We start from the raw sequence: 57,671 nt of genomic DNA on the forward strand, positions 1-57,671 counted from the left end.
GTTAATTATTAAATGGGGTCGAAAAATCAAAAACAAGGGGAATGGGTGTATCACAGTTTAAATGTGCAACAGCTTATCATGTGATTGAAAATCTGAATAAGGTTGGCGGTTCACAACGAAGAATCAATGAAGCTCAAGCTTATTTATGGATGGGACAGGTAGAAAAAGCGAAACAGCTTTTTGCAAATCTGACAAAAAAAGCCACACAGAATTTCTGCGTATATCTCAACAAACACGCCTGCACGCATCGTTAATTACCACTATTATCAGTCCAATAAGATTTGTTCGATTGGCTCGGGTGCTGTGGAATCAGCAATCAAACAAATTGGTCGTCGTATCAAAATTTCTGGCGCACAATGGAATAAGCAAAATGTCCCGCAAGTCTTGGCTCATCGAGTAGCTTACTTAAATGGAATGATTGGTGTCAATCTCAAAGCAGCAGCTTAAATTATCATCAGTATTTATACTGAGCGCATAACTGTTATGCTCCCTTTTTACCCAACGGTTGAGGGCTGACAATTTACATCCGTTGGTTAGTTCAAAGTCTAAGGATTGGAGGGGAGCAATCTCAGCTTTTTTGTACAGGATCGCAGGTGGCTATGCACGGGTTTTGACCTATTTTACCTGTTTATCACGGCGACTTTGCTCTCGCTCGCGCGAGCGAAACCTTTCGCGACGCAATATGCGATCGATTATTCAGCAAGCCCTATTTAGACTCTAAATTTGCCACGGATGTAGAGTCTAAGATAGGAGATTGTCCGCGCGACATTAACCGATTATCACTATTAGCTACCACTGACAAAGACCTAACTTTTTGTGAGAAACTTAATTTTACAATTAAAAAAAAAACAGTTAAAACAACGAGGCAAAAAAGATCCTCCGATGCTTGCTGGTTGGATTTATTATCTGGTTTTAAAATTGTTAAACTCTATTCTCGATCATCCTAAGATTTAATTGCTCACAGTAAATCCGGCTTAGAATAGTATTATTGGTTTGGTTAAATACCTTAAAGTGTAGGGCTTGGCCAGTGATGAAGCAGCGGGTTTGGTGATTGCTCGTCGAGGTATGAGATTGTCTGGAAAAATATCAGGTTCCAAACGTGCTGTGTTGAGTTCACCTCAACACAGCACGTTTGGAACCTGTGGAATCAAGTGAATAATAAAATCAAGCATTCCGCTATGGTGGTAACAAATACACATACTTACTATTCACTCTCTAACTGGGATTTCCTCGCAAACCCCGAGCGCAGTCGAAGGGAAGCGCAAGCATTAGCGAAGAATGCTTAAGAAACTTAGACAGCCTAGTTTTTCCTGGTTTGTCTGGATCTTTTGAAGCTGAGGCACTGCAAACCAAAATTTTTTATACAGGAATAAAAAAAATGAGCGTCAATCGATCGGAGGAAATTCCTCAAGAGCTTTTTGCGGGTGGTGGCGAGATGGGGGCGCTGATCCGATCGCACGATTGGTCGCTTTCCCCTCTGGGCGCTGTCGAGAAATGGTCGCAAAGCTTAAAAACCGCAATGGGGATTGTCTTGGGTTCCCGCTACCCCATGTTCATCTGGTGGGGACACCAAATGATTAACCTCTACAACGACGCTTACATCCCTATCCTGGGTAAGCGTCATCCTGCGGCATTGGGTGAATCTGCGTTTAATCTCTGGGCAGACGTTTGGGAGGTCGTTGGAGCTCAAGCTGAAGCCGTCTTAAATGAAGGCAAATCGTCATGGAATAAAGAAGCTTTGCTGATTGTGGAGCGAAACGGGTATCCAGAGGAGACCTACTTCACCTTCTCCTACAGTCCTGTTCCCGGCGATGATGGCAGACCGGGCGGTGTGTTTGGCGCTGTCAGCGAAGAAACTGAGCGGGTGTTGAACGATCGCCGCTTGAGGACGCTGCGTGAATTAGGCGCAGAAACAATCACCGCCAAGACGGTAGAAGCCGCCTGCCTTGTTTCCGCCACCGCATTGACCTCTAACGCCTGTGACATCCCGTTTGCGCTGCTGTATCTCCTCGATGCCGATCGCACTCAAGCACGACTTGCAGGCACAACAAGGTTAGCCGCCGGAACCACCGCCAGCCCAGAAGCGATCGTTCTGACATCCCCTGAAACGTCCCAAGGGTGGCAACTGAGGCAAGTCGTGGAGATCGGTGAAAGCAAGATTGTTGAGGATTTAGAAGCGCGATTTGGACTTTTACCGGGCGGCGCATGGCCCCAATCTCCCCATCAAGCGGTCATTCTACCACTGGCTCGATCGGGAGAAACCTTCGGGTTCTTGATTGCCGGAGTGAGTCCAGTCAGAGTGTTTGATGATGATTACAAAGGCTTTTTTGACTCGATCGCAGGGCAGGTGACAACAGCCATCTCCAATGCCCGCACTTATGAACAAGAGCGGAAACGACTTGAAGCACTGGCAGAGATCGATCGCGCCAAAACGGTTTTCTTCAGTAACGTCAGCGATGAATTTCGGACTCCCCTCACCCTGATATTGGGTTCAACTGAGGAGGCTCTCACCGATCGAAACGTGCCGCTACCGGCTGCGCATCGAGAACGGATGGAGGTAATGCAGCGCAACGGGCAACGGTTGCTGAAGCTGGTGAACGCGCTACTCGATTTCAGGGGCATTGAAGCTGGAGCCGACGACTACTTGACTAAGCCGTTTTCTGATCGTGAATTGTTAGCACGAGTGGAAACAAATGTCGAGCTGGCGCAACTGCGACGGGAAGCAATCCAGCAGGAACACGTGCTGCGACGACAACCAGAAACAGCTCACCAGCAGGTTGAAAGCATTCTCTCTAGCATCAGTGATGGTTTCTTTGCTCTCGATCGCAACTGGCACTACACCTACGTCAACGATCGCTTGTGCGAAATTGTTTTTAAGCAGCGAGAAGAACTGCTCGGTTATAACCATTGGGACTTGTTTCCCAATACCGTTGACACCGATGTTTACCTTCAGTTCCATCGGGCCATGAGCGAACAAACGCCCATCCAGTTTGAGTATTTTTATCTGCCCTGGAATCGCTGGTTTGAGTACCGGGTTTACCCCTCGGCCGATGGGCTGACCATTTTTGCAACTGACATTACCGATCGCAAGCAGGCGGAACTCGTGCTAGTCGAGCAGAAGAGACTGCTGGAGTTGACCGCCTCAGGACGCCCGCTGGACGAATGTCTTTCATCCCTGTGTGCCTCCGTGTCCAAGCTAAATCCGCGCACGCGAGCCTGCATCCTGGTAGCCGATGCCGAGCGAATGACGTTTCCCTACTCCATCACCCCGGGTTTTGAGCCGTCATTCGCTCAAGGACTCAAGGATGCCCCGATTAATGAGCTTGCCATCGGTACGTGCGGCGAGGCAGTGTATTCCGGCACACCTGTCACCTGTGCGGACATCGCCAGCGACGATCGCTGGTCGCAAGGATGGCGAGACTTATGCGTGGCTCACGGCGTGCTGGCGTGTCATTCCGCCCCCATACAGGGCACAGACAACGTGCCCCTTGGTTCTCTGATGCTGTGCTTCGACGAGGCGCGGATGCCGACTGATTTGGAGTATCGACTGTCCGACTTCGCCACCCAAGTCGGCACTATCGTATTCGATCGCGATCGATCGAGCCTTGCCTTGCGCGAATCCGAAGAGCGTCTGCGTCGGGCGATCGCGATCGAAACGGTCGGGGTCATTTTCTTCAAAACCGACGGTACTATCACCGAAACCAACGATGCTTTCCTCCGCATGAGCGGCTACAGCCGTGAGGATACTGAGCAAGGATTGGTGCGCTGGGACACAATGACACCGCCGGAGTGGATGCCCCATTCCCTGATAGCAGTCGAGGAGTTTGAAGCAACCGGGCGCACGACTCCTTATGAAAAGGAATACATCCGCAAAGACGGCTCGCGCTGGTGGGCATTGTTCGCTGCGAGGCAGTTCAATGAAGCAGAGGGCGTGGAATTTATCATTGACATTACCGATCGCAAACAAGCAGAAGTTGAACTGCGCGATAGTGAAGTTCGCTTTCGGCAAATGGCAGATACCGCTCCTGTTCTGATCTGGATGTCTGGAACTGATAAACTCTGTAATTACTTTAATCAGCCGTGGCTAGACTTTACTGGACGGACGGTGGAGCAAGAAATGGGTAATGGTTGGTTAGAAGGAGTCCATCCCGATGATTGCCAACATTGCTTAGATACTTATGTCACTGCCTTTGATGCTCGGCAACAGTTTCAGATGGAATATCGCCTCAGGCGCTTTGATGGAGTCCACCGTTGGTTTCTAGACACAGGAGTCCCCCGGTTTACATTAGAAGGCGATTTCCTGGGCTACATCGGTTCCTGTATTGACATCACCGATCGCTTCCAAGCAGAAGTCGCATTGCGCCACAGTGAATCCCGCCTCCGTCTGATGATTGAGAGTGCAAAAGATTACGCCATATTCACTCTCGATCTCAATGGCACGATTGCTACTTGGAATTCTGGCGCCCAAAGGGTTTTGGGCTACACAGACGCAGAGGCGATCGGCTGCCACGGTAGCATCATGTTCACGCCCGAAGACAAGGAACAGGGACGAGCAGAGAAGGAGAGGCAAATTGCTCTGACCCAGGGACAAGTAGAGAACGAACGCTGGCATTTGCGGAAAGACGGCAGCCGCTTTTGGGCGAGCGGTTTAATGATGCCGTTACAGGATGAAACGGGCAACACGCAAGGATTTGTTAATATCTTGCAGGACAAGACCGCGCAGCGACAGGCAAACCAACGGCTACACCTGCTGTATGAAATGACCAGTGATTTGCTTGCCACCGAACAACCCCTAGCGCTGATGAACACCTTGTTTAGCAAGCTCTCAGCCCAGCTAGACCTGCATTGTTACTACAACTTCTTAGTTGAGGAGAAAGACAATCGGCAAAAGCTGCATCTGAGCAACTTTAGTGGGATTTCTGAGGAAGTGGCAGCAATGATGGAATGGATCGACTTCGGTCAACACATCTGTGGACTGGTTGCCCGCGATAGGCGGCAAATTGTTGTCGATCGAGAGCAACTTGCCACTAATCCTCATGCTCAAATTATCCGCTCAATGGGTATTACCGCTTATGCCGCTCAACCGCTGATTGCTCGGGGACGGTTATTGGGCACGCTCTCGTTCGGCAGTCTGACCCGGACTTGCTTTACTTCAGAAGAAATTGACCTGTTGCAAGTAACCTGCGATCAGGTAGCGATCGCTCTGGAACGGGTCAACCTGACAACTTCATTACAGCAGCAAGCAGAGCAGTTGCTCCAAGCCAACCGTATCAAAGACGAGTTTCTGGCTGTATTGTCCCACGAGCTGCGATCGCCCCTCAATCCCATTTTGGGGTGGTCAAAGCTCCTACAAGTTCGCAAGTTCGACGAAGCGAAGACGGCACAAGCCCTCGCCACGATTGAACGGAACGCCAAGTTGCAATCGGAATTGATTGAAGACTTGCTCGATGTCTCCCGGATTTTGCAAGGGAAGCTCAGCCTGAATCCCACTTCGATCAATTTGGCATCGACTATAACAACGGCGCTCGAAACAGTGCGGCTGGCGGCCGGGGCCAAATCTATTGCGGTAGAGGTCAGCCTGGATTCCAACGTGGGTGCTGTGTCAGGCGATCCAACCCGCTTGCAGCAAGTGGTGTGGAATCTGCTTTCCAATGCTGTTAAATTTACCCCCGCAGGCGGTCGGGTTGAGGTGCGATTAGAGCAAGTGGGTAATCAAGCTCAAATCACCATCAGCGACAACGGCAAGGGCATTCCTCAAGAGTTTCTGCCACACGTCTTTGACTACTTCCGCCAAGCCGATAGTGCCACGACGCGGAAGTTTGGGGGATTGGGATTAGGATTGGCGATCGTTCGTTACCTAGTTGAGCTACATGGCGGAACGGTTCAGGCAGACAGCCCTGGTGAAGAGTTAGGAGCCACATTTACCGTCAGACTGCCCCTGATGCCAATTGAGCCAGGCGTCAACGATCGGGAGCAATGTTCTGAGGCATCCCTGACTTTGGAAGGCGTTCAAGTTTTAGTGGTCGATGATGATACCGATACAAGGGAGTTTCTGGTTTTTCTGTTGCAGCAGGCTCAGGCAAGCGTCATCTGGGCCAACTCAGCAGGCGAAGCTTTGGCGGCGTTAATGGAATTTAAGCCAGACGTGCTGCTGAGCGATATTGGGATGCCAGATACGGATGGCTATATGCTGCTGCGCCAAGTGAGAGCTTTACCACCAGAGCAAGGTGGGCAAATTCCCGCGATCGCCTTAACTGCCTATGCGGGGGATGTTAATCAGCAGCAAGCGCTTGCTGCTGGGTTCCAAAGGCATATTGCCAAGCCCGTTGAACCGGATGAACTGATTGGGGCGATCGTTAATCTGATTAGACGGACTGAATAGGACTGAAACGCCAGTCAGCCGACCTTCTCTGCTATGGGTTACGTCCTTCTAGGGAAAGTGTTTACTGCGCTCACACTCAATAGGAGGAGTTTTCTACCGATAACGCCTAACTCCTCCTAGCAGTAAAAAACCTACATCTGTCAGGGGAGACGGGAGAGGAGGCCACCGATTAGCTATTACCGATTAACAATTACCGCTTTGAGTCGATTAATATCAACTTTAGTTATTAACTAATTGTGACAGTATGAGCGAACAAGCTAGCGAGCTAATCAAGCAAGGGATTTCGCAATATCAGGCACGCCAATTTGAGGCGGCGCTGGATTCTTGGCAGGAAGCGCTGGGGCTGTATCGCTCAATGGACGATAAGCGGCGATCGGGTGCGGCGCTGGGAAATATGGGCGTAGCTTACGAAGCGCTGGGAAATTATGCTCAGGCGATCGACTGCTACCAGCAGCATTTGGTGTTAGCGCGGGAAATTGGCGATCGCCGGGGTGAGGCGAATGCTTTGGGAAATCTGGGCAATGCTTGCTGTGCTCTGGAGGATTTTTCTAGTGCTATTGATTACCAGCAACAGCGTTTGGCTATCGCGCGGGAAACTGGCGACGGGCGCTCTGAGCTGGAAACTTTGGGCAATTTGGCGCTAGCTTGCGATGCTAATGGAGATTTGCCTGGTGCGATCGAATGTTATCACCAGCAGTTGTCAATCGCGCGCGCCAGCAAGGACGATCGCAGTGAGCGCAATGCTCTCAAGAATTTGAAGCTCGGTTACAAGTATTTAGCAGATTACGAGAAGGCTAACCAGTACCGGCAGCAGCAATTGGCGATCGTCCGGGAACTGTTTTTTACTGATAAAAATAAGAATTTTGTACACCTTGCAGAAACAGTTGGTTTGAATCTGGTTGAGGATTTTGCCGGGGCTAATTTAAGCGGTTTTGACTTGCACTACGCTGATTTTAACGGTGCGGATTTGCGCGAAACAAATTTCCAGGGCGCAGATTTGACCTTGGCGGATCTCAGCGGTGCTTTGCTGAGCGCTGCTATTTTAATTGATGCTAATTTGTGCAATGCTAATTTGCGGGATGCTGAACTCAGCAGCGCTAATTTAAGCGGTGCTGATTTGCGAACCAAGCTGCCCCGGGCTAATTTGAGCCGTGCTAATTTAACAGGCGCAAATTTGAGCAGTGGTTATTTACCGAATGCTATTTTGGTAGATGCAAATTTGACTGAAGCTAATTTAAAAAATGCTGATTTGAGCGGTGTAGATTTGAGCGGGGCGATTTTAAAGGGGGCTGATTTGAGCCGCGCTGATTTAAAAAATGTGGTGGTTAAAAATGCGAACTTTTCTGGTTGTCTGGGAATTTCGGAAGCGGTGAAGGTTGAATTGACCGCACGGGGTGGGATTTTTGAGTAGCATTGGAAATGTTGGTAATTGTAGAGGGTAACAAAAGCTATGACTGCCGTAACTGCAAAACGATTTTCGATCGCCGAATATCACCGTTTGGGAGAACTGGGATTTTTCGCCCCCGATGAGCGAGTTGAATTGATTCGCGGAGAAATTATCATTATGGCTGCGAAAGGTAGGCTGCACTCTTTTTGTAACAGTCTTTTAGTTGAGGAGTTAATCATTTTACTGGCAAGACGCTCTCGCGTGCGCGCACAAGAGCCAATTATTTTGTCTGAGGATAGCGAACCAGAGCCTGATGTTGTTATTGCCCGCAATCGAGCCGATCGTTATTTATCTTCTCACCCGCAGCCTGCTGATATTTTGTTGGTAATTGAGGTTTCGGATTCTACGTTGAAGTACGATCGCGCAACCAAGTTATCTCTCTATGCTGAGACTGGGATTTCTAATTATTGGATATTGAATTTGGTTGATAATCAACTGGAAATGTACAGCGAACCTTATCAGAAACAAAACGGGAGTTATAGTTATCAATTGCAACGAGTTGTGTTGCCAAATCAGACGGTAGTAATTCCTGGTTTTCCCGAGTTGTCTCTAGATTTGTCTTCGGTATTTCCGGCGCAGATTGGTGAGTAAAAAATCGGACTCGACCGCACATATTTTTATTCAGTAATTAAAGAGCGATCGAGCTTTTTTCGATGATATAATGTAAAAATGCGATGGCTACGCCCCGGCTTGCGCCTACGCACGAAGCATAAAACTAGCACTATCATCCAAAAGAATTTGGTTTGTGGCCCCGGATTTATTCGGGGGAGAAATCTAAAATCTAAAATCTAAAATCTAAAATCTAAAATCAGATGATCGCTCAAACTCTCGCCCCGCCGGAACAAATCGTCCACCTATCGGGTATCAGTTGGCAAACCTACGAAACTTTGCTTGCCGAAATCGGCGATAGGCAAATTCGACTGACATATAATCGCGGCAATCTTGAAATTATGGTACCCTCCCCAGAACACGAACTTTACAAAAAAGTAATGGGTCGATTTGTTGAAACCCTAGCAGAAGAATTGGAACTCAACATTGCACCCCGTGGTTCTACCACATTCAAGCGTCCTGAACTTAGCGGTGTAGAACCGGATGAATGTTTTTACATCCAGAATCTTAGTGCAATTAAAGGCAAAAAAAGAATCGACATGAATCAAGATCCACCGCCGGATTTAGTGGTGGAAATTGATATTACCAGCCGTTCGGAAAATAGCTTGCAGGTTTATGCGGATCTGGGAGTGCCGGAAGTTTGGATTTATAATGGATCGCGACTTAGAATCAACAGATTAGAAAATGGAGAATACGTTGAGTGCGATCGTAGCTTAGCATTTCCCAGCTTACCGATATTAGAGATTGTCAGATTTTTGGAACAAGCAGAAACAATGGACTATTTGGAATTAGTGAAAGCATTTCGGAATTGGGTAAAAAGCCAAATTCAGCAAAACCCATGAAGGGCGGATAAACAAAATTTCCAGTTTCAATGGATAAAAAAATGCTGTAGTGTGATAGATTAAAAATTAGGCACTCCTCAAAATCTCCATCACAGTCTGGCAAAGCCAGCACATCTACCGATATGCGATCGCTAGAGTCTCACAACAAATACCCAGATTGCTTGTGGATGCAATTAGAAGCAATTCCAGTTCCATCGGTTGCAGCCCAAACCCAGCAGTTCGACATTCACTTGAGCCTGAATTTTAACGAGCATTGGGAACCCCTGCTAGGTGGTCGCGTCAAATTTGGTCTGCAAGGCGGGACGCTCAATCTTTATCTAGAAAATTGCGAAATTCCCGTAGCATCGCGTCAGTTAGTCGGTTCTTTCAAGCTTTTGCCAATAGAAGAAACCCTGCCGATAAAAAATAGTGCAGAAGTTTTAGTGAGCGAAAATCAGCGGGGACTTCAGGGCGGCGAGAATCCGCAAAAAAGCAAGGAAACAGAGATTATATTTTGTCAAGTTTCCACAATAAGCAATGATACAACGCCAGCTTGGATTTTTGCAGTAGAACAGGGCAAATCAGTATTAAAAGGTTTGCTAAAAAGTGCTAAGCTAGGAGAAGTAGCTGCCAAAGAATTTCGGATGGCAGCGGCTTTTGAAGTGGCTAAAGAAGATATTTATCTCACAGATGCGGAGGGTTTATGGCCGCACGATATCACGCCAAATCAACATTCTGTTTTAGAAAGAATCCTGACTGTATATTTGCAAGCAAATAAACTCCAGCCAGCTATCAGTTGGGCGCTATTTTCCTACAATTTGCCTCCGGTTGAACCGCGCGAAGTGGAAATTGTCCCGGAAGCTGAATCGGAATTGCAGGAAATGGTCGATCGCGTTATCTCCGCTGAAACAGACAACTTTGTGGAGTTGGCAATTTTTGCCAATCTCAATCCAGCACTGGATTTCGCGGGTAGCAGCTTGCGCGGAACGACTTTAAGTGGAGTGGATTTTAGCAGCGCAAATCTCGATCGGGCAAATTTCCGGGGTGCAAACTTAAGCGATGCCGATTTCAGCGACGCCAACCTGCAAAATGCCAAATTCGGCGGTGCAGATTTGAGCGGCGCTTTCTTAGGAAATGCTGATTTAAGCGGCGCAGATTTGCACAAAGCAAGTCTGGCTTTAGCTAACCTCAGCGGTGCCAATTTGAGCGGCGCAAATCTGCTGGAAGTGAACTTAACAAATACTAATTTCAGCGGTGCGAATGTCGAGGCAGCCAGATTCGGGAACAATTCAGGAATCGATGAGGAGATGCAGGTGAATCTACAGCAGCGAGGCGCAATTTTTGAAGAGGTTTAGCCCGTAAGTGCGACATCCCTTTCATCCATCTTTCCACAAAAAGGGCGATGGGGATGTAAATAGTAAAATTTACTCTAGTTTACTGCTTGTGATATAATTGAGTAAAAATCTTTGTAATTACCAATTGCTAAGATAATGCAAGCTGAAAAAATATCAATTTCCTTATCACAATCGCTACTACAGTTTATTGAAACTTACAAAATTGCTAAAGGATGCAAATCGCCCTCCCAAGTAATTGAAGTAGCTTTGGAATTGCTGCGAAATCAAGAATTAGAATCTGCTTACCGACAAGCATCTAGTGAAGTAGACTCCGCTTGGGATGTAACAGTTGCCGATGGATTGACAGATGAAACGTGGTGAAATTTACTACGCTAATCTCAGTCCTACGGTTGGTTCTGAGATAGATAAACGCCGTCCCGTATTGGTGGTGAGCAATGACGCTAATAACCGTGCTGCCAATACAGTTACAATTCTACCAATTACCTCTAATATAACCCGTGTCTACCCTTTCGAGGTGTTGCTAAATCCAGAGGATAGCGGTTTGCCCAAACCTTCTAAAGTGCAAGCACAGCAAGTACGGACAATTTCTAAACAGCGAATCAGCAGCGATGCAGTAGGAAGTTTGAGTGAGGGAATCATGCAGTTGGTAAATGCTGCTCTCAAACTGCATTTAGAGGTTGATTAAGTGTCATATATCCGCAACAGAACTTTTTCGGCGTTGCTGATCCGAAGTATGAAAACACAAACCAGATCCCCGACTTCTTTCTTGCCACTCGGATTTTCACTGACTGAATTTGATTCAGAAGTCGGGGATCTGCCGGAAATCCTACCGTTATTCAGCAACGCCGTCTACAGCGCGATCGCCCTTTTATCCATATCCGTCGATCGTGGCACGGGCCTCTCGCCTGTGCTTCTGAATCGGGTCAAAAAGAGCGATCGAACTTCCAAACAAATTATCCTTCATCCTCCGACTTTACAGGAGCACGCCCAGAAATCACAATAAATCCCACAGACTCAAGAGTCATGTGCGGGTGGCGAATTCCAGCTAAAACCGCTTGACTCAACAAACTTTCCGTACTGATTTCATCAGCCAAAACCGATGCTAAAGCTTGTTCGGATTTAGAAAGTCGATTCAAGCGCAATTGCAATTGATTTACCCGGTTTTCGAGTTGGATTGCAGCACTGACAGCAGATCGATCGCACATTTCCACAAAAGCCGATCGCCCGCGCAGCAATTCCTCCGATACCAACCGTCCCTTTTGACAAAAATCATCCCATTCTAGCGGATCGACAAAACTGTCAATCAGCGACGTGCGATTTTTCGACAAATTGTAATCCCGATTCGGCCCGCCTTTCCCCTTATAAGCCCGCTGCAAAATCGCCAGAAGTTCCGCATCCTCCACCAGAGACATCGGCTCGCTGCGAGCATCTACAAACACAGTTTCAAAAGTTTGCAGAAACAGAGCATCAGCGCGGCGCTGCAAAGCTTTCAAGTTGTAATTTTCGATGTTTTGTGCTTGCAACACTTGCTCGGCCGGCTGCACGTCAGTCTGGATTGAATAATTAAACTGGAAGCCGAACCACTCCTTCCCAGGCGCAGCATCCCAACTTTCATCATGCCGCCACATAGCAAAAGCTTGACCCCGATCGTCCCAGCGAATATAAGAGCCAAGTGCATCGATCAATCCCTCACCAATTCGGTAAAGAGCGACATCCGCATTCTGATAAGCAATACGGCGATTGTAACTGCCATATTGCTGGCAATAAGGAATCAATCTGGTTCTCAAATCGTTCGAGGGAATCAACGTTTTTTGAGTAGGTTGATAGCGCAGCAGCCCCGATATACTCGGATGTTCGATTTGTTTGAAGTGAAGAGCTTGACACAACCAACCTTCAGTCGCCCGCTGCATTTCTTTATGCTTAGCATCGCAGTTGTCGAGAGATTCAAAATACTGAGATGCACTGTCATCAAGAGTATCAATTTCATCGAGAACGTACTGTTCGTCAATCTTGATTTTCTCTTGTTCGATTTCAGTTTTAATCGCTTCAATTTCGCTGGATAAGCCCTTGCCTCCCTCAGCAAACAACTTTTCTTCCAGTTTGAGAATTTTTTCCTCAGCATAAAACTGAAGGCTGGCAATAGATTTGTTGAAGATATCAAACCCATCTTTTAAAACTTGAAACCAAGCTTCGTGGGGACTCTCTGGCAAATCCGGGCCTGCAAACACACAAAATTGCACTCCCATTTTGCTGCCAATGCGATCGACTCTGCCGAGTCTTTGTTCTAACTGGTTGGGAAACCACGGCAAATCGAAGTGAATTAACCAATCTGTCAATTGCAGGTTTACCCCTACTTCCGCCGATCGATCGCACACTAAGATAAAACAATGCGGCTCAGTCTTAAACCGCTTGAGACTAGCCTCAACATCATCAGCCGATTTGCTCGTGTCATGGCTGGCGATCGCATTTTTACCAAAGATTTTAGCTAAATTTTCTGCAATCTCTTTGCAAGTTGCCGTAAAACTGGTAAAAATCACAATTTTCGGGAAACGCTCGCCCGGAATCGGTCGTTTAATTTGCTGTTGAATTCTCGACAGCAAATCGCGAGGATTGCTGTGATACTCGCGCGGAACCTTCAAAGCAACTGCCAAAAATCGGAGAATGGCGATTCGTAACAAACTCAGTCGATCGAGCCCTTCCTGGGGCTTTTCCAGGGTGTTGAGCAAGGTTTCCAGCATTTCCCTTTCTTCGGGAAACAGCGCAGTTTTGGTCAAAATCGCCGTGTCGTTTTGTCCAAATTCGCGATCGAGTTCTGGAGTCGATTTTTTCTGCAAGCGAGCTTTGACAACCCGTTCTAAAACACTCAGCCAAGTACCAGAAGCGCGGAAAAACAGCAGAAAAATTCTCTGATATTCGCTCGACTTGGGAGCGAGTGTGCGCCATTTATCGAGTACAGTTTGAATTTCCGACCACTGTTCATCATTCAGATCGTACTCGGTTTTGGGGACAGCATCTCGGTCGAAAATCACATCCTCAACCGCATCGCGGCGGTTGCGAAGGATGCGGCGATGCAGGCGGTAGGTATCGCTAACGTGAGTGCGAATAGTTCGGACAAGGCGAGCCTGTTCTGCGGTTTCTTTAGTTTTCAAACAACTTTCTAACTCTGTTGCTAATCCGATTAAATAATCATCTTTTGCAAAAAGAGTGCGGAGTTGAGTGAGTTTTGTTTGCACAACAGCAGGCTTGGCATTTTCTCGGAAATCCAGCAAAGCGCGGCCGATTTCTTGACGGTTTTGCACCTGTTCTTTGAAGCTTTCCAGATCGTCTTGACGGTAAGTTGTGGGATCGAGCAAGTGCAGCATCGTTAGAAAATCTTGCTCGCTGCCGAGAACTGGCGTTGCAGATAATAACAATAAATTTTTGCTTTTGTGAGCGAGTTTCTGACAAAGTTCAAAGGACTGCTGCTGAGCGCGATCGCTCGAATTTGCCATTGCCGCCACATCATGCGCTTCATCAACAATCAGAAAATCCAGGTTAGCGTTGCGGCTAATTTGATTGATTTCGCTAACAGCAACAAGCTGCACTCGGTCAGCAAAATGAGACAAATAGAATTTATTTTCCAACTCCTGCCGCCACTGTTCGAGCAAATATTTCGGAACCAGTACCACAGCGCGTCCGTTGGGTTCATCTAGCAGAAATTGGCGGAGAATTGTGCCGGCTTCTACTGTTTTTCCCAGTCCTGGTTCGTCGGCCAATAAATAGCGCACGATTGGGTCTTCTAGGACGCGCCGGACGACTTCAACTTGGTGCGGGTAGAGGTCTATGTTAGCAGAAATTAAACCAGTCATGCCGCGGCTGACGGCCCGCTGTTCGATCGCAGATTGAACGAATGCCAATCGGCGATCGTGAAAATACGGCGTTTCTTGGCCTTTGACTGCTAAAATGTCGATCGGATCGGCGATCGGGATATTGCAGCGAACGTAAAGTTCGGTTTCGACAGCTTGCAAACTTTGGCTGTCGGGCAGGTCAATTTCGTACTCTAATTTATCTTCATCCCAGTCATAAACTCGCCCAATTATCCATCTTTCCTGAGTTGTACTCCAGAGGTAGCAGCGGGTTTGGCGCTGAAGTCTAGCTTCTTGCAGTAGACTTAAGAGCACAGTTTTGCGGATGCGGTTTTTAACTGAGCAAAAATATTCAACTACGGCATCAGTACGCGATACCTCGACAACTTTTCCGACTCCCAAATCGTTTCTGGGCGATCGAACTAACGAACCAACATCAATCATAGTTTTAGCCTGATAACATTTACTAGAATACAGCAAATCCTTTCACGTTAAAAAAATTAGCAAAAGGCGATTTTTGCCTGCGTCACTTTTCTAGTCAAATGACAGTAAATCTAGTATTCTCAAAACAATAAGTTTAGCATGGTAAATAACATTTTGGGAAGTTAATAAATATGCTGGCAGCGAATAAGAATAAGTAATTACGAGGAAGGAAAAATAACGCCTGCATTACCGGATTCCCATTTCGGATATTTCTGCATAACACTGCTATAAATTTCCGACTCTGTAAACCCTGCTAACCAAGCTTGTAGCTGCGGCCAAGGCTGTTCGTTGAACCAAGCTCGATCGGTATGAGCGAATTGACGAACAAAAGGTGCGATCGCCATATCAGCTAATGCTACATTGTTACCAAACAAATATTTAGTGACGCTTAACTTTGCATTTAGTTTGTCCAGGAATAAAGAACCTTCATAGCGATGTACTTGAGCATCAACATCTGCATAACGATCGGGGTACTTATAACGGTCAAGATGATATTTAAACCTATCATCAAATAGAGCGATTAGTTCCAGCATTTCTGTAACAGAACCTTGCTGTGGCATCAACCATTTTTCAGGATCGTGTTGTCTCAATGCCCACAACATGATATCGATACTTTGATCGAGTACGCGCCCGTCAACATCAATCAATATTGGTACCGTACCTTTTGCCGATACCTCCAACATCTCTTGTGGTTTGTCTCGCAAAACAACTTCCCGCAACTCACACACCCGATTGCTAACCATCAAGGCCAATCGCACGCGCATAGCATAGGGACAGCGGCGAAAGGAATACAAAATCGGATATGTTGCTGACATATAATTAGTCGATCGCACGATCGGGTTTTTCGGGTCCCAAACCCGGTTTCTTGGTATATTTCTCGTCGCCAAACAAGATTTTTCGTCGAAACGGGGTTTCTTTTAGCTTAGTGCCAATACTATACGAGTCAGAAACCCGATTTCTTTCTATATTTCTCGTCGCCAAACAAGATTTTTCGTCAAAACGGGGTTTCTTTGAGCTTAGTTTTAATACTATTAGTCGCAGGCCTCATCTACTTTTTCCTTCGCATCGTAGCGCGCGCCTATATGTACTTGGTTGCGACGCTTAGCAAGCTCAATCTGACGTTGACGTTCAGATAAGGCTTGTTTTTTGGTTTCAGTTTTTGAGTCATGACAATGAGGACAACTCACACCAAGTACAAATAATTCAGAAGACTTATCTTCCTGACTAATCGGGTGACGACAACCGCGACAAAGTTCATAGTTACCCGACTTTAACCCCTGACCAACAGAAACCCGTTCATCAAAGACAAAACATTCACCTTCCCAACGACTTTCTGCTTCCGGCACCGTTTCCAAATATTTTAAAATTCCGCCTTCGAGATGATAGACTTCATCAAAACCTTGACTGCGCAAAAAAGCAGTAGATTTCTCGCAGCGAATACCACCCGTGCAAAACATTGCCACCTTGGGTTTATTGCGTAAAGCAGTTTCCCGCAGCACCCATTCAGGTAACTCAGAAAAGCTTTTTGTTTTGGGATTAAGAGCGCCTTCAAAAGTACCCATAGATACCTCGAAGTCGTTACGCACATCAACCACGACAACATCGGGATCGTCAAGCAGCTTATTCCACTCATCAGGCTTAACATATTTGCCAGCCATGAGGCGGGGATTAATGTCCGGTACTCCCATCGTGACGATTTCGCGCTTCAATCGTATTTTCAGGCGGTAAAAAGGTGCTTTTTCCGAGAAAGATTCCTTGTGCACCAGATCCGCAAAACGCGGGTCACTGCGCAAGAATGCCAGCACTGCGTGTACGCCCTCGGACGAACCGGCAATCGTGCCATTGATGCCTTCTTCTGCCAGCAAGATAGTGCCTTTGACGTTGTTGTTGTTGCAACAATCGAGTAGCGGTGCTTTCAGCTCAGCAAAATCAGGTAGTTCAAGGAACTTATATAAAGCAGCGGTTAAGAAATAAGCCATAGATTGAATTGATAGCACTAATTAATTTTCATACTTCTATGAAAATTCATTCAAAGCGGACGGTGGGACTCGAACCCACGACGTTCAGCATGGGAAGCTGACATTCTACCACTGAATTACGCCCGCGCTTAGTGTTTTTTACCTGTTTTGACTTTCTTTTGCCTTGGAGGCGTCGCGGTAAAAAACGACTAGAAAAACATTGTACAACTATTTTCTGATTTTGAGTATAACATTTTGACTGTCAATATTGGGCGGCAGCCGATCGCTATTTTCCAATTTTGACTCTACCATTTTGGCTTTCTATGTTGCCTTCGATCGCCCTTGCCCCCTTTTCTTCCCCCGCATCAGATTAAAAATCCAGATTTGCAAACCGTCCATGTAAGTAAAAACCACCGGAATCACCACCAGAGTCAGCAGCGTAGAAGTCATCAAACCGCCAATTACCGCCATCGCCATCGGGCTGCGAGTTTGCGAACCAGCGCCAATTCCCAGAGCAATTGGCACCATCCCAGCGATCATCGCGATCGTGGTCATCAAAATCGGCCGCAACCGCGCCACCCCCGAATCCAGCGTCGCCTCGTACATCGGCTTGCCTTCCTGCTGATTCATAATCGCGTAATCCACCAGCAAAATCGAATTTTTCGTCACAATTCCCATCAGCAAAACCACGCCAATCAAAGCGTACAGCCCGAGAGACTTTTGTCCCACCAGCAGTCCCAGCAGCGCGCCACCCAGAGACAAAGGCAAGGCGGCCATAATTGTCACCGGATGCAGGAAATTGGCAAACAGCAGCACCAACACAGCATAAATAAACAGTACCGCCGTTCCCAGAGCCCCCGCAAAACCGCTGAACACATCCTGCATCACCTTCGCATCACCCGAAGATTCCTGTTCCACGCCCGGGGGCAAAGGGTTCATTGCAGGCAGTTTCTTCACCGCCACCGAAGCTTCTCCCAAAGTCGTACCCTGCAACAAATTCCCCTCTACAGATACTTGACGGGCTCTGTCGTAGCGATCGATCTGAGAAGGCCCGCTGCCCAAAGCAATATCCGCCACGGCCCTCAACGGCACCAAAGTATTATTTTTCGCCGGTACTTGCAGATTCTTAATCGTTTCGATATCGCTGCGAAACTGCGGCGCCAACATTACATGAATCGGAATTTGTCTGTCAGGCAAATCAAATTTAGCAAGATTCGAGTCAATATCTCCAATCGTTGCCAGAGATGCAGTTCGAGCAATTTGCTGCACCGATACACCCTGATCCGCCGCCCGATTCGGGTCAGGTTTAACCAAAATTTCTGGCTTCACCAAACTCGCGCTAGACTGTACCTCAATCAGTCCCGGAACTTGCCTCATTTGTTGCGTGAGGGCTTCAGCAGTGTTAGTTAAAGCTTCGGCATTTTCGCTTTTTAGGACGATCGACATTTGCTTCCTACCGCCGACACGCCCTTGAGCAAAACTCAGCCGCACTCCGGGAACATCGCGAAGTTTCGGTCGCATTTCCTCTTCAAATCGCTGTTGTCCGATCCGCTTGTCGGCGGGTTTCAATTTCACGTAAAGACTGGCTGTATTCACCCCGCTAGCGCCCCCGCCGCCGCCTCCCGCACCCCCGGAAACTGTCGGAGCGCCTTCAGTCTCCAAAACGCTATCTACGGCTGGATGAGCGAGCAATAATTGAGTTGCTTGCTGCACTGCTGAATCTGTCTGCTGTAAAGTCGAGCCCGGAGGCAATTCAATAGAGACAGTCGAAAGTCCGGTATCATCGCGATCGATAAACCCAGTCGGAATGTAAGGTATTAATTGAACGCTGCCGAAAAACAAAGCTACACCTAAAATTAAGACGATCGCCCGATGCTTCAGCGCCCAAGTCAAAAGCCTGCGGTACTGATAAGAAAGTTGGTCTTTTTTGAGTTCCTGATGGTGTCCTTTATCCTTAAACAAATAAGCCGCCATCATCGGAGTAACGGTTCGGGCTACTAACAGCGAAAATAACACCGACGCCGAAACCGTCACCCCAAAAGGCCGAAAAAACTGACCGGGAATTCCCGGCATAAAAGCCACCGGCGCAAATACCGCAACAATCGTCATCGTAGTAGCAACAACAGCCAAACCAATTTCAGCCGAAGCATCCAAAGAAGCTTGATAGGGAGTTTTCCCCATGCCGACGTGCCGTTCAATATTCTCAATTTCGACGATCGCATCATCTACTAATATTCCCACCACCAGCGACAGCGCCAACAAAGTCATACTGTTGAGGGTGTAGCCCAACAGCCGGAGCACAGCAAAAGTAGGAATTGCCGACAGCGGTAAGGCAACAGAAGCAATTAAAGTTGCGCGCCAATCGCGCAAAAAGATTAAAATAGTTATTACCGCTAAAGCCGCTCCCAAAATTAAAGCATCTACAGAAGCTTCATAAGAATCTCGAATGTGGTCGGCTAAAGTATAAATAAGTTCCAGCTTGACATCAGGCGGCAAAGTTTTTTCCAGTTTTTTAACAGTTTCCCGCACCGCTTCTTCTACTGTTACCAGAGTGCTGCCGGTACTGCGGAGGATGGAAAAAGCCACTACAGGTTTGTTATTGAGCCGTGCCGCCTGACGCGCTTCTGCATAGCCTTCCCCAACTTCTCCCAAAGTGGAAAGCGGCACAAAACCGCCTTTAGGCAAGGTAATTTGATAAGTTTTCAACTGTTCGATTGTTTTGGCACTGCCGAGGGTGCGGACTGTTTGCTCGGAATTGCCAATTTCTGTTCTGCCGCCCGGTAAATTGATGTTAAAATTGCGAATTTGGTCGTTAACTTGAGTAGCTGTAATGCCGAGACTTTGCAGTTGTTCGGGGTTTAAATCGACTCGAATATCCCTGTCTCTGCCTCCGATTCGCTGCACTTGAGCGACACCTTTGACGGAGAGGAGGACGCGGCTGATGTTTTGGTCGATTAATTCGCTTAACTGTTCTACGGTTTGGCGATCGGAAACAACCGCGTAAGACATAATTGAACTGCCGGCAAATTCGACTCGCTTGACAACGGGGTCATTAATGTCTTGGGGCAAGCTTTGGCGGATTTGGGCGATCGCGTTGCGGACATCGTTGGTAGCGCGATCGCTATTTGTTCCCAATAAAAAGTTAACTGTTGTATTAGAAGAACCATCATTAACTGTAGAGATAATGTGGTCTATATTGCCCAAACCAGCAACAGCATCTTCTACTTTTTTCGTGACTTGAGATTCAAGTTCTGCTGGATCTGCCCCCGGTTGGCTGACGGATATCGAAACTGAAGGCACATCAATATTCGGTGAATCATCAATGCCTAAAAGCGGAAATGATAGTAAACCCCCGATTGTCAGAACTAAGAATAAAACAATCGTGGGTACTGGCTGTTTGATCGACCAAGCCGAAATGTTGAAAGACATAATTTAGAATTGGGAACTCGTACTGAGCTTAGTCGAAGTATTAGGGATTGGTTATCTGCGTTCGTCGGCGTTTATCTGCTTTCATCTGCGGTAAAAAAAACAAAAAAATCTAACAATAACCCATAACCAATAACTATTTAACAACCTTAACCCGATCGCCATCCTTCAGATAACCAGCCCCAGCAATAACCACCCGATCGCCCGCCTTCAAACCCTTTTTAACCTCCACCTTAGCAGCAGTCAAATCGCCTACAGCACCCCCGGAAATTTCCCCAACTTCCACTGGTTGAGCCTGTACCTTGTCCTCGCCGACAAGTTTGTAAACAATAGAACTGCCGTCAGATTGCGGCAAAATAGCTTTAGCGGGGACTTTCAAACCTTGAGCCGTTGCCGTCGAAAGGGATGCGCGCAAAAACATTCCCGATCGCAAAAACGCGCTTGCCGGCAAATCAATCTTCACCGTAGCTTGCCGATTTTGCGGGTCAACTAGCGGCGAAATATCTCGCACAGTTCCTGACAACTTAATCCGCTTGTCAGAGTCAGAAGTAATCTGCACCGCTGTTCCCGGTCGCACTTGCGCAACCTGAGTTTCCGGCACTTTCAATTGTAGTTCCAGCTTGTTTCCCCGAATAATTGAAAAGAGTTTTTGACTCCCCGAAGAAACATCCCCAACTCGACCAATTCTTTCAGCCACAGTGCCGCTATCAGGTGCTCGCACTATAGTTTGTTCTAGTTGAGTTTGTAACTGTTGGACTCGCGCATCATTGCTGCGGACAGTTGCTGCGTTATTTCCGACATTTGCTCTGGCACTGCTGACACTCGCTCCGGCCGTATTCACTTTAGCGCGAGCGCTGCTGAGGGCCGCTCTAGCCGTACTGATATTAGCTTCAGCAGTAGCTACTTTAGCAATAGCCGATCGCACTTCTTCCGCTGCTTTATTCTGTTCTTCCAAAGCTGTATTCAAGTCAGCTTTAGTTTTGTTCAAGTCTTGAACGGCCGTGTCTCGCTCCGTCTTGCGCTGTTCTAAATCTTGCTGGCTAATTACTCCCTGAGTCGCCAAATTTTGGCTGCGATTTACTTCTCTTTGAGCTTGAGCTAATTTAGCCTGGGCGGAAGCAATTCCCGCTCTAGCTTGAGTGACACCGGCTTTAGCTTGCTCCACACCGGCCCTGGCCTGGCCGACGCCTGTTTGGGCTTGCGCTGCGTCAGCGATGGCTTTTTCAACGCCAGCTTGAGCTTGAGCGACGCCGGCTTGGGCTTCTTGTTGGGCTGACTGAGCTTGCTGCACCTGAGCTTCGGCTTGTTCTACCGTAGAATTAGCCGATTGTACTCCAGCAAGCGCTTCGGCAATTTGCGATCGCAGCACCGAATCGTCCAAAACCGCCATCGTCTGACCTTTTTCTACCGCATCTCCCTCGGCCACCAACACCTGCTTGATTTGCAAACCGTTAGCCTGCGGCAGCACCGGCAGCAAGTCGTAGGCCACCACGGTGCCCGTCGCTTCCAGAGTTTCACCCACCTCGGCAGATTCCACAGGCGCCACTGTCACAGTCTGAGCCGTAGCCTGCTGATTTGCCGGTGGAATTGGAGCTGCGGGACGCGCGCTCTGCTTGCCCCCACCAGTCAACTGTACTGCTAGCAGCGTTGCAGCCACGCCAATGCCTGCGCCCGCCAACATGGTAGGCCACCTGAGTTCTTTGCGGGGCGAAGCTTCTGGCTCTTCTGGTTCCAAAACTTCAGATTCTTCCCCCTCCATTTCTGGAGGTTCTAGGGCAACTTCTCGTTCATCTTCCTCAGGAGAAAATTGCCAGCGAGAGCGGTCTGAGATTCCACTTTCAGGTATGTCCACTGCTTCGTTGTTGTCGCGTCCGCTCTGCACGGGGGGAATGGGTTTCTTTTCTTCCGCTTCTGAAAAAACTTGATTGGTCACGGTAATTCCTCTCGCCGCTATTAGCCTGTGGTTTTTTTATTGTAAAGAAAGATTGCGGTTTTTATATCTGATTCATTTTAACGAAGGGCCTGAGCAGTTGCGCGTCCTCCTTTTGGGTGAGTGTAGCGCCATTTCACCTTACAATGGCGAATTGAGCCTTTGTACGATCGACATTTAATTCGATCGGGCTCCCGGGCATACTGAATATTAGGGTGATTTTGCAGCGTGGGGTCGATCGGACTCGCATTGTCTGTCCCGAAGCGGTTTTGCCATCACCTAACGATTAATGCTGAGAGAATTCAGTCTAATCTTGAACTGATTATTGCTAATCTATACTCTAATGTGTTTATTGTAGAATACGGCACATCGGCTAAAAAAGTTGTGCCAGTTTATTTAAAAAAAATCAAAATGAATAGTCTCTTTTCTCCCCTCCAACAGTTTCTAATTACTTGGCTGCTCGTGCTAGTGACGGGATGGTTTACCCTGACTGCTGTCAGTTATGTTGGGGAACTCGTCAGCATTTTAGTAACAGCGGGACTCATTGCATTTTTATTAAATTATGCCGTAAAAAGACTGCAAGTATTTTTGCCTCGGGGAGTAGCTGCGGGGCTGGTTTATTTAACTGCGGGTGTGATAGTAGTAGTAATCGGTTTAACTATTGTGCCGCCGGTGTTCAGCCAAGCGAGGCAGTTGGGGGTGAGGTTCCCGGAATTGCTGGAGTCGGGGCGGCTGCAGCTAGGTGAATTTCAAGCCTGGAGTGCCGAGCGCAATCTACCGTTTGACGTGCAAATATTGGAGCAGCAACTGTCAGCTAGAGTCCAGGGACAAGTACAGGCGATCGCCGGTACGGGTTTAGGCTTAGTTGTAGGTACTTTTAACTGGTTTTTGGACTTAATTTTTATTGTGGTGATTTCCTTTTATATGCTCCTAGACGGGAAAAGAGTGTGGCAGGGTTTGACCAGCATTTTTTCCCCAGACATTCGCTATGTTTTAACAGAGACTTTGGAGCGAAACCTCCAGCGATTTGTGTCGGGACAGTTATTGCTGGGACTATTTATGGCAATCTCGCTAACTCTGGCTTTTTGGTGGCTGCAAGTTCCGTTTTTTCTCTTGTTTGCCGTCTTTATAGGATTGACGGAAATAATTCCGTTCATCGGAGCAACGCTGGGGATTGGCACTGTTAGTATAATTGTAGCGTTTATTGATTGGTGGCTGGCGCTGCAAGTCTTGGTAGTGGCGATCGGTCTCCAGCAAATCAAGGATAATTTAGTAGCGCCCCGAATCATGGGCAATCTCACCGGATTGAGCCCGGTAATTATTTTCACAGCTTTGCTGTTAGGAGGTAGAGTGGGAGGGTTGTTAGGAGTTATCCTGGCAATTCCGCTCACAGGGGTAGTAAAAAGTATAGTAGAAATTGTACTCAATCCCAAATTGCCACCGCAAACAGGCTCGTTTTTCTACAATCCTTTTAGCGGCGAGGAATTGGGTAAAATATCCGAAGATGAAAGTAGAATAATTTTGGTTTCAGATGAACAAAAATAGTCTAATTTTTGTAAAAAGTAATTCAATCCGTAAAACTTGTCTAAGTCAGAAATTAACTTTTGGCTGCTGAGTCCATTAAGAAAAGGCTAAAGTCTTTACTAAGAACTTTAGTCTTTATTACTAACCAACTTAAAATCTCAAACCTAAAAACTTATGAATTGGTGGCAAAATCTTAGAAAAAATCCTCTAGCTCGGTTGGGAGCAGTGCTGCTGTTAATTTTTTATACAGTCGCACTGTTTGCCGAATTTGTGGCACCTTACGACCCCTACGACTCTCAATTAAACGGTTCATTGCTGCCGCCGACCCAGATTTATTTAAGCACCAAAGACGGGCGATTTATCGGACCCCACGTTTATCCGACTACTCAGGGCCCGGTGGATGCGAATACGGGCGATCGCGAGGTAATTGTAGACTGGCAAAAACCCTCTGGTGTAGGTTTGTTTGTCAAAGGTTCTCCCTATAAGTTTTTAGGAGTTTTGCCATTAGACAGGCACTTGTTTGGTACTACAGGAGAAGGCCAAATTAACATTTTAGGAACGGACGAACAAGCTCGCGATCAATTCAGTCGCTTAGTACAGGGCAGCAGAATTAGCCTCAGCATCGGTTTAGTAGGAATAGCAATTTCTTTTCCCTTGGGATTGTTAATCGGAGGAATCTCGGGTTATTTCGGCAGTTGGATTGACAGTATCTTAATGCGTTTCGCCGAAGTATTGATGACGATTCCCGGTCTTTATTTATTAGTAGCGCTAGCAGCAGTGCTGCCTCCGGGATTGACAAGCGCTCAGCGATTTATATTGATTGTGCTGATTACTTCATTTATTAGTTGGGCGAGTTTAGCGCGGGTAATTCGCGGCCAGGTACTGTCAATTAAACAGCTAGAATTCGTGCAAGCGGCGCGGGCAATGGGCGCTAATCCAATTTATATTATTGTCCGCCACGTGTTGCCACAAACGGCAACTTACGTAATTATTTCTGCCACTTTGTCGGTTCCTGGTTTTATTGTGGCGGAGTCGGTTTTGAGTTTAATTGGGTTGGGAATTCAACAGCCAGATCCTTCTTGGGGAAATTTGCTATCCCTGTCTACTAATGCTTCCATTTTAGTGTTGCAACCTTGGTTGGTTTGGCCTCCGGCAATACTGATTATTTTGACTGTTTTGGCATTTAATTTATTGGGGGATGGGTTGCGCGATGCTCTCGATCCGAGAAGCATTCAAAGGTAGTTGCGACTTAGTAATTTCTCGTTCCCAGGCACAGCCTGGGAACGAGTTACGCACCCTACTTTTAATTGTTAACAGGTAAGCGGATCGTAAAAGTAGAACCAACACCTTCCTGACTTGTTACTGAAATATTGCCGCCCATCATTAGGCAAAAACGCTGGCTGATTGCTAGTCCCAAACCGGTGCCGCCGTACTTGCGCGTGGTAGAAGCATCTGCTTGGGTAAAGGGTTGGAAAATGTGCTGCAACTGATCCGGATTCATCCCAATTCCTGTATCTGTACAATTAAAAACTAAAAATTCTTTACTAGCAATTGATGATTGAGAATTCGCCACAGGTTCAGAACTGTTTTCTTGTCTGGCTTCGCTGCTGTCGCCCGCGATTTTTTCTCGGGTGGCGGTGAGGGTAATTGTACCGTTTTGAGTGAATTTGGCGGCATTGCTCAGCAAATTTAATAAAATCTGCTGCACTTTGGTAATGTCACCGTGCATAGTGCCGATATTCGTAATTCGAGCCAAGTTTAGAGTGTTGCCGTTTTTCTCAATTAGCGGCGCGGCGGTAGATGCTACTTCTTCAATCAAGGCGGCGATGTCGAAGGTTTCTAAGTAAAGATCCATGCGGCCGGCTTCGATTTTAGAAATGTCGAGAATGTCGTTAATTAGTGACAGCAAGTGTCTGCCGGAAGTGCGGATTTTGTCTAAATCTGGGGTGAGTTCATTGTAGCCCAATTCTTCGGTTTCTTCTTGGAGCATTTCGCTGTAGCCGATGATCGCATTCAGAGGTGTTCGCAGTTCGTGGCTCATGTTTGCCAAAAATGCGCTTTTTGCGGTGGAAGCGGCTTCGGCTGCTTCTGCGGCGAGTTGCAAGGCGGATTCAAAGACTTTTCGATCGCTAATATCCTCAACGCTGCCTTCATAGTAGAGTACCTCGCCGTCGGCGTCGCACACTGCACGCGCGCTTTCGGAAATCCAAATTACGCTGCCGTCAGCGCGATAAACTTCTGACTCAAACCCCGAAATTTCTCCGAATTCTTCCATCACCTGCATAAACTTGTCGCGCCGCTGAGGATCGACGTAAGCTTGCTGTCTGATGTTTGTGAGGTTTGATATCAATTCTTCGGGAGTGGCGTAGCCGTAGATGCGGGCTAAAGCTGGATTTACACTCAAGAAGTGGCCTTCGGGGGTTCTTTGAAAAATGCCTTCGACGGCATTTTCAAAGATACTGCGGTATTTTTGTTCTGCTTGACGCAGAGCGATTTGTGTGCGCTCGCGCTCGCTAGCTTCTATGGCTAGGGACACTAAATCTGCCAGAGAAGCTGCAAAATTTTGTTCTTCTAATGTCCAGTTGCGATGAGTTCCCACTTGTTCGATAGAGATAACTCCGACTGTTTGTCCGCCAAGTCGAATCGGCGCACCTAGGATTGATTTGATGCCGGTGAGTCCAAAGTAAGATGCCACAAATTCTCTGGTTCTAATATCTGAGAAAGCATCGTCGGCTGCGATCGTCCGGTGTTCTTCCAAAGCTTTAAAATAAGCTGGATAGTCTGCTGCTGCGAGTTCTGCCCCTGCTTCATGCTGTTCGCTGCTGCGGTGAAATTGGTCGAGACATTGCAATTTCGATCGAGTCTCATCATACAGCCACGCGCCGACTTTTTCTGTCTGTAGGGTATGAGCTGCTGCTTCGGTGATTTGCCTCAAAGCTACTTGCAAATCGCCTCGATACAGCGCTTTATTTCTTGCCAATTCTACCAAAACCGTATTTTGTGTGAGCAATTGTTTTTGCCTTTGGCGCCGCCCGGATTCCGCTCGCTTCTCTTCGGTAATGTCGCGGGCTACCAAAATGACGGATTCTTCTGAAAGCGGCGAAATGCTGGCGGCAAAACAAACTTCGCGGTCGTCAATAGTTAAATCGTACTCGATGCTGACAGTTTGCTTAGTATCTAAAGCTGCTCGGATGTGGTTGAGAAAATTGTCTGCTGTAGCTTGCGGAAACACCTCTCCGACTTTTTTGCCAACTAATTCTTCGGCTGGTTTGTAGAGTAGGGAAAGATTGGTGGGTGCGATTTTTAAATAGCGACCGCTGGCGTCCAAAACTAGAATTAATTCGTTCATGGCTGCAAACAAAGCCCGCAATTCTGCTTCGGCGGCTTCGAGTTCTGCCGTCCGCTCTGCTACTCGCTGTTCTAAACTAGAGTTGGTTTGTTCTAGGGCAACAAAAGACGATCGCAATTGTCGGGCCATTTCATTAAAAGATTGAGCTAGGAGGCCGAGTTCTTTGACGCCTTGGACTTCGACTTCGCCGTTTAATTCTGCGGAGGTGAAGTCGGATGACTCAGACATTTTTCTTAAAGCTTTGGAAGCTTCCAGCAATCGGGTAATCGGTTTGACAACCCAGCGAGTGGTAAAAATTCCGAGTCCGATCGCCAGTATGAAGGCAAAAAAGCACAATAAGATAGTTGTGCGAGTGTTGGCGTTAATTTGCCCCATGAAGTCTGCTTCTGGGATAGCGACTACAATCAGCCAATCAAGACCGCGGCCGTCTTGCAGGGGAGCAACCGTAATGAATTGACGTTTGCCGTCAATATCGAAGGTAAACTGTCCTTGGCTGTCAATTTGTTCAAAACTGCCAAATCGTTTTTGCAAGTATGTGGACGCCGATCGAATTAGCAAATTTTTGCTCTGTGTCGCTAACAGCCGTTTTTGTCCGTCTTGACCAGTCACAAAGGGCAGTTCGTCTGTGGAACTGGCGACTATTTCTCCGCTGCGTTCGATCGCAAAAACTTGTCCCGACGGGCTAACTTTGATGCTTTTGAGAAAATCGCTGATTTGAGAAAGAGTCAGGTCAATTGCCAGTACCCCCTGCAGGCTACCCGTTTGGTTGTAGATGGGCATCACCGGCGTAATCCCCAGAACTGGCGGGGCTGCGAAAACGTAGATAGGAGACCAAGAGGCTTTTCCTGACTGTTTGGCAGCTTTGTACCACGGTCTAGTACGGGGGTCATAAGCGACGGTTTTGATTAGCTCAGTGCGATTTCCTTGGCTGTCGAGGCGATAAATTTGGCGGTTTGGAGCGGTTGATTCGTCTCTGATGTATACTAAGCTTTCTGCTTCTCGCTTGAGCAAGAGGAATTTGCCCTGTTCGTCGCCGTAGTAGATGGTTGTAGTTCGATCGCTCAGCTTGGTCTGATTCCACAAATAGCGCTCTAAATTGGGGAAGTCTTCCGGGTCTAAGTTTCCAGAGGCGATCGCAGCAGTATTCATTTGCAGGAATAAATGAGACACATCCCCAAAACTGCGGAAATTTTCTTTAGTCCTCGCTGCAACTTCCAAACTTAACCTAGTAGCAAGGTCATTGACGGCTTTCTGGCCGTTGCGAAACGACAGCCATCCAGTCACGCCGACTGCTACGGAGATTTGCACCACCAGCGGTATCAACAAAACTAGGCTCAGTGACATCTTGGGCGAGCTTTTCATCACACAACTGCTCAGATTTTTCAATAACATCAATATTCTGACACCTACCGAGTTTGCGTATCGTTTATCGTTTAAAAGATGCCCTTGATATAAGTTACAAAGTTGTACAGCAAGAGTGAAGTGCGGTGACCGGCCGCTCAAAAATTGGCTGAGGTTTTCGCCGCTACTGTAAAAACTTGTAATATTAATGATGCCACTACTTGCCTGAATGTGCCGATCGCTCTGCGGACTCGCGGTCAAAACGTCACACCCAGTAAAAGAAGCAACTTTAGGCCCGTGCTCCACACCCTGGTTGTCTTCAGTCCTTCCCAATTATTTAATTCTTTAATCTAAAATTTTTCATCTAAAATGGGATCGCTTTCTCCGGGTGCGGAGGGTCTCCTTTACGGCTGCTTAATAAAAATTAGATTTAAAATTTTTCTACTGTGGCAGGACAAATGTAAATTATTTGACAATCGGGTATTAAATAATTTGCTATTAATAAGATAAGCGGCCAACATTCCGATCTACTGACTACAAAGAGGATAATTGAAGCATCTGCATTTCATCAAGGGCAGCAAAGTAAAGCGTTTTTGGCTTTTTGGGACGATCGATCTTTTGGCAAAATAATACTTCTGGAGGATGACATGAACTATACATTTGAAATCCTGGGCGTATCTCCAACTTTAACATTTTTTAACCAGCAGCAGGAATTGCTGCAACAACAGCAGCCGTCGGGTGTAGAATACTTGGCAAACCGGAAGTGTACTCTCGATGCGTTTGTGGCATCCGTGGAGACAGTTTCTCCCGATCGCGGCTGGGATGTCGATCGAGTTGTAGACACCGTGATTAGTTTCTGGATGAACAACTCGGATAGCATCCAGTATTGGAAGCACAGGCTGCAGGATGCAGGCAGCGAAAACTTGTTAGTAGCGAGAGTAGGCGATATCAAGTCTTTGCAAGCTGCATTTGAATCGCTGCTGGGCGAATAGGAAAATCGGGAATTGCGAAAAAGTCGATCGGCTTTTTCGCAAAAATCAAATTAACTGTCTATTCGCAATTCTCAATTCCCCTGATTCGCGGCACGGAAGTCGCAGATATAAAATATCTGTTTCTTTCTTTCAGCTTCTACCTTCCATCTGCCTGATGCCTTCAACATCTGGCTAATGATTAATGACTTCGCAATTGGCAATTCCCAAATATTATGTCTCGTTCCAAAGCCCTGCAATCTTATATTTTTCTCCGCTTGCTTCTCGCACCGCTAATGTTGTGGACAATCACCACAGCAGTATTTTTGTTGCTGCGGGCCACTCCAGGCGACCCCATAGATGCCATTCTCGGTTCGCGAGCTCCGGCAGCCACCAAAGCAGCAATGCGAACCCAACTCGGCCTCGACGCACCCCTGTGGGAGCAATATTTTAAGTACATGAAAGACTTATTCAGTCTGGACTTGGGAACCTCCATCACTACTCGCGGACAAACCGTGTGGCAAATTATCGGAGACTATTTCCCCGCTACAGTGGAATTAGCAGTTTGTAGCATGGCCATAGCTTTAATTGTCGGCATCAGTATCGGTTCCCTGGCAGCATCCCGCCCCAACACTATTTTCGATGCTGTCGGCCGTTTGTTTGGGATTATCACTTACTCGCTGCCCGCTTTTTGGGCGGGAATGGTTTTGCAGTTGATTTTCGCGGTGCAGTTGGGCTGGTTTCCCTTGGGAACTCGCTTTCCCGTGACATTCCCAGCCCCCCAAGGCTACACAGGACTGTACACGATTGACAGTCTCCTGAGCGCTAACCCCGGTCAGTTTCTCACATCTTTGCATTATTTGGCACTTCCGAGTTTGACGTTGGGGATTCTTTTGAGCGGCATTTTCGAGCGCATTGTCAGAGTGAATCTCAAGCAAACTTTGCAAGCAGATTATGTCGAAGCAGCTAGAGCTAGAGGCATTCCCGAATTGCAGATTTTATGGGCTCACGCTCTGAAAAATGCGCTAATTCCGGTGATTACTGTCTTAGGATTGACTTTTGCTGCACTGTTGGGCGGTGCTATTTTAACAGAAGTTACTTTTTCTTGGCCGGGGCTGGCAAATCGCCTTTACGAAGCGATTAGCTTGCGGGATTATCCAACTGTTCAAGGTATTGTGGTGTTTTTTGCGGCAATTGTTGTAATTGCCAGCATTGTAATTGATATTTTGAATGCTTACGTTGACCCGCGAATTCGGTATTAAAGGAAGTTAGTTGTTATTATATGATGTCCGGTCAATTACCCTTTTTCTTACGGGTAATTGACCGGACATCATACACCATACTGGCTCTTCTTTACTATGTCAAACTATTAGTTTAAATGGTTGAAAATCAACCTATGTGTGAATAAAAAAAACGGCTAAAATCAACTAAAATAAGACCAGAAATCTTTGCTATATAAGAATTTGTGCCATTATTTTCAGATAAATTAGCACAGTAAGTAAGGAAGAGCCTGTATGGTGTACAGTGCGCGCCTTACCACTACAGATGGTGTCAAAATAGATTCCTTGCGTCCAAGACTGTATCTGTTGTACCTCACATCTTGCACCATTCTCAAGAACAGGCAAGATGCCTGTTCCACAAAAGATAAATTTTCTTGTGGAACAGGCATCTTGCCTGTTCATAAAAGGCTTATTGAAAATGGTGCAACATCTCAGTTGTACCCCAGAATTCAAAACATCTGGGGCTTGACAACGTAAAACCCGTGTAATATACTGTAATTTATTGTAGTTTATTAATTCTTACTGCCATGAAGCTAACTGCTGGTTGCTAACCCATCCCGATCGATTTCCAACGCTCTGTGCTTGAAAAACTACGAAAGCCAGAGATTTGAATTGGGTAGCGACCTCTCGATCGTACTGCGATCGAGCGTCCAGCACTACGAGGACGGCTCAGCAAACCAAGATGGAGCAGAAATATGCAAAAGAAAGCAATACTCAACGCAGCTAATTTGACCTGCGAAGTCGCACCCACACGGACTTTGTTCGCAGATATCACTGTTGCGATTCATGAAGGCTCGCGCATTGGCTTAGTCGGTCGCAACGGCAGCGGTAAATCGACCTTGCTCAAGCTACTTGCCGGACAGCTAATCCCGCAGAGTGGCACAGTCGCGAGGACAGGTAGTGTTTACTATCTGCCTCAAGTCAGTACGCTGAATCTGTCTGCCTCGAATGAATTGGTACTGGACTGGATCGCTTCTCATTCGGATGAATGGTGGACGGTGACGACCTTGCTAGAGGAGAAGTTTCCCTCGGAAATCTCGCTATCTCAGCCTCTGAGCACAGTCAGCGGCGGAGAACTGACGAAACTTTGGTTGGCGATCGCTCTATCGAAGCAGCCTGATATTCTGTTGTTAGATGAGCCAACAAATCATTTAGACCTGTTAACCCTGGAACAGTTGCAGACAGCACTGCAAGAATTTTCTGGTGCTTTCGTTATTGTCTCGCACAAGCCGTTTTTTCTCGATCGCACCGTCGATACGATTTGGGAATTAACGCCAGCGGAGTTAAAGATTTACGGTGGCAACTACTCCTTCTATCGATCGCAAAAAGAAACCGAACATCAAGCCGCATTACGCGCCCACGAAGTAGCGCGAAAAGAACTAAAGCGAGCGAAAACATCAGCAGCTCACGAACAACAACGAGCCGCCCAATCTCGCCAACAAGGTCGCAAACGTGCCGACAGCATTCCGAAAATTCTCGCTGGTGCGTTGAAGCGACAAGCTGAAGTAACGGCAGGAATTGCTAAGAAAAAACATGAACTAGCCGTAGAACAAGCAACTAATCAAGTTACCGCAACCAAAATCAGAACGACGAAAACAACCCGGGTCAAATTAGAAAAATGCAGTCACAAACACAAAAATTTAATCGATATCCAAGGTGCTGATTTGAGATTAGGATCGCGCCGATTAATCAAAAACATTCAGCTTCATGTATCGTCAGACTCGCGCATTGCTATTGCTGGAAAGAACGGCTCAGGAAAATCCTGTTTAGCTCAAGCCATTCTAGGAATGGAGCGAACTCCAGCAATTTTAGAAGCCGGTGAAATTGCCATAAAATCTGCCATAAAAGGGGTATATCTAGATCAAAGCTATGAAATGGTCGATCGCTCTCGGACAGTCCTAGAAAATATGCAAATGGCAAACCCAAACTTAGACTATCAATTGCTGCGACAGCAATTAGGAAATTTTCTATTTTTTAATGATGAAGTGAACAAGCCTGCATCTGCCTTAAGCGGCGGTGAGTTAGCGAGATTAGGGCTGGCTGCGATCGGCATTTCTCAAATTGATTGGCTCATTTTAGATGAACCAACAAATAATTTGGATTTGGAAACAGTGAATCAGATTGTTGATGGAGTCAATGAGTTTCAGAGCGCCCTCTGGGTCATTTCCCACGACCTCGACTTTCTCAGCCGCATTGGAATCACACAAGCCTACCAACTCCACAACGGCCAACTTCAGCCGCTGATCCATCAACCGCATGAGTTGGAACGTTATCATCAGGAATTACTTGAGATGCAAATGTCTTAATTCTGAAGCTCAGTGGCGCAGTCTACATCAGCAGGAGTAGCAAAAGCTCCTATTTTGGGAAGAAGACAATTTCTAGTTTCTGGGCAATACTGGATCAAACACAGTTCAATATTTGAGGAAACGCTGATGAGATTATTGCGAACAATCGCCGCTCTATCGGCGGCATTGACCCCACTGATGGCTGAAGCTGCCTTTAGCCGTCCCATGCCGGGAACAGCCGATTTTCCCAGAGCCTCAAACCCCCAAGTAAATGTGCCGGTTTGCTTCCTCGAAACTCCAGGTGGCACAACTTTTGATTTAGTAAGCTTGTGCGGCAGCAATGCTGCTCCCCAAAACGCTGCTCCGGTTGCGGGCAACCCCGCCAATGCTCCTGCAAATAACCCCAATGGGGGCACTCCGGCTGCTGCCCCGAACCCCAACGCCATCACCAGAGATGGTGTCGGCACCCCGATAACTACTCCAACAGGCACGGCAAATCCCAACAATCAGAATAATCAGAATCCGGGAACTTCGCCCAATACCGATCAGAATAATCAGAATCCGGGAACTTCGCCTGCAGGTACTCCCAATAATGCCAATCCGGGAAGTTCACCGAGTACCAATCCCAATAATCTCAATCCGGGAAGTTCGCCCTATATCACTCCCAATAATGCCAATCCGGGAACTTCGCCGAGTACCACTCCCAATAATGCCAATCCGGGAACTTCGCCGAATACCAATCAGAATAATCTCAATCCGGGAAGTTCGCCCTATACCACTCCCAATAACAGTGCGTCTCCCACGGGTGGAACTGCTGGTGACAGCAACAGCGATTTAGTTCCCAATCCCAATCTCAATCTTCCGAGAGTACCGCCGAGTTCCTTTAGCCCCGGAGGTGTTGCACCGACTAGAGATGCGATTGATGGCCCCCGCCAGTAATAGGCGAAGTGTGAGAACTTTTACAGAAACCGGGTTTCTCTCAAACCGTCTCTTTTTCAGGGATATTTCACCCGCAAGAAAGCCGGGATATTTATTTGCATGGGTAATATTGATGTCAGGTGCGATCGGCATATTTTGTAGCAGAGTAGCGAAATAAAAGTTAAGCTAAGAACTTGTAGACGCTATCAGCCAAGGACTCTTTTCAAACTGGACAACCAAGTAGAAGCAGTGATAGATAGCCAGCTTTAATCCGTAACAGGATTAGTTATCAGCACAGGTTAAAATTATTACCAGGCGGGTGCTCGCCAGCTCCAAGTTCTCAAGCTAAACCATTCAACAGGCATATTTTTGTTAAGCCAGTGTGGTTTGGAAAGTACCGGCTGATAACATTAGCGAGACAAAATTAACCCGATTATTCGGAGACTCTTCATGAGCAAAATATTTGTTTTAATAAATTGGAACAAAATTGCTCTAGACCCGATCTCACTTGAGGAGGACATCTCGTGTCAAACTTAGTTCAACGCTTAGAAATAACCGCTCATCCGCAACTAGAAAAATCCCTCGGCTATCGAGGAGATAGTCGCTGGGTAGCTTGGCGCTGGGAACCGGATATCGACCAACTTATATCCAGCGACGGCAAAACAGTCGGCACTGGCAATAATATGGCTTGGCTGGTGTTTTTGCAGCACGATTTAGTCGATCCTGCAGTACAAGAGTACAACCTCGGCGAGGGCGATCGCTACTGGCTGCTTTTAGACACTGAAACTAGAAATCTCTACGTCGGCGAAGGGAAAACAGTTCAAAGTCTGCTCGAACAGCCGGAAAGTTTAGCTTTATTGGCCTGTCTCGATGGCGGCAATGCCGATCGACAAACTGGTGAAACTTGGCAGCAAACGTTATCTCAACTAACAGCAAAACCAGTTGTTCGCCACCTCACAAATGCCCTTCCTTTCGGTATCGCGGCCGCTTTGATAGGTGCTTTAGGCATCGGAACCGGATTGTGGGTAGTGCCGGCGGTGCAGCAGAAACTAGCCGAAAAAACAGCTTTTATTTCCCCAATTAGTTCTGCGGCAAACTGCGGGCTTGGCGGTTCCGACGATTTTTCAGCTTATATCGGTTCTTCAAGCGGAAATAAAGAACTTCATTTAATAGGCGTTTACGAAGCCAATGCGGATCACAAGAACCGAGATTTATCAAAAAGTGCGATCGAAATCAAAGTAGAACGCCGAAACAAGCCAATAATTCTAGCACTTTCAGCTTATGAACCGGTGCAATGGAACATTACCGCAGAACCGGGAGCTGTTATCGAAAAAATAATTGTTAACGGGTACAACAACCAAACTGTTTCAGGAGTTTCGGGAATTCCAATTGAAGAGCACAGCTACGAAGAAACCGGAAACTATATCGGCGACTTTATCTACAAGTGGGGTGCTACCGCTGAAAGTACCAATACTTCTTCCCTCGTGACTAAATTGGAACAAATAAACCGCACCAGTTTAACTTCTTTTCAAGGATGTTACCGAGGTACGAATTTTGCGATTAAGTAAGAATTATTGATTATTTTGGGGTGGGGAAACGGCATTGCCGTCTCTTCAAGAGCGGTGTTGTCGATCGTTAGATCGAGATAGTAATTTCATCATCCCATCCGTCCGATTGATTTTACGCATTAGCGGAAATCAGGAAACGGCACTGCCGTTTCCTACAATTACTGGGGCTATGGTTATATCCTCGATCGGGCGATTATTTTGGGGTAGGAAAACGGCACTGCCGTTTCCTCCTTTGCGTGCTGATTCTGTTTTTAACCAATCCGTTGATGTTAATTGAAGGGTGTACATTTTAAACAGTTATTTAACAACCTTATGTCATGACTGTATCATAAAATATTAACTTTATTTTTTGATTTCAAACAATAACAATGCTAACAAACTTAAGATGAAATACTGGTATGAAACCCTCGCTGTAGCGCAGCGAATTTTAATAGAATTGGGAAGGCGAAGACGCAGTTTAATTTTTTGGGCTATCTTTCCGATTTCTATCTTGATTATTAACGCTTTAATTTTAGCAGAACGCGCGCAACTAACAACAGCAAAAGCTTTTGAAACAGCCGCCCCTGCAAGCTTAGTAGGAGCTGCTTTATTTTTTAGCTGTCTCGGCGGTAGCGTAGCAACCGTAGTAGCAGAGCGAGAACAGCATACTCTCAAACGCTTGTTTATTTCCCCCCTGAGCGGCACTTCCTACTTTTTAGGGATTTTTATTGCTCACAGTTGCATCGGTATCGGTCAGGTAATTTTAGTATACACGATCGCCTCTTTTTTGGGAGCACAATTTCAAGGCTCTATCCTGTTAGGATGTGCGATTATTTTGCTCAGCATTGTATCTTATGTAGGTGTAGGCTTTATTCTCGGCACCCAGTTTGCAAGGCGCACTGAAGATGTCAACTCGCTCGTAGCGGCTTTCGGCGTTCCTTTGTTGATTTTAGGAGGCGCATTTTTGCCAACTTCGCTGTTTCCCAAAAGTCTGCTGGAACTCGCCCAGTACAATCCAATTTATCACATGAACGAAGCCCTGATGGGCGTGTGGGCTGACGGCAAAGATTTGGCTGATATTTCCTCGCACTTCGAGTTTTTGTGTATTTTTGCTGTTTTAATGATAGTAGCCGGATGGCTGTCTTACCGACGGATGTTGAGAGTAGAAAGAAGGCTTTAAACGAAGGGGAAGGAGTGAAATAATTTACTTTAAAATAATTAAATCAGGGTTCACTTGAACCTAATTATGTAAAGTTCCATGCACATCACACCTTAAACCTATTTAGCGTTCCATGCACACCGCATCTTACGGCTATAGCAATCCTCGCATCATTTGTGAATTTCTTACTCCCTCCCCTTGGTAAGGGGAGGGTTGGGGTGGGGTCAAAAATTTACAACTCATTTAGGATTGCTATATTATAGGAAAAACTAGGAGATTTCAAGCTGTGCTGCAAATTGAAAAACTCAATAAATCCTACGGCGAGCGTTCTGTGCTTAAAGATTTAACACTGCACATTCAATCTGGAGAAATTTACGGTTTGCTGGGACCAAACGGGGCGGGCAAAACTACAACTATCAATATTTTATGCAATTTGCTAAATGCCGACAGCGGCCAAGTTTCTATCAATGGTGAACCTGTTTCCGAAGCTACAAAATTGTTAATAGGTGTAGCGCCCCAAGAAAATTTGCTTTACAAAAGCCTTAGCTGCGAAGAAAACCTCAACTTCTTTGCTCAAATTTACGGCTTAGAGCGCAAACAGCGGCGCTATCAAGTAAGACACTGTTTGAAAGCAGTAAATTTGACAGATAGAGCTACAAGCCCGGTGGAAACTTTGAGCGGAGGAATGCAGCGCCGTTTGAATATTGCGGTGGCTTTGGTACACCAGCCTAAATTAGTAATTTTAGATGAACCGACAACGGGTTTAGATATTGAGGCTCGCTACGAAATTTGGGATTTAATTCAGCGCTTGCAATCCGAAGGAATTACAATTTTGCTGACAACTCACTTGTTGGATGAAGCTGAGCGGCTGTGTCAGAGAATCGGAATTCTGAAAAATGGCAGTATTGTGGCTGAGGGCAGTTTAGAAGAGTTGCAAAAACTGATTCCGGCTCAAGAAATTATCGTGGTAAAAACCGATGAAGAAGCTGAAGTCATCGCTCGCGCGAAACAATACAGTTTCATCCCCCGCCGCTACGGTAGCGATTTGGCTTTTTGGCTGCCGGAACGTTTAGAATTAAAAGAAATTATTTTGCTGTTTGACGGGATTTCTATTGATTCAATCGCTCGGTATCCGGTGCGGTTAGAACATATTTATGTCGAAGTTACAAAACAAACTGTATCCTAATCCGCGTCCATCTGCGTATATCCGCCATCATCTGCGGTTAAAGTTCCAAAGTAATTAACTGATAAACAAAGTGCTAATAAAAAGGATTTGATTGTTTTTATCGACTGCAATATCGTGAATGTCGATATCTCCTGTAGTATAGCCGAGGCGCGGGATGTAGAGTATTTGAGATCATTGCTGATTTTACAGGGGGTCAAGATTGGATTGGATTAACCGGAGGTTTGAGCTTTGGTCAGTTAGAAATAACTCAAAATACTCAGGGGACTCTTATTAAGAACCTCTTGACAGGAGAGGAGTTAGGTGTGATGATTGGAGTGAGTGCCAATGCGATTACATCGGCTAATTTCCGGTTGATTTAGGAAATCAAGAAAAGTGCGATCGCCCCTTCGATCCAAAAGGGATCTCGCACTTGACCCAAAATCGCACTTGAGAACCCCTACTTCTTTAAGCAGTCGGGATTCTCGCCTTCAGGGCCAACCTTTTCTACACAGTCTTAGCCCACTCGATCCAAGTTTCCATCGGGCGGAAACCGACTGATTTGTAAAGCTTTGTCGCCCCCGTCAAACTGTCAGCATCTACGCTGAGTTTTGCAGTATTTGCACCCGCCGCTTTTAAGGAGTGCAAGCCAGCCAGCAGCATCGCTTTTCCTAAACCCATTTTCCGAAAGTCGCGCCGCGTACCCAACAATTCAATCCAACCGTCTTTTGTGCCGCTGCGGGCGTTTTTTTGGGGTTTGATTTGACAGTCGCAGAAAGCTGCAAATTTGCGATCGCCCGAAACAGCAATCAAATCTAATTCCGGCTGATAATTCGGATCTTGCATCCAGTAACGCACGGTTTCCGCAGTTAAATCGTGGTGATTCCAGTGATCGATAAATGACTGGTTGAACATTTCTACCCAAGGTTGGATGTCTTGTTCTCCCGATACGTGGGTTAGCGCAAAATCTGCGGGAAATTCCGGTGTGGGAATGGGTTCAGCGAGGGATCGGGCCATTGTCCAAAAATAGCGATCGACCTCAAAGCCCTGTTTCTCTAACAGTCGCATCTCATCTGTTTTATCCTCGCGGCTGTAGGTACGCAATTTCGCGGGCAAATTTCGTTCTTTCGCCACTTCGCGCAGCCGCTTTTCGCCCCACTTAATTATGTCTTTTTCTAAACCTTCGCTACGCAGATTTGGATGCACGTAAAACCACAGACAAGCGTCTATTTCATCCTGGGAATCGGGCATATCTAGGAGTGACAAACCGATTAGTTTGTAATTACCATCTTCCCACAACTGCACGTCGCGGGCTTTGTCGAGTTTGGGTGCATCAAGTATTAGCTTGAGTTCAGTTGCTGAGACTTCTTCGCCGAGGCGATCGACTGCTTCGCAAGCATCGATTAAATTGGCGATCGCGCACCAGTCAGTTTGGCCCTTGTAGGAGCGTGTTGTTAAGATATTCATAGAAAACTTGCAATCCGTAATTTCGGACTGTTCCTCTTAATTGGTATTGGCAAACAAGTACAGTGAATTTCTGGCAAAAATCCGAGTTTTTGATTTTTAACCGCTTCGGAATGCGGAGAAACGCGGATGTAATGCAGATTTATTGTGGTGTCGATAAAACTCAGAAACCTGTTTATATCACCCAGGCTTTCAGGTTTTATCTAATTAGGCAATCATAAAAATTGGTTTGCCCTTCCGGGCTAGTTTTATATGTGAGTTTATGGCTGGATTTCGATGAGTCGCGCTCTCTTTCGTTACCAAGCTTGGTGCTTAAGTAACTATTGTTTGAATAAAGTTTTTACAGCTAAGTAAAGAAGTTGTCACCCCCACCGGGTAGTTGATTTTTACTTTTGCTCTCTTTTACACTAAATCCTTTTTCAGGGATTTTTGCCTCCTCCTGTTAACTCGCCCGATCGGGGGAGGGGAGAAGTTGAACTTATTTAAAAGTTACCTATTTCAACTATAACCTGAGCCGTTTTTTTTGGCAAGTTTGAAATTGAGGGAATCTTGCTAGTATTAACGAGGCTGCCATTTGAGGGCAGGTGCGATCGTGCTTTTAAGCAGCCGTAACTGTAATTTTTATAACGTTTTTCCCGGAGTTGGGGATTTAATTTTATCCAAACGTTAAACTAACGTTAAACAGTTTTCTCAGATTTATATGAGGTAAATATGCTCGAAAACCTCGATTTAGATATCTCCCTCGATAAAGAAACCTACGATGCCAAGATAGAAGTTTTAATGAAACAGTTGCGATCGCTCCAACTGGCCTGCTGGGAAAAAAAATTGCCCGCAATTATCGTCCTCGAAGGCTGGGCAGCCGCGGGCAAAGGCGCTTTAGTCAAACAAATGGTAGGGTACATGGACCCGCGGGGGTTTGCCGTCCACCCGATTTGGCCGCCGTCAGCCGCAGAAAAGGGCTATCCTTTTCTGTGGCGATTTTGGCAGCAACTCCCCGCCCGCGGCAAAATTGGTTTTTTCTACCACAGTTGGTACACTCATGTTTTAGAAGACCGATTGTTCGATCGAGTCTCCGACGCCCAAGTACCCACAGTCATCAGGCAAATCAACGCCTTCGAGCGGCAGATGGTAGATGACGGCGCGGCAATTGCCAAATTTTGGATTCACTTGAGCAAAAAAGAACTCAAGCACCGGCTCAAAAAACTAGAAGACGATACCTTACAAGCTTGGCGAGTGCGGCCCGAAGATTGGAAACAAGCCAAAAAATACCAAGAATACACAACTTTAGCAGAAGAAATGGTAGCCCAAACCGGCACGGGCTCCGCACCTTGGACGCTAGTAGAAGGCGATTGTCAGCGGTGGGCGAGAGTCAAAGTTTTAACGCAAATGGCAGCGACAATTACAGATGCCTTAGACAGACTGCCGATGCAATCTGCACCCGTGAAATTGCCACCTCAAGAAAGGTTGGAACCCACCGAACCCGACTTGCTGGCCCAAGTAGATTTAACTCAATCGCTGTCGCCCGACGAATACAAACAGCAACTTCGCGAGGAACAAACCCGTTTTGGTAAACTGCAACAAAGCATTTACGAAGATAAAATCCCGGTGTTAGTGATGTTTGAAGGTTGGGACGCCGCCGGTAAAGGAGGAGCGATCAAACGCTTGACGGACGTATTGGACCCCCGCAGTTACACCGTTAATGCCTTTGGGGCCCCGACAGACGAAGAAAAAGCGCATCACTACCTCTGGCGGTTCTGGCAGCGGCTGCCAACGGCTGGTAAAATCAGCATTTACGATCGCAGTTGGTATGGTAGAGTGCTGGTCGAGCGAGTCGAAGGATTTGCCGCCGAACCCGAATGGCGTCGAGCTTACCAGGAAATCAACGAATTTGAGGAGCAACTCACCAGTTTCGGTTGTGTGTTAGTTAAATTCTGGCTGCACATCAGTCCTGACGAAGAACTAAAGCGGTTTACAGAGCGGCAAAACAATCCATTTAAACAATACAAACTCACCGAGGAAGATTGGCGAAATCGGGAAAAGTGGAATTATTATGAAGTGGCGGTGAATCAAATGATTCAGCGCACCAGCACGCCGCTTGCTCCCTGGACGCTAATTGCGGCCAATAACAAGTATTATGCTCGTGTTAAAGTAATTCAAACGGTAACGCAGGCAATTCGGAATCAACTGAAGCGCCGATAAATTGGGATTGGTGAATGGGTAACAGGTAATGGGGACAAAAGTAGGCAGAACAAAGCAGGCTTGAATTGTCAATTCCACCTGCGGTGTACTCGATCCATTACCAATTACCAATCAACCATTACCAGTTATCAATTACCAATTAACTGTCAGCAATCTGTGACTGGAAGTAGCGGGTTTCACCCTGCAACCAATGGTTGATAGCTGACCGGAATCGAGCATCAGGATAAATGCGATCGGACTGCGTGATTCGCGAAAGTTAAAAACCCACCGATGCCCGTATTTCCTCCCGCAGCTAAATTCGCGCTCGTTTCCAAACTTCTGTACTAATTTATGAAGACACAGAATATTGCAAGATGCCAGAACTGTTAGCTCGCATTCTATTTCTATTCCTCCTGTTCTCACTGCTCAAATCGTGGTGGGATCAATCAGGAGGCAAAGACAATCCGTTATTAGACCGGCTGCGCGTTTTGCTGCTGATCAGCCTTTTGTTCCTGGCTTTTTTTGCGCCAGACACGCCAGTCGGAGCAGCGATTTTCGGCATAATAGCCTTCTTCTTTACGCCGTTAGGTTTTTCGATCACGCTGCTGGTGATTGCATCGGCGCTGATCACGAACGGGGGCATCCGCAACCCGGCGCCGAGAATGATCCTGGCAGCGCTGTTAGTTTTGATCCTTTCGAGTATGCCAGTTGTAGCTTACTGGTTCGCCGACCAAGCAGAACGGGACGCTGCTGCTCGCACAGTTTGCTGCGACGAAACAGCAGCGGCGATCGTCCTCCTCGGCAAGGGAACGACTAACAACCACACCGCCAACCGAGAAGCGATTCAACTGACAGATGCAGGCAATCGCCTGCCCTATGCTGCAGTTTTGTACAAAAAACAACTAGCACCTATGGTCATCGTTACCGCTGGCCCGAGACCCGAGTGGGAGGGTTATGTTGGCGAAGGTAAGGATATCGAAACGTTGCTGGCAAACAACATGGGCGTCCCGCGCAGCAGTATCGTTCTCGACAATAACGGCAGCAACATACGCACCAGTGCTGAAGAAGTCAGAAAGATACTCGACGGCCGCGGTGTCGGGCGCAAAGTAATTCTGGTAACATCTGCGATTCAGATGCGCCGAGCCAGCCTAGCATTTGCGAATATGGGAATTCAGGTGATTCCTAGAGCTACCGACTTCTACACTTATCAACCCACCGCAGGAGGGAAATCCAGACTCCGCTTAGACGCGGGAGATTTTTTGCCTCGTGCAGAAGCTTTGGTAACTACGACGCGAGTATTCGAGGAATATTTCGGGTCTTTTTATTACTATTTGCGCGGCTGGCAGTCTCCCAGGGCCTAAAGCGGCGAGTTGTTGGTGTTTTTCTTAGGCAACAGCGACTGCTCCCCAGATTGGTTTAACATCTGATGAGAATCAGACCTTTGTGGGGAGTTGTATTTTTTTCTCATTCCGGCGGGGTCGCCGACAATCAAGTTTGCCATGAAAGCAAACAATACCCAAAAGATCACTGGCTCCCACTCGGATTTTTTGGGGGCCGGCGCCTCTTTAGCTTTGACGGACTCGACGTTGATTTTGATGTCTAGTTTGCCTTCAATTTCTTTGCCTTTTAGAACTCCGTCGCTGCACACACCCTTAAAAGTCAGCGGAGCTGGTTTTGGTGCTTCTGCTTTTGGTGCTTCTGCTTTTGGTGCTTCTGGCATTTTTTTATCCTGATTTTGGTAGATTCGGTTGCATGGTAAATTCTCAGAGGTTGGGGGGTATCCGGAAAGGATTGCGAATTTCTCCCTTGAGAATTAAGTTAGAGAAGCACCCTGCCCTGACAGCGGGGCAGGGAAATCACCATCGGTCGCCCTTTTGAGCTAGTGCTGGTTGTTGTCGGGAAACAACTTTGCCTGGAAGCTGCTACTTATTTATCTGGGCAAATAGCAGGTTTTTATGCAAAGTAATTTTCTTGGTCAGATTTATTTTAAAATCGGGCATGGAAAAGTTTGTGATCTCGATCGGGCGATCGCACTTTATTTTAGATTAAACCAATAAGTTATCTAATTTGACAATATCCACCAGCAAACTATCTTCCCTGCAACCAGAACAACTGACCGCATGGGCAAAAGAGGCTATAAATCGCAGTAAATCCGGTCAAATTCCCGCGTACATACCTCTCCTTGCACAAGCAGACAGACAAAGGTTTGCCGTGCAAATTCTGGCAACGGACGGTCAAATTTTGAGCTGGGGCAGCATCGATAAAACATTCCCGCTGATGAGTGCAGTCAAGCCCTTCGTCCTGCTTTATTTGCTGTGCGAATTGGGCGAAAAAACGGTATTTGACTGCGTTGGCTGGGAGCCTTCGGAACTGCCTTTCAATTCCTTAACTCAACTCGAAATAGACCAAGGAAAGCCGAGAAACCCGATGATTAATAGCGGCGCGATCGCCCTAGCGTCTTTGATTCCCGGTCAAAATGCTGTGGCGCGCTGTCAAAACTTGCTCGGTTGGCTGAATCAACAGGCAAAAAGTCAGTTATTTGTTGACGAGTTAATGCTCGATTCAGTGAAGGAAAACCCGAATCAAAATAATTGGAATCTCGCCTTGAAAATGGTAGAATCGGGTTATATTCAAAATGCGGAAATTGCTTTAGAAACTTACAATCGCGTCTGCTGTTTGTCGGGAACTGTGGAGGATTTAGCTAAGCTGGGGATGGTTTTGGTAAATAGTGGCGATCGAGCAATGCGGGAAAACTGCCGTACTGTCAAAGCACTGATGGCTACTTGCGGTTTGTATGAAGCATCGGCCCGCTTTGCGCTGCGGGTGGGACTGCCGGCAAAGTCGGGAGTTAGCGGGGCAATGCTCTCGGTAATTCCGGGTCAAGGTGCGATCGGCTTTTACAGTCCGCCCCTGGATAAAGAGGGAAATTCTGTCGGTGGCTTATTTCTGTTAGAACAAATAGCTAAAACTCTGCGCCTGAGCGTATTTGATTAGATTGGTCAGTAGTCAGTAGTCATTAGGAATTAGGAATGGGGAATGGGGAATGGGGAATTGGGAAAAAGGTAATTTTCCCTACTGACAACTGACAACTGACAACTGACTAATGCTTTTCGCCCATAATAGCATAAACCACAGTCAGTTCTTTTTTTCCGCGCAATTGAATCGATCCTACTTTTTGGCCTTCGTAGCGATCGCGCACGTAAGCAAAAGTCCTCCCCGTCACCAACAAATTAAAAGGACTGTCAGAAACAATTTCCTTATTCATCGCCTCCAATCTAGCAGCAACGTTGACAGCATCACCGATCACAGAATAATTCAAACGCCGGGAACCGCCCACGCTGCCAGCAACTAACTGTCCGGTATGCAAACCGATGCCAAACTTAATTAAAGGTTTGTGTTCGCTTCTAAGCTGCTGATTAAGTTGGTGCAGCCGTTCGTGCATCGCAATGCAAGCCGCAACTGCATTCAAAGCATCTTGTTGAATTTCTCTATATTCGGTATGGCAAAAAGGCACCCCAAAAACTGCCATAATTGCATCACCGATGTATTTATCTACAACGCCGCCGTGATCCATAATACAGTTAGTCATCGCTTCCAAATAATTGTTCAACCAGGTGAGTAAATCTCGCGGTCGCATTTTTTCTGAAATCGAAGTAAAACTGCGAATATCCATAAACAGCACCGTTGCTGTAAGTTCTTGAGGTTCAAGTTCTCCCTGTTCAAAGATCTCCGCTTTGCGTTGCCAAATAAGCTGAGCAGTCTCTGGATCGACGTGCTTTTCAAATAACCTCATCAACTGCTGCTTTTCGTACTGTTCCCGGAGTTGCAAAGCAGTACCAGATAAAATGAGAGTGCCGATAGGTGCGGCAATCGGAACCCACCAAAAAAATAAGCCAAATAACAAAGCAGCAGCCGCAATCCAAACTATAGGCAAACCGAGAGCGATCGCAATTCTCTCTGTAACACCTCGGTTGCCCAGAACCAAAGCGGTTAGCGGGCCAATCCCCAACAATAACAAAATTTCTAGGAGTACCGGCAGCCGCCGCAGCAAGCGTTGATTGAGCAAATTGTCAACCAACGCTGCATATAAATAAACCCCAGCCGTAGTCTTATTGAGAGGTGAAGATATCGGGTCTAAACCGGTAGCAACTATGCCCACTAAAACTAACTTATTGGTCAGAGCATCTGCGGGAATTTTACCTTCTACGACATCAACAAAAGCATAGGTAGGTAGATTTTCTGTTTTCCCCGGCCAGTTAACCCAGACTTTTTTTTCCTGCTTATTTTTGGAATGTGGGAGCAATACTGGATCTTGGGGATTAGCAGCATTGTACCTGTGAGTCATTGCTAAACCGAAATTAGGAATCCCGTTGAGAAAGATTTTTGAGTTGCGGCTAATACCGTCACTATCGGCTTCATGGCTGATGTGGCCGACACCTGCGGCGACTGCTTTTAAAGATGCTACTGGTTCTTCTTTAATGGTTCTAGGGAGTACAACTTTGCCGTTGGCGGCGATCGCAGCAGCTAAAATATCATCTTTCGGACTCGGATCGAGGAAAAGAATGTCAAAACCAACGGCTGTGGGGGGAGATTTTTTCAGTGCTTCTAGCAGTTGGGCGTAGCGGTTGCGAGGCCAAGGAAATTGACCGTATTCCTGCAAGGAATGCCGTTCGATCGCAATTACGGCAATTCTAGAATCCCATCCGGGATTTGGCAAAATTCCCGCTTCTCGAATTTGAAATAGCGTTTTGTATCCCAAATATTCAAGGGGTTTCCACATTCCCAATTGCAGCATGGCTACAGACATTATACCTGCTATGGCACCTGTTATCCAGGGAGGATTTGTGATTATATATTGCCGCAGGCCGATCAGTTGATTGTCTTTGAGATGCTCGTCGATCCATTTTTTGAACTTCATGCAATTAATTTGACGCAAAAAGTAACATTCGAGTCCGATTTTCGAGAGGAGTGCGAGTCATTCGATTTTAGATTTTAGATTTTAGATTTTAGATTTTGGATTGATTCCACGAATAAATCCGAGGGCTTGTACCATCAAAAAATTTTTGGTCATGAAGTTTTACAATACCGTAAGGGCGAAGGGTAGGCGCAAAATTTATTGATTTTGACTAATCTGTTGAGAATCTAAATTGTATTTTGCGGCTGGCGGGACACCCCCACAATAATTGAATCAAACTTAACTGTAAGATTTAGATGCACCTGGGCTGAGGGAGTTTCACCGCGAAATGCTTCGCACTTACACATGATAATCAACCCAGATAGGACTTACAATCTAACTCAGATCCTCAGAGACTGCCCGCGCACTTTACTCTTAAAAAGGTTGTTTAGGGAACAGCGAGGCTGTAATGCCGTTCTGTGGTTGACGGGCCTCGCACTACGATTTTGAGGCGGCGACTTGTAGGTAAAATTCCTTGGATTTTGAAGTTGCCATTTCGATCGATCTTAATCGCTTCGTTGTTGACATAAATTATGTCGATCGGGTTAATTTGACCGCTGAGGCGATAGATATTGCCGCTGAGTCTCCCCAAACTGCGGACTTTGAGTTGAGCTAGGCGAGGACTCGCTGAGGGCGCCACGGGCGAGGTTTGAGGGAAAATTGTCGTGGCGTTGCCGCCGTTGACAACTACTTCTGAGTCGCTGCTGCCGCCGGATACTGCGACTGCACCTTCAATAGTTTCGACTGCGGTTTTGCCTTCGCCGACGCTGACGCCAAAGGAGGTGCCGCGAACTCCGGCAACGCCTTCTGGTGTTTCAACCCTGACTGGGGCGGTTTTGGCAGAACTTTTTTGTTGGGCAATTTGACTTGATTTGCCGAGTCCGCTGAAAGTATTTAGGGCGGCTATTTGGTTCGGCGGGATAATTGTTGAGGTGTTGGCTGCGGCAGTTGTCGCGGCAGTTTTGCCGATCGACAACCTGACTCGCCCCCTGCTGACAAAAATGGCTGTGTCTTTTTCGCCGCCTGCACTGTTTGACAAAGTGGATATTCTGACTGCCGTTTTTTCGGCAACTTCCACGATCCCGGTGTAGTTGTCGATCGCTAAACGGGCTGTGGAATCGGGGCCGGTGATGATTTCGTCTCCGGGGGCAAGCAGCCGATCGCCCACAACCGCCGGCCGCCCTTTAAAGCTGACTGTACCGCGAATTTCTTGGATTTCGAGCGATCGTCCGACGGCTGTTCCCTGAGCCTTTATTGTCTCTGCTGGGGATGAATTCGCCGCCACTGTTGCCGGATTTTTTGGAGATTGTGAGTTTGTTGGCAATGCTGGCGGTCGATCGACCGAGACAATTTTAGTAGCGTGTGAGGGCTGTTTGGGGGATGGAGAGAGCGGACTGGCGATCGCCGCACGACCGAGCGGCAGACAGGCGAACACAGCTAACGATAAACTTAGGAGCGGAATTTGGGTCGATCGCCAGCACGTAAAAATTTTATTCATTATTTCAATTTTGTGATCTTGAAGTTCCTTGACTTCATTTGCTCTCTTGGACACCCTAAATCCGGCAAGCGTTCCACTTTTTATGCGGTAAGACAACAGCAAAAATAGACTTTCTCAACCTGAAATTTTAGCATTAAATCTTTTTTTTATTTTCAGATTTTAGTAAACTGTTACAAGATGGCAGTTTACTAAAATCTGACCTTCGGGAAATTTGGCCGACCAGACTCAAAGTGCTTTGCAGTATGGATTTTAGCCGAGGTCAACTTTAGAGATCGCAGATTTGTATATAGCAAACATAAAATTAATTACTGCTTCTGAATGCTTTTTGGCTTCTGCCGGAAGGATGACTAATTGGGGAGAAATCCTGTAGTTGTGGCAATTAATAAAAAGATTGTTTTTGCAAAGGGATAAAAAATAATTATCTTCGCGGTGCGCGAGAGTCTGGGAGTTGAGCTTGCTGCTGTGGAACCTGATGAGGCAAACCCAAGCGAATCAAGGTACACGATCGACCAACCGCGACTAGAATAGCGTGTTTTAGGGAAAGTTGGTCGAAATTTCGATGGAAAATCATAGGGAGCGATCGCTTGCTGGCGTTGCTGTTCCGAAGTAGACGCCAAACTGTAAAATGGACGGTTGTATATAGGTTATATAGAGCAGGAGAACAATTTCAGTGGCAATAGAAGTAGGTCAGAGAGTGAAGGTGCGCCGTCTCAGAGATCGGATACCTCCAAATATAGTGGGCAAGATAAAGGAGAATCCAGTAGGCACTGTTGACGGATTCAAAATGGTTGACGGTAGCGGAGTAGGTGTGGTTGTCAAGTTTGACGGTTTTGCGACTTGGTTCTTTGAAGATGAGCTAGAACCCGTTTAACAGATGTAGAAGGAAGAAGGAAGAAGGAAGAAGGAAGAAGGAAGAGGAAAAATTTTCCCAATTCTTCCCCTCTCCCACTCTCCCACTCTCCCACTCTCCTCTTCCTCCCCACTCTGGCTGAAGGTTGCGCTTAAATGTTAAAGAGTAAGCTTTGGCAGTGAGAACAGAAAATGGCTTTGATTTTGACATTTTTGGGCAAAGGCGGCACTGGCCGCAGCACGATCGCGATCGCAACAGCTAAAAAATACGCGGCTCAAGGCAAGCGAGTTCTGCTGCTCGGCCAAGATCCGGGCCCTGCATTGGGTATCCTGCTAGGGACTCCCCTGACTCTCAACCCTCAGGAAATCGCCCCCAACCTCAAAGCAGTTCAGGTGCAAAGCGCGCCGCTGCTAGAACGCAGGTGGGACGAAGTTAAACAACTAGAAGCTCAATATGTCCGCACTCCGTTTTTCAAGCAGATTTACGGTCAAGAATTAGGAGTGCTACCGGGAATGGACAGCGCGCTGGCGTTGAACGAACTTCGGGAATACGAGGACAGCAAACAATACGATGTAATTGTTTATGACGGCAATGGCGGCATGGATACGCTGCGGATGCTGGGAATGCCGGAAATTCTGAGTTGGTATATCCGCAGGTTCCGCCAAGCTTTGGTAGATTCGGATTTGGGGAAAGCGCTTTCACCTTTTATTCAACCGGTTGTGAGTACCGTGTTGACGGTGGATTTGTCGGGAGACAATGCTTTTCAATCTACGAAGCAAGTCGATAATCTTTTGGATAAGGGTAAGGAAGCGCTGGCAGATCCGAACCGCACGGCGGCTTTTTTGCTGACGACTGGGGATGCAAGTGCGATCGCAACTGCCCGCTATCTTTGGGGAAGTTCTCAACAAGTTGGTTTGACTGTGGGCGGTGTCATTGTCAATCAAGCACCGGTTACAGAAGCTATTACTGCCGATTTTGAGCCTTTGACCGCTGTTTCGGTTCCGGCGCACAGTGACAATAACTGGCAGCCGCTAATTGATGCTTTGCCCGATTTTTCTGAGGCCGCAAAAGCTCCTAAACCGATTAACATAAACATTGCACAGCGTCAAGTTAGTTTGTTTTTGCCTGGGTTTGACAAGAAAGAAATTAAATTGATTCAATCGGGGCCGGAAGTGACGATCGAAGCGGGCGATCAGCGGCGCAATATTTTGCTGCCTCCGGCGCTAACTGGGAAGTCTGTTACGGGTGCTAAGTTCCTGAATGGTTACTTGATTATTTCTTTTTAGGGTAAGGAAGAAGGCACTCTAAGAGATTTTGACAGGGATACACTGATGAATTCTCTAGTTCTCTAATATCATGTCTCGTTGATTCGCGATCGTAGAATTTGTGCGATCGTAGTGGCGGGTTTCACAAACCAGAATCGCCGAAAAAAAACAATCTCGAAAACCCGCACCCACCCAACGAACAATCGAAATGTACATTCAGATTGGCCGTGGGGCGGGGGCGGGTTTATTTATCGTTTGAATTCTTCCCAAGAGGGTTGATGAAACCCGCCCTTACAGCTTAACTTTTACCGTTGCCGTTTCCATTGCCGCCAGTTGTTAGCAAAACCCGCTTAGCTAAAGGTTCCGGCACTTCTTGCAATCGATCGAACTCCCAATTAAAAAATCCTACTCCCATTGTCTGCGATCGCAATTCTACGATCAAATTCTGCATTTCTGCGATCGGCAAATAAGCAGAAACTGCATCCCATCCCTTCCAGCCTTTTTTACCTTCGTAGCCGAGAATTTGGCCGCGGTGTCCGCTGACCAACTGCAACACCTTTGATGTACACTCGTTCGGAGCGCAAATTTCAACTTTGGCGATCGGCTCCAGCAAGGCCGGTTCGCACTTCGCCATTCCCTCCTGCATCGCCAAACGCGCCGCTTGCTTGAAAGCTTGTTCGGAACTGTCCACAGAATGGTAGGAACCGTTCGTCAGCGTCACCGCTACGTCTACCACGGGGAAACCCAGCGGGCCGCGATCCAAATACTCGCGCACTCCCACTTCTACGCCGGGAATGTACTGTTTTGGGACGACGCCGCCGACTATTTTGTCGCTAAACGTGAAACCTTCTCCGCGAGGCTGCGGTTGAATGTCGAGGTACACGTCGCCAAACTGTCCGTGTCCGCCGCTTTGGTGTTTGTAGCGCCCGTGGATGGAAGATGCAGGTTTGCGGATGGTTTCTTTGTACGGCACTTGCGGTAAGTGAGTTACCATCGGCAAGTTATACTTGCGGCGCAACCTGTCTAAAGCTACTTTCAGGTGGATTTCGCCTTGACCCCAAAGTATAATTTCGTGAGTGTCGCCGTGCTGTTCCCAGACTAAAGATGGGTCTTCTTCTAGCAATTTAGCTAAAGCGGAGCTCAGCTTAACTTCATCGTTGCGCTTTTCTGGGACGATCGCCAGTGCGTAGACAGGCGGGATGATTTCGGCTTTTGGCAATTCGGACGATCGGTCTAGCGCCAGCGTATCGCCTGTTTTCACGCCTTCTAGCCTTCCCAAAGCCACAATTTCCCCGGCGCTGACAGACTGCAAACTTTGCGTTTGCTGGCCTGTCAAGCGGTACAAACCGTTAACTCGAACGCCGTTCAAAATTGCTCCGTCTGCCAGCGTCCCCCGCCACATTCTCACTAACGATAGTTTGCCTCCCTGCGGCGTGTAATAGGTTTTGAGGATTTGAGCCAGAACTTTGTTTTCACTTTGTATAATCCCGCGGCGCTCGGCTGTAGTTTCCGGTGTCGGCGCTTCCCTCAGCAAAGCTTCCAGCAGAGGCCGCACGCCGAAATCTTGTTCGGCAATGCCGATGAATACTGGCACAATTAAATCTGCGCCTAATTCCATCTTTAAATCGCGGGTAATTTCTTCGGCGTCGGGATTGATTTCTTCGAGCAATTCTTCGAGTAAATGGTCGTCAAAATTCGCCAATTCTTCGAGCATTTGTTGCCGCGCTGCGCTTTCTTGTGATTTGAGGTGTTCTGGAAGCGGGACGGGATCTGCGGCGGCGCCCGGATGGTAGTGGTAAGCTTGTTCGGTTACTAAGTCGATAAAACCGATGATTTGTTCGTTTTTGCCGATCGGATATTGGTGAGGTACGATCGGTCTACTGGAAACGGATTTGAGCGCGTCGAGCACGTCGGTGAAATTGCTGCCGCAAGTAGTTTCGTCTGTGCAAGCTCGATCGATCTTGTTGATGAAAACTAAGTGGGGAATTTCCCAATCGTCGAGAAATTTAAACAGGGGTGCGAGGGTTAAAGTGCGATCGGCTTGGGGTTCGCAAACAATTATCGCCGCATCCACACCAATGAGCGCATTGTAAGTTTCTTGGACAAATTCTATTGAGCCCGGACAGTCGAGAAATGTGAAGCGGACGCCTTCATATTCAGCGGTGGCGGCGTTTACTTCTACGCTCATTTGGCGATCGCGTGCTTCCGGCGAACTATCACCTATTGTGTTGCCATCTTTGACATTTCCTTTGCGGGTAATTGTCCCTGTCACCGACAGCAAACTTTCGAGCAGTGCGGTTTTACCGCTTAAATAAGGGCCAACAATTGCAACGTTCCGCGTGGCCCCAATGACTTTTTCGTTCATATTGCCTCCAACAGAAAACTTGTTTTCCATTGCTCTTGGTGCAATCAGTTCAATACCATTTTCTAGACTTTTTCTAGGTTAATTTTTATTGCATTTTCGAGCAACTTCAGATTTTGGTATGATTTAATACTTTTGACGCTAGCGTATTTTGAGTGACGCAAACACAAATTGTAGTTTTTCTTAATATTTTGAATTTTTAACCGCAGATGAAGGCAGATTAACGCAGATTAACGCAGATAAAACTCTCGTTCCCAGGCTCTGCCTGAGAACGCATTACTAGAGGCTCTACCTCGATTTTAGCTGTTTTTCGTGGCTAATTTCTCAGCAGTCGCAAACCGCTTAAGGTTACTATTACTGTAGAGCCTTCATGACCGATGACGCCGAAAGGCATGGTGATATTTCCGAAAAAATTAGCCGCCAATAACAGCACAATGCAACTGAGTGCAAAAACAATGTTTTGTTTGACAACATTTTGAGCGCGGCGGCCCAAACTAATTGCTTTAGCTAGTTGCTCTAACTTATCTGCCATTAATACTATATCAGCAGTTTCTAAAGCAACATCGCTGCCGGAAATTCCCATCGCAATGCCGACGGAAGCTTGAGCGAGGGCGGGGGCGTCGTTGATGCCGTCTCCTACCATTGCTACAGTTTGATACTGGGTTTGCAGTTGTTTAATTGCCTGCACTTTGTCTTCTGGCAAAAGTTCGGCGTACACTTCATTGATGCCTAATTGACGGGCGATGTGTTGAGCTGTTTGCTCGTTGTCGCCGGTTAGCATAATTATATGTTCTACGCCTAATTTTTGCAAGCGTTTTACCGTTGCTGCTGCTTCGGGGCGGAGGGTATCTGCTACTGCAATAATTCCCAAAAGCCGATCGCCCTTTGCCACCCAAACAACTGTTTTACCTTCGGCTTGCAACTGCTGGCTGATTTGAGTCAATTCGGAAGTTGCTTCGACAAATTCGGCTTTACCAATGGCAATGATTTGATTGTTGACTTTGCCGACAATTCCTTGACCGATTTTTGCTTGTACGTCGGTAGCGGTTGACAATTGTAACTGTTGCTGCTGGGCGGCGCTGACAATTGAAGAGGCGATCGCGTGTTCGGAATGAGCTTCTAGGGCTGCTGCAAATTGCAGAACTTCTGTTTCAGTATATCCGGCTGCTGGTACAATTTGGATAACTTCAGGTTTTCCCGTGGTGAGAGTTCCGGTTTTGTCAAAGGCGATCGCCCTGACTTTACCAATCATCTCTAATTGCGCGCCGCTTTTAAACAAAATCCCCTGTCTCGCCCCGTTAGCAATTCCCGAAAGCAGCGCCGGCATAATCGAAGCCATCAGCGCGCAGGGGGATGCGACTACTAGGAAAATCAGCGCCCGATAGATTGTCTCTTCCCAATTCCAGCCCAAAACAAAGGGCGGCAAAGTTGCCAGCAGCAAGCCTAAACCGACAATTAATTTGGCATAACCGCGCTCGAATTTTTCCACAAATATTTGAGAAGGAGGCGCTGCTGTTTGCGCTTCTTGAACCAGCCGTATCACTCGCTGAATTAAGCTGCTTTCTGGAGTTTTATGAACTTCGAGTTTCAGCGCGCCGACACCGTTAATTGTACCTGCATAGACTTCATCGCCCCTGGTTTTTTCCACGGGCATCGATTCGCCGGTAATGGAGGCTTGATCGATCGCACTGTAGCCTTCAATAATTATCGCATCTGTGGGGATGATTTCTCCGGGCTTGACTAAAATGTAATCGCCAATTTCCAATTTGTCGATCGCAACTTCCCGTTCCCCGCCGTACATTACCACCCTAGCAGTATCGGCAGTCAAACTCATCAAACTGCGGATGCTGCGTTCAGTCCGCTGCATAGCATAACCTTCAAGCGCGCCGCTAATTGCAAAGATTAAAATCAACACCGCACCGTCAACAATTAAATGATATTCTTGCCGCCACAGCCCCAAACCGGCCGCGCCCAAAGCAGCGACAATCATTAACAAATCTACATCTAATTCGCGTTCTTGAAAAAGCGTAGTTAAGCCTTCGCGGGTACTGGAATAGCCGCCGATAACATAAGCCGCGGGCAAGATTAACACGGCTACACCCAGCCAGCCGAATTGCAGGGCTAGCGAACCCAAGATTACTAGAATTCCGCACAGGGTGGCTGTTAAAGCGTCGGGGTGTTCTGCGGCGAGGCGCCAGAGGCGAGAGATGGGCAGGGAATTGGGAGTCATTGGGGAAATTTGAGTTGGTAGAATGACTCCTGTAGCTTAAACATTGACATTAATGTCAATGTCAAGAGTGAAACCAAAATAAATCCAGCATCAACTCGCCCCTCGTTGAGTCCCAGAGTCCGACAGTCCGACAGGGATTGAAATCCCTGTCTCATAGCGCAAGTCCTCTGAAAGAGGACTCAAGAGAGTTGAGAATTGAATTTAATGTTTTAGTCGGTTTTAACCGACTTCTGCTATGAGACGGGGAATTAATTCCCCGGCGGACTCTGGGTAAATCAGAAAGCCAAATATACAATCCCAAAATCCAAAAATCCCATGCAAGAATACCTGACAATCAAACAACTTACTGAAGCGGTAAAAGGCACAATTACCCCTCGGATGGTGCGACATTATCACGCTTTGGGGCTGCTATCTCCGGCGGTGCGATCGACCTCTAACTACAGACTGTACACCCGCAGCGACGTGCAAAGACTGCAAAGAATAGTCGCACTCAAGCAGCAAGGCTTTCAACTGTCTCACATCCGCAAACTGTTAGAAACTGACGCGGATGCTTCTCCTGACGCGCTGATGGCGACTCTGCAACGGCAATATCTGTCGGTAATTCAGCAAATTGTTCGCCTCAGAGAAACGGCTTCGGCGCTGGAAGGATTGCTGGGGCGGGATATTTCTTGTCAAGCGGTGCAAGCGGACGCACTGGCGCAATTAAGGCTGTTGCAGACCGAAACTGAGGGGGGGTTGGAGGAGTTGGAACAACTTTGGGAGGGTTGGGATGCGGGGGCGCACACTCACCCGGAGGATTTTGGGGAGTCGTTGCAGCATTTGTTGCCGGATTTGGCCGATCGCTCGGAAATTGAGGTAGACTTGCTTTCCAAACTGGTGTTAGCTTGCGGAGATTGTTCGCTGCTGCCGTTTGTGAAGTTGAGCGAAACGGCGATTAAATCGGCGCGGGAAGCTTTGAAAAATCAGTGTCAAATTGTGGCTGATGTGCCGCCTGTTTTTGCGGCTTTGGATCGGACAAGATTGGCGCATTTGGGAACAAGTATTGAAACTTTAATTGATGACCCGCACATCAATGCTGCGGCGGAAGCGGAACAGGAATTCTGGCGGCAGGGTGAGTGGTTTGATAAGTTGTTGAAACTGGAAAAAGGATGTATATTGGCGATCGGATATGCGCCGTCTGTGCTGATGGCGGTTTGCGAGGCGATCGAGAATCGGCAACTGCAACCGGCTTTGGTAATTGGAATGCCGATCGGTTTTAGTCATTCTCCGGTGGCGAAACGGCGGTTAGTGCGATCGGGCGTTGCTTATATTACGACTGTGGGAACTTTTGGCGGCGGGTTGTTGGCGGCGGTTGCTTTGAATGCTTTGGTTGAGTCTTTGATTGAAAAGCCGAATTGTCACTGTCATCTCAAGTAAAGATTGGCTTGAGAAAAGCGTACTAATCAAATTCTCCTGTATCGAGATTTGTTTGACAGCGCAATTCTGGCTTGAAACCCAGTTCAAAGAGTATGGCAAAAAGAAGTGTTTATATTCTAAGTATTACTCCGATTTTCGGGATTTTAAACAGCAATATCTGATATCAAATCCGGTAACACCGGAATGATATAAACGCAGGACACGGCAGTGCCGTTTCCCTACCCCAATTAATTGTAGGGAAACGGCACTGCCGTGTCCTGATTGTGGGTAATATAATTCCGATGCTACCGGATTTGATATAACTGACTTACTCAGGCTTCTATCACCCATAAATAATATTTGGATTCTCTTTTAACCTAAAAGTTTCCGAGATTCAAGCCAGAGCAATTAACCGCAAAAGGTACTCAGCTACTCACCATTGTCTTTGACCGTGCTGAGTATATTTTGTACTTTTTGAAAGGGAAGTTTAGTTATTCTGGCTGCCGATCTCGCGCTGAGGCTGCATCTTTGAGTAGTCTTTTTGGTTGGCTGTTAGCATAAGCACGAATCAAGGCGGACTTCTTAAGCCGTTTGACGCCACTCAAAACCAAGAGTGCAAACAGCGTTCCTATCAAACTCATCACCCACAAACCGCAGCCTGCCGCTGCACCTAATCCGGCAGCCAACCAAATAGTTGCTGCGGAAGTTAATCCTTTAACTTCCGCTTTACCCACTGGGTATTTAGTTTGTTGCAGAATGATTCCGCCCCCCAGAAAGCCTACCCCTGTGGCAACTCCTTGGATAGTTCGGCTCAAAGCATTGGAAGAGGAAAAGGTGCTGTCGCCATCCATCTGCAAAGGAATCATTACAAATATAGCTGCACCTAGACTCACAATCATAAAGGTTCTTAAACCTGCTGGTCTACCTGGCTGCTGGCGGTTCATGCCGATCGCGAAGCCTACCAGTAGCGCAGCCGTCAGCCTAAAGGTGACTGTTTGCCAATCGTTGGGGCTAAAAAAGATAGAACTCATTGCCTGTACTCCTACTAGAACTCGCTCTTCACGCGCACGCATTCCCAGGCGTAGCAGGCTGACTTAGTGTAACTCCGGTTAGCCGCTAGATTTACTAGAGAATTTGGTTAATTTTAAGTTAAGACTAAGTTAAATTCAAGTAGAGGTTCGGCTCGATGTGTGGCCCCGAAACGTCAAACGCTGGAACTCGCACGCTTTGTTGAGGCGCTTGGCTAATAGGTTGCAGAGAAATATCTGGGGTTGCAAATTTACATCGTTGCTTCTTCCTTCACCACTTCCCCAAAGCCCCCCAAACAGTACCTGAAACCACCCCCCAAATCGCCCCCAAACCAGCCCCCACGATCGCCCCCGCCACAGGCCCCAACTCCACCGGCACCCCAGCGCTAACAGCCGGAAACATCGCAGACACCCCCGCCCCCAACACAGCACCCGCGAAAGTCCCCAAAAAACTGCCCCAAATCGCCCCCAAAGCCCCACCCCTCACCCCCGAAGGCTGAAACGAAATCGGCAGCTTCGGCGCAAACCCGCAAAAACCCAACAAACCCCCAGAAACCACACCTCCAACAGAACCCACACCAGCCGCCACGATCGCCACACCCAGCAGCAAACCAGCAAACTCATTCACCGGCCGCATCTGGACATTGTATTGCTGCCA

The 57,671-nt window shown here is 47.1% G+C and carries 41 protein-coding genes, 1 tRNA gene and 3 pseudogenes (1 of these 45 running past the window's edge); 26 read left to right on the top strand and 19 right to left on the bottom strand.

Annotated features, from left to right (window positions below; translation table 11 throughout):
* Positions 1 to 74: 74 nt before the first annotated feature.
* The 11 genes and pseudogenes from QUA20_RS02910 to QUA20_RS02950 all read left to right on the top strand — a co-directional run.
* Positions 75 to 447 (top strand): annotated as a pseudogene (locus QUA20_RS02910) (ISKra4 family transposase); the annotation flags it as partial.
* Positions 448 to 1,573: 1,126 nt separating this feature from the next.
* Positions 1,574 to 2,572: pseudogene (locus QUA20_RS31915) on the top strand (GAF domain-containing protein); the annotation flags it as partial.
* A 45-nt stretch (positions 2,573 to 2,617) separates the two neighbouring features.
* Positions 2,618 to 2,719: pseudogene (locus QUA20_RS31920) on the top strand (DNA-binding response regulator); the annotation flags it as partial.
* A 21-nt stretch (positions 2,720 to 2,740) separates the two neighbouring features.
* Positions 2,741 to 6,382 (top strand): PAS domain S-box protein, encoded by a 3,642-nt coding sequence (locus QUA20_RS02915; protein ID WP_445304642.1) that lies wholly within the window; start codon positions 2,741 to 2,743, stop codon positions 6,380 to 6,382.
* A 244-nt stretch (positions 6,383 to 6,626) separates the two neighbouring features.
* Complete coding sequence (locus tag QUA20_RS02920; RefSeq protein WP_333185255.1) at positions 6,627 to 7,793, top strand: pentapeptide repeat-containing protein; 1,167 nt, start codon at positions 6,627 to 6,629, stop codon at positions 7,791 to 7,793.
* A 39-nt stretch (positions 7,794 to 7,832) separates the two neighbouring features.
* A complete protein-coding gene (locus QUA20_RS02925; protein WP_333185257.1) occupies positions 7,833 to 8,420 on the top strand; it encodes a Uma2 family endonuclease in 588 nt (195 codons plus the stop codon).
* A gap of 221 nt (positions 8,421 to 8,641) precedes the next feature.
* Positions 8,642 to 9,280, top strand: coding sequence for a Uma2 family endonuclease (locus tag QUA20_RS02930; RefSeq protein WP_333185259.1), 639 nt, complete (start codon positions 8,642 to 8,644; stop codon positions 9,278 to 9,280).
* A gap of 167 nt (positions 9,281 to 9,447) precedes the next feature.
* Positions 9,448 to 10,614, top strand: coding sequence for a pentapeptide repeat-containing protein (locus QUA20_RS02935; RefSeq protein WP_333185261.1), 1,167 nt, complete (start codon positions 9,448 to 9,450; stop codon positions 10,612 to 10,614).
* A 135-nt stretch (positions 10,615 to 10,749) separates the two neighbouring features.
* Positions 10,750 to 10,974 (top strand): CopG family transcriptional regulator, encoded by a 225-nt coding sequence (locus QUA20_RS02940; protein WP_333185262.1) that lies wholly within the window; start codon positions 10,750 to 10,752, stop codon positions 10,972 to 10,974.
* Positions 10,961 to 11,299 carry a type II toxin-antitoxin system PemK/MazF family toxin gene (locus QUA20_RS02945; protein WP_333185264.1) on the top strand — a complete coding sequence of 113 codons (339 nt, stop codon included), beginning with the start codon at positions 10,961 to 10,963 and terminating at the stop codon, positions 11,297 to 11,299. The genes QUA20_RS02940 and QUA20_RS02945 overlap by 14 nt, the downstream gene beginning before the upstream one ends.
* A gap of 48 nt (positions 11,300 to 11,347) precedes the next feature.
* Positions 11,348 to 11,617 (top strand): hypothetical protein, encoded by a 270-nt coding sequence (locus QUA20_RS02950; protein ID WP_333185267.1) that lies wholly within the window; start codon positions 11,348 to 11,350, stop codon positions 11,615 to 11,617.
* Here the strand turns inward: QUA20_RS02950 and dpdE are convergent.
* The 6 genes from dpdE to QUA20_RS02980 form a co-directional block, all read right to left on the bottom strand.
* The gene (gene dpdE / locus QUA20_RS02955) at positions 11,568 to 14,903 is read right to left on the bottom strand and encodes a protein DpdE (protein WP_333185269.1); all 3,336 of its coding nucleotides are present in this window, start codon (positions 14,901 to 14,903) and stop codon (positions 11,568 to 11,570) included. The genes QUA20_RS02950 and dpdE overlap by 50 nt on opposite strands.
* A 197-nt stretch (positions 14,904 to 15,100) precedes the next feature.
* Positions 15,101 to 15,829 carry a glutathione S-transferase gene (locus QUA20_RS02960; RefSeq protein WP_333185270.1) on the bottom strand — a complete coding sequence of 243 codons (729 nt, stop codon included), beginning with the start codon at positions 15,827 to 15,829 and terminating at the stop codon, positions 15,101 to 15,103.
* 144 nt (positions 15,830 to 15,973) lie between these two features.
* Positions 15,974 to 16,921 (bottom strand): oxygen-dependent tRNA uridine(34) hydroxylase TrhO, encoded by a 948-nt coding sequence (trhO, locus tag QUA20_RS02965; protein WP_333185272.1) that lies wholly within the window; start codon positions 16,919 to 16,921, stop codon positions 15,974 to 15,976.
* Between the two features lie 54 nt (positions 16,922 to 16,975).
* Positions 16,976 to 17,047 (bottom strand) — tRNA-Gly (locus tag QUA20_RS02970).
* A gap of 174 nt (positions 17,048 to 17,221) precedes the next feature.
* Complete coding sequence (locus QUA20_RS02975) at positions 17,222 to 20,329, bottom strand: efflux RND transporter permease subunit (protein WP_333185274.1); 3,108 nt, start codon at positions 20,327 to 20,329, stop codon at positions 17,222 to 17,224.
* Positions 20,330 to 20,462: 133 nt separating this feature from the next.
* Positions 20,463 to 22,259 (bottom strand): efflux RND transporter periplasmic adaptor subunit, encoded by a 1,797-nt coding sequence (locus QUA20_RS02980; protein WP_333185276.1) that lies wholly within the window; start codon positions 22,257 to 22,259, stop codon positions 20,463 to 20,465.
* Positions 22,260 to 22,667: 408 nt separating this feature from the next.
* On the opposite strand from QUA20_RS02980, the gene QUA20_RS02985 reads away from it, so the two are divergent.
* Positions 22,668 to 23,801: an AI-2E family transporter gene (locus QUA20_RS02985; protein ID WP_172186842.1), complete on the top strand. Its 1,134-nt coding sequence runs from the start codon at positions 22,668 to 22,670 to the stop codon at positions 23,799 to 23,801.
* 153 nt (positions 23,802 to 23,954) lie between these two features.
* Positions 23,955 to 25,022: an ABC transporter permease gene (locus QUA20_RS02990; RefSeq protein WP_333185279.1), complete on the top strand. Its 1,068-nt coding sequence runs from the start codon at positions 23,955 to 23,957 to the stop codon at positions 25,020 to 25,022.
* Between the two features lie 61 nt (positions 25,023 to 25,083).
* Here QUA20_RS02990 and QUA20_RS02995 read toward each other — a convergent pair whose 3' ends face one another.
* Complete coding sequence (locus QUA20_RS02995; RefSeq protein ID WP_333185632.1) at positions 25,084 to 28,491, bottom strand: PAS domain S-box protein; 3,408 nt, start codon at positions 28,489 to 28,491, stop codon at positions 25,084 to 25,086.
* A 626-nt stretch (positions 28,492 to 29,117) separates the two neighbouring features.
* Here QUA20_RS02995 and QUA20_RS03000 point away from each other — a divergent pair.
* Both QUA20_RS03000 and QUA20_RS03005 read left to right on the top strand, forming a co-directional pair.
* Positions 29,118 to 29,462: a hypothetical protein gene (locus QUA20_RS03000; protein WP_172186840.1), complete on the top strand. Its 345-nt coding sequence runs from the start codon at positions 29,118 to 29,120 to the stop codon at positions 29,460 to 29,462.
* Between the two features lie 212 nt (positions 29,463 to 29,674).
* A complete protein-coding gene (locus QUA20_RS03005; RefSeq protein WP_333185281.1) occupies positions 29,675 to 30,700 on the top strand; it encodes an ABC transporter permease in 1,026 nt (341 codons plus the stop codon).
* 224 nt (positions 30,701 to 30,924) lie between these two features.
* On the opposite strand, the gene QUA20_RS03010 is transcribed toward QUA20_RS03005, so the two are convergent.
* Entirely contained in the window at positions 30,925 to 31,107 is a 183-nt protein-coding gene (locus QUA20_RS03010; protein WP_333185283.1) for a hypothetical protein, read from the bottom strand.
* Between the two features lie 306 nt (positions 31,108 to 31,413).
* Between QUA20_RS03010 and abc-f the strand changes: the two genes are divergently transcribed.
* From abc-f to QUA20_RS03025, 3 genes are all read left to right on the top strand, one after another.
* Positions 31,414 to 33,024: a ribosomal protection-like ABC-F family protein gene (gene abc-f / locus QUA20_RS03015; protein WP_333185285.1), complete on the top strand. Its 1,611-nt coding sequence runs from the start codon at positions 31,414 to 31,416 to the stop codon at positions 33,022 to 33,024.
* 12 nt (positions 33,025 to 33,036) lie between these two features.
* The gene (locus tag QUA20_RS03020) at positions 33,037 to 33,942 is read left to right on the top strand and encodes a hypothetical protein (RefSeq protein ID WP_333185286.1); all 906 of its coding nucleotides are present in this window, start codon (positions 33,037 to 33,039) and stop codon (positions 33,940 to 33,942) included.
* A gap of 503 nt (positions 33,943 to 34,445) precedes the next feature.
* The gene (locus QUA20_RS03025) at positions 34,446 to 35,489 is read left to right on the top strand and encodes a hypothetical protein (protein WP_333185288.1); all 1,044 of its coding nucleotides are present in this window, start codon (positions 34,446 to 34,448) and stop codon (positions 35,487 to 35,489) included.
* A 129-nt stretch (positions 35,490 to 35,618) separates the two neighbouring features.
* On the opposite strand, the gene QUA20_RS03030 is transcribed toward QUA20_RS03025, so the two are convergent.
* The gene (locus tag QUA20_RS03030; RefSeq protein ID WP_333185290.1) at positions 35,619 to 35,777 is read right to left on the bottom strand and encodes a hypothetical protein; all 159 of its coding nucleotides are present in this window, start codon (positions 35,775 to 35,777) and stop codon (positions 35,619 to 35,621) included.
* Positions 35,778 to 35,874: 97 nt separating this feature from the next.
* On the opposite strand from QUA20_RS03030, the gene QUA20_RS03035 reads away from it, so the two are divergent.
* Both QUA20_RS03035 and QUA20_RS03040 read left to right on the top strand, forming a co-directional pair.
* Entirely contained in the window at positions 35,875 to 36,648 is a 774-nt protein-coding gene (locus tag QUA20_RS03035) for an ABC transporter permease (protein WP_172186836.1), read from the top strand.
* Between the two features lie 265 nt (positions 36,649 to 36,913).
* On the top strand, positions 36,914 to 37,813 hold the full coding sequence (locus QUA20_RS03040) for an ABC transporter ATP-binding protein (RefSeq protein WP_333185292.1): 900 nt from the start codon (positions 36,914 to 36,916) through the stop codon (positions 37,811 to 37,813).
* Positions 37,814 to 37,867: 54 nt separating this feature from the next.
* Here the strand turns inward: QUA20_RS03040 and QUA20_RS03045 are convergent, their stop codons facing one another.
* On the bottom strand, positions 37,868 to 37,978 hold the full coding sequence (locus QUA20_RS03045) for a hypothetical protein (RefSeq protein ID WP_333185633.1): 111 nt from the start codon (positions 37,976 to 37,978) through the stop codon (positions 37,868 to 37,870).
* Between the two features lie 318 nt (positions 37,979 to 38,296).
* Positions 38,297 to 39,256, bottom strand: a complete 960-nt coding sequence (locus QUA20_RS03050; RefSeq protein WP_333185294.1) for a GNAT family N-acetyltransferase — start codon at positions 39,254 to 39,256, stop codon at positions 38,297 to 38,299.
* A 708-nt stretch (positions 39,257 to 39,964) separates the two neighbouring features.
* Between QUA20_RS03050 and pap the strand changes: the two genes are divergently transcribed.
* Positions 39,965 to 41,452 (top strand): polyphosphate:AMP phosphotransferase, encoded by a 1,488-nt coding sequence (pap, locus tag QUA20_RS03055; RefSeq protein WP_333185295.1) that lies wholly within the window; start codon positions 39,965 to 39,967, stop codon positions 41,450 to 41,452.
* A gap of 353 nt (positions 41,453 to 41,805) precedes the next feature.
* Positions 41,806 to 42,792, top strand: coding sequence for a YdcF family protein (locus QUA20_RS03060; RefSeq protein WP_333185296.1), 987 nt, complete (start codon positions 41,806 to 41,808; stop codon positions 42,790 to 42,792).
* On the opposite strand, the gene QUA20_RS03065 is transcribed toward QUA20_RS03060, so the two are convergent.
* Positions 42,789 to 43,151 (bottom strand): hypothetical protein, encoded by a 363-nt coding sequence (locus QUA20_RS03065; protein WP_333185298.1) that lies wholly within the window; start codon positions 43,149 to 43,151, stop codon positions 42,789 to 42,791. The two genes, QUA20_RS03060 and QUA20_RS03065, sit on opposite strands and share 4 nt — an antisense overlap.
* A 347-nt stretch (positions 43,152 to 43,498) precedes the next feature.
* On the opposite strand from QUA20_RS03065, the gene glsA reads away from it, so the two are divergent.
* Entirely contained in the window at positions 43,499 to 44,425 is a 927-nt protein-coding gene (glsA, locus tag QUA20_RS03070) for a glutaminase A (protein ID WP_333185300.1), read from the top strand.
* A gap of 106 nt (positions 44,426 to 44,531) precedes the next feature.
* Here the strand turns inward: glsA and QUA20_RS03075 are convergent, their stop codons facing one another.
* A complete protein-coding gene (locus QUA20_RS03075; protein ID WP_333185302.1) occupies positions 44,532 to 46,349 on the bottom strand; it encodes an adenylate/guanylate cyclase domain-containing protein in 1,818 nt (605 codons plus the stop codon).
* A 424-nt stretch (positions 46,350 to 46,773) separates the two neighbouring features.
* Positions 46,774 to 47,883, bottom strand: coding sequence for a FecR domain-containing protein (locus QUA20_RS03080; RefSeq protein WP_333185304.1), 1,110 nt, complete (start codon positions 47,881 to 47,883; stop codon positions 46,774 to 46,776).
* Between the two features lie 670 nt (positions 47,884 to 48,553).
* Between QUA20_RS03080 and petP the strand changes: the two genes are divergently transcribed.
* Entirely contained in the window at positions 48,554 to 48,754 is a 201-nt protein-coding gene (gene petP, locus QUA20_RS03085) for a cytochrome b6f subunit PetP (protein WP_333064930.1), read from the top strand.
* Positions 48,755 to 48,924: 170 nt separating this feature from the next.
* On the top strand, positions 48,925 to 50,019 hold the full coding sequence (locus QUA20_RS03090) for a Get3/ArsA fold putative tail anchor-mediating ATPase NosAFP (protein WP_333185305.1): 1,095 nt from the start codon (positions 48,925 to 48,927) through the stop codon (positions 50,017 to 50,019).
* Positions 50,020 to 50,073: 54 nt separating this feature from the next.
* Here QUA20_RS03090 and QUA20_RS03095 read toward each other — a convergent pair whose 3' ends face one another.
* The 3 genes from QUA20_RS03095 to QUA20_RS03105 form a co-directional block, all read right to left on the bottom strand.
* Complete coding sequence (locus tag QUA20_RS03095) at positions 50,074 to 50,214, bottom strand: hypothetical protein (RefSeq protein WP_333185307.1); 141 nt, start codon at positions 50,212 to 50,214, stop codon at positions 50,074 to 50,076.
* An 82-nt stretch (positions 50,215 to 50,296) separates the two neighbouring features.
* On the bottom strand, positions 50,297 to 52,363 hold the full coding sequence (locus QUA20_RS03100; protein ID WP_333185308.1) for an elongation factor G: 2,067 nt from the start codon (positions 52,361 to 52,363) through the stop codon (positions 50,297 to 50,299).
* A 313-nt stretch (positions 52,364 to 52,676) separates the two neighbouring features.
* A complete protein-coding gene (locus QUA20_RS03105) occupies positions 52,677 to 54,590 on the bottom strand; it encodes a heavy metal translocating P-type ATPase (RefSeq protein WP_333185310.1) in 1,914 nt (637 codons plus the stop codon).
* 315 nt (positions 54,591 to 54,905) lie between these two features.
* Between QUA20_RS03105 and QUA20_RS03110 the strand changes: the two genes are divergently transcribed.
* Positions 54,906 to 56,006 carry a precorrin-8X methylmutase gene (locus tag QUA20_RS03110; RefSeq protein ID WP_333185312.1) on the top strand — a complete coding sequence of 367 codons (1,101 nt, stop codon included), beginning with the start codon at positions 54,906 to 54,908 and terminating at the stop codon, positions 56,004 to 56,006.
* A gap of 470 nt (positions 56,007 to 56,476) precedes the next feature.
* On the opposite strand, the gene QUA20_RS03115 is transcribed toward QUA20_RS03110, so the two are convergent.
* A complete protein-coding gene (locus QUA20_RS03115) occupies positions 56,477 to 57,016 on the bottom strand; it encodes an MgtC/SapB family protein (RefSeq protein WP_333185314.1) in 540 nt (179 codons plus the stop codon).
* Between the two features lie 268 nt (positions 57,017 to 57,284).
* Positions 57,285 to 57,671 carry the 3' end of a DNA-binding protein gene (locus QUA20_RS03120; protein WP_333185316.1) on the bottom strand. It continues 1,731 nt past the right edge of the window, so 387 of the gene's 2,118 nt are visible here — the last part of the coding sequence; the start codon falls outside the window, past its right edge — the gene reads right to left on this strand; it ends in the stop codon at positions 57,285 to 57,287.

This window comes from Microcoleus sp. Pol7_A1, from assembly GCF_036701085.1.
GTDB classification, from domain to species: Bacteria; Cyanobacteriota; Cyanobacteriia; order Cyanobacteriales; family Microcoleaceae; genus Microcoleus; species Microcoleus asticus.

Coding starts and splice junctions, on each gene's coding strand:
- QUA20_RS02920 (WP_333185255.1), top strand. CDS start 6,627: ATGAGCGAACAAGCTAGCGAGCTAATCAAGCAAGGGATTTCGCAATAT.
- QUA20_RS02925 (WP_333185257.1), top strand. CDS start 7,833: ATGACTGCCGTAACTGCAAAACGATTTTCGATCGCCGAATATCACCGT.
- QUA20_RS02930 (WP_333185259.1), top strand. CDS start 8,642: ATGATCGCTCAAACTCTCGCCCCGCCGGAACAAATCGTCCACCTATCG.
- QUA20_RS02935 (WP_333185261.1), top strand. CDS start 9,448: ATGCAATTAGAAGCAATTCCAGTTCCATCGGTTGCAGCCCAAACCCAG.
- QUA20_RS02940 (WP_333185262.1), top strand. CDS start 10,750: ATGCAAGCTGAAAAAATATCAATTTCCTTATCACAATCGCTACTACAG.
- QUA20_RS02945 (WP_333185264.1), top strand. CDS start 10,961: ATGAAACGTGGTGAAATTTACTACGCTAATCTCAGTCCTACGGTTGGT.
- QUA20_RS02950 (WP_333185267.1), top strand. CDS start 11,348: ATGAAAACACAAACCAGATCCCCGACTTCTTTCTTGCCACTCGGATTT.
- dpdE (WP_333185269.1), bottom strand. CDS start 14,903: ATGATTGATGTTGGTTCGTTAGTTCGATCGCCCAGAAACGATTTGGGA.
- trhO (WP_333185272.1), bottom strand. CDS start 16,921: ATGGCTTATTTCTTAACCGCTGCTTTATATAAGTTCCTTGAACTACCT.
- QUA20_RS02975 (WP_333185274.1), bottom strand. CDS start 20,329: ATGTCTTTCAACATTTCGGCTTGGTCGATCAAACAGCCAGTACCCACG.
- QUA20_RS02985 (WP_172186842.1), top strand. CDS start 22,668: ATGAATAGTCTCTTTTCTCCCCTCCAACAGTTTCTAATTACTTGGCTG.
- QUA20_RS02990 (WP_333185279.1), top strand. CDS start 23,955: ATGAATTGGTGGCAAAATCTTAGAAAAAATCCTCTAGCTCGGTTGGGA.
- QUA20_RS02995 (WP_333185632.1), bottom strand. CDS start 28,491: ATGAAAAGCTCGCCCAAGATGTCACTGAGCCTAGTTTTGTTGATACCG.
- QUA20_RS03000 (WP_172186840.1), top strand. CDS start 29,118: ATGAACTATACATTTGAAATCCTGGGCGTATCTCCAACTTTAACATTT.
- QUA20_RS03005 (WP_333185281.1), top strand. CDS start 29,675: ATGTCTCGTTCCAAAGCCCTGCAATCTTATATTTTTCTCCGCTTGCTT.
- QUA20_RS03010 (WP_333185283.1), bottom strand. CDS start 31,107: ATGCCTGTTCCACAAGAAAATTTATCTTTTGTGGAACAGGCATCTTGC.
- abc-f (WP_333185285.1), top strand. CDS start 31,414: ATGCAAAAGAAAGCAATACTCAACGCAGCTAATTTGACCTGCGAAGTC.
- QUA20_RS03030 (WP_333185290.1), bottom strand. CDS start 35,777: ATGTACACCCTTCAATTAACATCAACGGATTGGTTAAAAACAGAATCA.
- QUA20_RS03035 (WP_172186836.1), top strand. CDS start 35,875: ATGAAATACTGGTATGAAACCCTCGCTGTAGCGCAGCGAATTTTAATA.
- QUA20_RS03050 (WP_333185294.1), bottom strand. CDS start 39,256: ATGAATATCTTAACAACACGCTCCTACAAGGGCCAAACTGACTGGTGC.
- pap (WP_333185295.1), top strand. CDS start 39,965: ATGCTCGAAAACCTCGATTTAGATATCTCCCTCGATAAAGAAACCTAC.
- QUA20_RS03060 (WP_333185296.1), top strand. CDS start 41,806: ATGCCAGAACTGTTAGCTCGCATTCTATTTCTATTCCTCCTGTTCTCA.
- QUA20_RS03065 (WP_333185298.1), bottom strand. CDS start 43,151: ATGCCAGAAGCACCAAAAGCAGAAGCACCAAAAGCAGAAGCACCAAAA.
- QUA20_RS03075 (WP_333185302.1), bottom strand. CDS start 46,349: ATGAAGTTCAAAAAATGGATCGACGAGCATCTCAAAGACAATCAACTG.
- QUA20_RS03080 (WP_333185304.1), bottom strand. CDS start 47,883: ATGAATAAAATTTTTACGTGCTGGCGATCGACCCAAATTCCGCTCCTA.
- QUA20_RS03090 (WP_333185305.1), top strand. CDS start 48,925: ATGGCTTTGATTTTGACATTTTTGGGCAAAGGCGGCACTGGCCGCAGC.
- QUA20_RS03095 (WP_333185307.1), bottom strand. CDS start 50,214: ATGTACATTTCGATTGTTCGTTGGGTGGGTGCGGGTTTTCGAGATTGT.
- QUA20_RS03100 (WP_333185308.1), bottom strand. CDS start 52,363: ATGAACGAAAAAGTCATTGGGGCCACGCGGAACGTTGCAATTGTTGGC.
- QUA20_RS03105 (WP_333185310.1), bottom strand. CDS start 54,590: ATGACTCCCAATTCCCTGCCCATCTCTCGCCTCTGGCGCCTCGCCGCA.
- QUA20_RS03110 (WP_333185312.1), top strand. CDS start 54,906: ATGCAAGAATACCTGACAATCAAACAACTTACTGAAGCGGTAAAAGGC.
- QUA20_RS03115 (WP_333185314.1), bottom strand. CDS start 57,016: ATGAGTTCTATCTTTTTTAGCCCCAACGATTGGCAAACAGTCACCTTT.